Below are 57671 nucleotides of genomic sequence, written 5' to 3'. Positions count from 1 at the left end.
CGCAAGGCCTGAGCCTGATAACGAGAGGATGCCCCGGGCTCAGGCCCGGGGCATCCCGCGTTTAATCGGCCAGTGTCAGCCCGCGACGAGCTCGCGCGCGCCGGCCTCGAACTCGTCGAGGTCACCGGTCTGTCCCGCACGCACCGCGCGCCGACCCACCACCCACTGGTAGAGCAGGAACGAGACGAGCGCCACGGTGCCGATACCGATCTTGATCGGCCACGGCCAGTCCTGGCGCGTGACGAAGCCCTCGATGACGCCCGAGACGAGCAGCGCGAGTATCAGCCCGATGACGACGGCGAAGAATGCCCGGCCGTCCTCGGCGAGGGCGCGCACGCGGGTGCGGTTGCCGGGGGCGATCAGCGTCCAGAAGATGCGCATGCCACCGGCGCCCGCCACGAAGATCGCGTACAGCTCAAGCTGGCCGTGCGGGGCGATGTAGAGGAAGAACACGTCGAGACGGTCGTACTCGGCCATGATGCCGGCGGTGAGACCCAGCTGCTGCGCGTTGCTGAACAGCAGATAGGGCGTGTACAGGCCGACGATGCCGTAGGCGATGCACTGCGCCGCGAGCCAGGCGTTGTTGGTCCAGACGAAGCCGGTGAAGGCCTGGCCCGAGTTGTTCGAGTAGTAGTCGACGAAGTCCTCCTTCGCGTACTGCTCGAGGGCGCTCGCCTCGCCCATCGTCGCGATCACGCGCGGGTCGGACATCGCCCACCAGCCGTAGAGGAAGCCCACGAACAGCGTGCCGAGCGCGATCGCGAAGCACAGCCAGCGGATGCGGAACAGCGCGGCCGGTAGTTGGTAGACGAAGAACTCGGGAATGCGGCTCAGCACGTTGGTGGTCGTGCCGGTGAAGCGGAGTCGCGCGCGGGAGAGGCTCAGCGAGAGCCGTTCGCCCTCGATCGAGCCCGCCGTCGTCGTCTTGATGGCCGAGAGATTGCTCGCACCCGACTGGTAGCGCTCGATCAATTCGTCGGCTTCGGTGCCCGAAACAGTGCGCTTTTTGCCCAATTCGGCAAGGCGTTGCCACTCATCGCTGTGCGCGGTCGAGTAGGCGTCGAGATCCATCTGCTTAAATGATGCCATGGTCACCCCCTCCCGTGTCGACGCCGTTGCTCACTACGAGCTGCAGAACGAGCTGATGACGGGCGAGGCAGTCGCCCTCGACCTGCGTCCCGCGAGCTTCGTGATCCGCGCGGCGGGCTCCGCCATCGACTTCGTGGTCTACCTCGGCAGCTACCTCGCGCTCGCGATCCCGCTCGCCACGGGGGCGTTCGGGCTCGATGACGCGACGGTGCAGGCGCTGCTCGTGTCGACACTCGTGCTGTGCCTCGTCGTCATCCCGACCACGGTGGAGACGATGAGCCACGGAAGGTCACTCGGCCGCCTCGCCCTCGGCACCCGGATCGTGCGCGACGATGGCGGTGCGGCGGGCTTCCGGCACGCGTTCATTCGCGCGCTCGTCGGTGTGCTCGAGATCTTCACCTCGTTCGGCGGATTCGCGACGCTCACCGCGCTGCTGTCGCCGCGCTCCAAGCGCCTCGGCGACTACATTGCGGGCACCTACAGCCAGTACGAGCGCATCTCGGGTGCGAAGGCGCAGGTCTTCGGTGTTCCCGTCGAGCTTCAGCAGTGGGCGCTCACCGCCGATATAGCCCGGATGCCCGACCGCCTGGTTCGCCGCATCGCCCAGTTCCTCGGCCACGCGTCCGGGCTCACCCCGATCACGCGGGACCGCCTCAGTCGCGAACTCGCCGCGGAAGCGTCGGTGTTCGTCTCCCCCATCCCGCAGGTGCAGGCTGAATTGTTCCTGGCCGCCGTCGCGTCACTGCGTCGCGACCGGGAGCTCACCGCCCTGCAGCTCGAGCAGCAGGGTCTCGCCCGACTGGCCCCCGTGCTCGAGGGCCAGCCGCACGGTTTTCCGAACCGCTAGGCGTGCTACTCGGCGATCAGTGCCCGGCGCCGGATCGCGAACAGGATCGCTCCCCCGGCGAGAAACAGGAGCAGCAGCCCGCCGACGACCCAGGCGTAGACCGGAACACCGTCGCCCAAGGTCGATGCGGCCCTGACCGTGCCATCGGTGTCGGGATCGCTGCCGCCGGTGCCCGTGTCGGGGTCGGTTCCCGTCGTCGAGCCGCCAGACGCGTCATCCTCGTCGTCGACGACGGCGGCGGCGGGGTTGATCGTGAGGGTTCCCGGAACGTAGCTGATGGTGTAATTGCCGTCAGCCGCGCCCACACACTCGGTCGCATAGTCACCCGCGGTCGATGAGGGACTGGCATCCACGAGGCAGTTCGGCGGAGTCGACGGCGACGTGTCACGGGCGGCCAGCCCGGCGTACGACGGGTTGATGGTCGGGACGACGTCACCCTCGACCATCCCGGCGTCGGAGGCCGTGATGGTGAGCGCGCGCTTCGTGATCGACAGCTCTGCGGTGCTTCCGGTCGCGAACGCGTAGTTCGCACTCGACAGGGAGCCGGGAGAGCAGGTGATCGTGCGGTCGCCTACGTTCTCGCCGGTCGTCCGAGAGCAGTCCGCGTCTCCGCTGAGCGCCACGGTTTCCGAGCGGTCTGAGCGCACGTAGCCCGAGGTCGTCCAGTCGAAGGCGGGGTCGGCGTCGCCGTAGGTACGGGTGGCGTCGACGGCGTCGATCGCAAGCGTGGCTTTCTGCGCCACCGTGACCGAGCCGGCCGTCGCCGGCTCGTAGTCCGCATCGCCCGCGCGCGTCGCCGAGACCGAGCAGTCGCCCGCACCCGCCACGAGCTCGAGGGTTGCCGTCGTCGCGTCGGTACCGGTGATCGCGCAGACCGCAGGATCGACCGAATCGAAGGACCAGACGCCCACTCCCGATCCACCGCTGGCCGTGACCGTGATCGACGTGCCGTACACGGCGTTCGCCTGGCCCGCGAGGGCGACGAGCGCCTGTGCGATCTTCGAGGCCATGACGGTGATCACGACGTCGTCCGCGGCGACGTGATTGCCGTTGCCGGGCTGGCTCGCCGTCAGCACGCAATCGGTCGTTCCGCTGGTCATGGTGACCGTGTCACCCGTGATCGAGCAGCCGCCGGCGGCGACGACGGTCACAGGGAGTCCAGAGGCGACGGTCGGCGTCACGGTGAACGAGCTGTCGAACGGAGCAGGACTCGTGGGCTGAGCGAAGGTGATGACCTGCTGGGCTTTGACGATTCCCACGGTGCCGGTTGCGTAGCTGACGTCGTAGTTGCGGTCGACCGCACCCGAGCAGCGCGACTCGTAGTCTCCGGTGTTCGCGGTGCTCGTGGCATCCGTCTCGCAGACGGGCGGAGTTGCGGGGGCCGTGTCGCCGTTCGCGAGACCGTCGTAGCTCGGCGTGATCACGGGGACCGTCTCTCCGTAGACCATCTCATCGCCGGACGCGGTGATGAGCAGGTCGCGCTGGACGATCGTCAGGTCGGCGGCCCCGCCGGTCACGATCCGGTAGTTCGAGTTGGCGAGGGTGCCGGGTGCGCAGGTGATCGCGTAGTCGCCCACGTCTTCCCCGGTCTCGCGGGTACACACCGGGTTACCCATGATGGAGCCGCGACCATCGCCGAGTGCATAGTTGTCGAGGGTGAAGGCGAAGGCCCGGTCTGCATCACCGTAGGTCTTCGTCTTCGGAGTCGCGACAACGCGCAACTCGCGCGGTACGGCCTGGATGACGACCGAGCGGGACGCCACGACGTAATCGTCATCGCCCGCCTTCGTCGCGCCGATGACGCACGAACCGGTTCCGGAGACCATCAGGAGCGTCACCCCTGAGCCGCTCGAGGCGCTGATCACACAGACCGCCGGGGTCGAGGTGCTGAGGCTCCAGCCTCCCGAGCCGGAGCCGCCACCGAAGACCGCAGTGACCTCGTCACCGTAGGTGGCTGACGCATCGACGGTCACCGACAGCGCAGCCTGGGCGACCTTCGTCGCGGAGACGGTGCGGATGACGTTCGTCGCGGCGAGGTAGTTGGTTCCGCCCGACTGCGACGCGGTGAGCACACAACTCGCGCTGCCGCTGGTCATCGTGACGGTGAGGTCGGACACGGTGCATCCACCACCCGCATGGACCGTAACCGGCAGGCCGGACGTCGCGGTCGGGGCGACGACGAAGCTCGATCCGAATCCGGCCGGGCTGGCTGGCTGTGCGAAGGTGATCATCTGGTCGGCCTTCGTGATCGTGACCGTGCCCGCCACGTAGCCGAACGTGTAGTTGCCGCTCACCGCGCCGGAGCAGGTGATCGGGTAGCTGCCTACCTGCGCCGTCGAGGATGCGCCGCTCGTACACGTCGCGACACCCGAGGGCGCGGTCTGACCGTAGACGAGGCCCGAATAGGCCGGCTGCAGGCTCGGCGCCTGTCCGTAACGGATCTCCTGGGTCGGTGCGGTCACGGTGACCGCCGCCGGGGTGATGGAAAGGCTCGAGGTGCTGCCCGCGACGAATCTCAGGTTCGCGTTCGCGAGGGTGCCCGGCAGGCAGGTGATCGTGTATGACCCCACGTTGGTGCCCGCCGCACGACTGCATGCCGCGGAGCCTGTGAGGGTGAATTCGCTCCCGACCGTGCCGGTGGGAAGGTTCGACAGGTTGAAGCCGAGTGAGGGGTCGGCCTCGCCGTAGACGACGGTGCGCGGTGCTGCGTCGACACTCGCCACGTGCTTGACCGTGGCCAGCGTCACGGTGAAGGAACGTGCTGTGTAGTTCGCGTCGCTCGAACGGAGGACCGTGACGGGGCAGGAACTGCCCGCCTCTGTGACTCGGTAGCTGAACGTGGTATCCGTCCGCCCCACATAGCTGCATGGGCCGGCCCACGCGTAGCTGAAGGTTCCCGAGCCGGAGCCGCCCCCAGCGGTGAACGTCACGGTCGACCCGAAGGCCGCCGAGGCGGGCCCGGTGACAGTCACCGCCGCCTGCGCCGCCTTGGCGGTGGTCACGCTGATTGCGGCGTCCGGTGCGGCCAGGAAGGTCTCGCTGCCCGCCTGGCTCGCGCTGAGCGCGCACGGAGTGGTGCCACTCGTGACGGTGACCGTCGTGCCGGTGATCGTGCAGCCCCCGGTCGCGGTCACGGTGACGGGCAGACCGGAGCTCGCCGTAGGAGCCACGGAGAAGGTCGTGCCGTAGACGCCCGATGTGGTCGGCTGCGGGAACGTGATGGTCTGCGCGCCCTTCACGATCGTGAAGTTCGTCAGCGTGTAGGGGAATCCGGGCATGTAGCCGGTGATGTTGAGATTGCCCAACGCCGAACCCGTCACGGTGATCGAGGCGACACCGGCGACCGCCGCTACGTTCTCGAGGTAGCCGGTCACGTCGCCGGGGCCGCTGTTCTGGCCGAAGCTGACGAGGCGGGTCGAGTCGGGACCGGTCGTCACGGTGTTGCCCGCGCTGTCGGTGATGACTCCCGAGATGACGCGGGTGCTGCCGATTCCGAGGTCGCCGGTCTGCGACTGAGTGAGTACGAGTTTCGTGGCCGCGTGGGTGATCGTGATGCGGCCGTTGCCGCCGTTGCTCGAGCCGAGGAAGGATCCGCTGAGGTTCGTGGGGCTGAACCAGCTGGAGCCGCCACCACCACCGCCGCCCATGTCGCCGCCGCCGCCACCACCGCCGCCGTAGTAGCCGGCGCCGCCGCCACCGCCACCGGAACCGGAGGAGCCGCTGCCACCGCCGTTACCGCCGACCCCGAGCGCACCGGCGGAACCGACCCGGGCACCACTGCCCGATCCACCACCACCACCGCCGCCTGCTGTGGTCGCCGTCGCTCCCCCACCGGCACCCGGCCAGCCATTGGCCTCCGTGTACGAGCAACCGCGGGTGCCCGAACCATCGGCGTTCGCGCCACCGTTGCCACCGCAGTGCGAGGTCCGCGGATCCTGGCCCGTGACAGCACCCGGTCCAGCACCGGCACCCGCGACCACCACGCGGTCGGTAAGGGCGCAGGAGCTCGTGGCTGCACAGGCACCGACACGGATATCTGACGCCCCACCACCGGCACCCGCCGGAACGTAATAGGAGGCTCCGCTCGAGCCACCGCCACCGACACCACCAACCGTCACCTGCAGCACCTGGCCGGGCGTCACGGCGAGAACCGAGCTCACCCCGCCGCCCGTGCCGGGTGCGCCGTTGCCATAGGTCGGCTTCTGACCCGCCGCACCCCACGCCTCGACGCGGATGCTCGACCAGCCCTGCGGAACGGTGAAGGACCGCGTGCCGGGGTTCGCGAAATTCGCGGTGATCGCGGAAACGACCTGCGAGAGGCTCGCCGAAGAACTGGTCACGTAGTCGTCCGCGCCCGAGTACCGCGCGACGATCGCGTTCGCTCCGACCGAGGTCGGCTTGGCCAGGCAGCGGGCGATTCCGTTCGCCGGGTCAACGGCAATCGCGCCACAACCGACCAGGGTCACACCGTTGTCGGTGAATGCCACCGTGCCCGCGGTGGGCGCGGGGCTGACCGTCGCAGTGAACTCCACACCGACACCGACCGCGCTCGGGTTGAGGTCGGAGACCAGGGTCGTGGTGGTCGGAGCGGCCGTGACGGGCTGCGAGAACGCGGCCGAGGTGCTGGTCGTGTAGTCGTCGTTGCCTCCGAACACGGCCGTGACGGTACGGGTTCCGGATGAGGTGTAGGTGCGGGAACAGGTCGCAACGCCCGTGGTGGTGTTTAGACCGACGTTGGTGCAGTCGGCGACGGCGACGCCGCCCTCACGGAACGTGACGCTGCCGCCGGTCGGTGCCGGGTTGACGGTGGCGGTGTAGACCAGCTGTGTGCCGGCCGGAACCGTCGCCGCGCCCGACGTGACGACGGTGACCGTGGATGCCTTGGTCGTGGTCTGCGTGATCGCGGCCGACTGGCTGGGCAGCGAGGTGGCGGAGCCGGAATAGACCGCGCGCACCGTGCTGGTCCCGACGGAGCGGAACGACAGGGTCGAACAGGTTGCGGTGCCGGACGTGACGGGCGCGGCGGTGCATCCCGTGATCGGCGCACCGTTCATCGTGAAGCCGACGGTTCCGGTGTGCGTTCCTGTCGCGACGGTCGCTGTGAGTACCACGGCGTTGCCAGCAGCGTTGGTGGTGGGCGAGGAGGTGACCGTGGTGGTCGTGACCGCGGTCGCCGGCAGTGCGGTGATGGTCACGCGACCGTCTCCGCCGTTGCTCGAGCCGAGGAAGGATCCGCTGAGGTTCGTGGGGCTGAACCAGCTGGAGCCGCCTCCACCACCGCCGCCCATGTCGCCGCCGCCGCCACCACCGCCGCCGTAGTAGCCGGCGCCGCCGCCACCACCACCGGAACCGGACGATCCGCTGCCACCGCCGTTACCGCCGACCCCGAGCGCACCGGCGGAACCGACCCGGGCACCGCTGCCGAAGCCACCACCACCACCGCCGCCTGCTGTGGTCGCCGTCGCTCCCCCACCGGCACCCGGCCAGCCATTGGCCTCCGTGTACGAGCAACCGCGGGTGCCCGATCCATCGGCGTTCGCGCCACCGTTGCCACCGCAGTGCGAGGTCCGCGGATCCTGGCCCGTGACAGCACCCGGTCCAGCACCCGCACCCGCGACCACCACGCGGTCGGCAAGGGCGCAGGAGCTCGTGGCTGCACAGTCACCGATACGGATATCCGATGCGCCACCACCGGCACCCGCCGGAACGTAATAAGACGCGCCGCTCGAGCCACCACCACCGACACCACCGACGGTCACCTGCAACACCTGGCCGGGCGTTACAGCGAGAACCGAGCTCACGCCACCACCCGTCCCCGGAGCGCCGTTGCCATACTGCGGCTTCTGACCCGCCGCACCCCACGCCTCGATACGGATTCCGTACACGCCCGCGGGCACCGTATACCGCTTGGAAGAGTTGTACCCGGCGGGGTCGGAGGTGACCGTCTGGGTCACCGTCCCCGAGGTGCTTGCCGCGTAGTCGACGGATCCGGAGTAGACGGCGATGATCGCATAGCCGCCCGTGCTCGTGAAGGTCGTGCCGCAGACGGCCTCACCGTTCGCGGCGCTCACCGCTACCGTCGCGCAGCCGGGGATGGTCGTGCCGTTGGAGCTGAACCTCACGGTTCCGGCCGTGGGCGCGGGGAGGGTCGTGGACGTGAAGGTGACCCCGCCGCCGAGACCGGTCGGCGTGGCATCCGTGCGAAGGCTGGTCACCGTCGAGGCACCCGTCACCTGCTGGGAGAATGCGGGAGAGGTGCTCGCCGTGTAGTCCGCGTTGCCGCTGTACTGCGCGGTGATCGAACGGGTTCCCGCCGTGACGTTGGTGAAGGAACAGGTCGCAATACCGGTGGTCGAGTCGATGCCCACGCCGGTACATCCCGGAATCGCCGTAGCGCCCTCGAGGAAGTTCACGGTGCCACCGGTGGCCGCAGGCGTGGTCTTCGCGGAATAGACGACCTGCGCGCCCGCCGACTGGGGATTGGCGCTCGAGGTGACTGCCGTCGTCGACGTAGCGCGGGTGGTCGTGCTGGTCACGGTAGAGGACTGACTGGCGAGCACAGTCGTGGTACCGGAGAAAGTCGCACGGATGACCCGGTCGCCGAGGGTGCGGAAGGAGGTGGTCGCACAGCTGGCGACGCCGGAGACGACCGGCACGGCCTGGCAGTCGAGAATGGGCGCCTGGTTCTGTACGAAGGAGACGGTTCCCTCTGATCCGTTCGGAGTGACCGTCGCCTTGAGGGTGATCGGCTGGGATGCCGTTCCCGTGGTGGGCGCCACCGCGAGTACCGTCGCCGAGGAGACGGTGGGAGTCAGGGCCGTGACAGTCACCGAGCCGGCGCCGCCGTTGCTCGAGCCGAGGAAGGATCCGCTGAGGGTCGTGGGGCTGAACCAGCTGGAGCCGCCACCTCCACCGCCGCCTGCATCGCCGCCACCGCCACCACCGCCGCCGTAGTAGCCAGCGCCGCCGCCACCGCCACCGGAACCGGAGGAGCCGCTGCCACCGGCGTTGCCGCCGACGCCGAGCGCTCCGGCGGAACCGACCCGGGCACCACTGCCGGAACCGCCGCCACCTCCACCGCCGGCCGCGGTCGCCGTCGCGCCACCACCGGCACCCGGCCAGCCGTTGGCCTCGGTGTACGAGCAACCGCGGTTGCCAGAGCCATCGGCGTTTGCGCCTCCGTTACCGCCGCAGTGCGAGTTGTTCGGGTCGGTGCCGGTCACTGCACCGGGGCCACCACCGGCGCCCGCGACGATGACACGGTCAGCGAGCCCACATTCGCCTGTCGCGGCACAGGCACCAACGCGCACGTCCGTCGCGCCTCCGCCCGCACCGGCGGCAACGTAATATGAGGCACCGCTCGCGCCACCGCCACCAATGGCGCCCTCGGTGATCTGCAGCACCTGCCCGGGTACCACCGCGAGGGTCGACCGTACGCCACCGCCCTTGCCGGTGGCGCCGTTGCCGTACTGGGGCTTCTGCGCGCCGGCACCCCACGCGACGATCTCGACAGCGTGGACACCTGAGGGAACCGTGTAGAGCCGAACGCCGTCAGCGAGCGCCGCGGCTTGGGCAGCGAGCGCTGTCGCGCCCTTGGCCACCTTCGCGGGCAGCTTGCCGATTGTGGGCGGAGCGGTCGCTTCCGGGCTCGGGATGACGGTGGGCGCAGCCGTAGGTTCCACGGGTGCGGCAGGCGACGGCTCGGCCACGGGCGTCTCGACCACGGGTGCCGGAGAGGGTTCGGGCTCGGCCGTCGGCTCTGCCGCGGGCGTCTCGACGACGGAGACTTCGGGGGCTGCGGTCGGTGCCTCATCGGCGAGCGCTACAAGGGGAACGCTGAACGATGCGGTGACGAGGGCAAACGCGAGAACCGCGCTCAGAAGGGGACGAACAGTTGTCACGGGATGCCTAGCGTCGGGTGCATCCGACGGCCCTCGACGGATGACTTCAGGCTAGTAAACGCGACGAAACATCACACCCCCGCAACCGGGGGTAGACCCGCCAACACGGGTCTCGATACGGCCCTGGCGGGCCTACTCGACCGGCTCGTGATCAGTAGCGGTAGTGGTCCACCTTGTAAGGACCGTTCACATCCACGCCGATGTACGCGGCCTGCTCCGGCGTGAGTTCGGTGAGCACAACGCCGAGCGCGTCGAGGTGCAGGCGGGCGACCTTCTCGTCGAGGTGCTTCGGCAGTACGTAGACGCCGATCGGGTAGTTCTCGCCGCGCACCCAGAGCTCGATCTGCGCGAGCACCTGGTTGGTGAACGAGGCGCTCATGACGAATGACGGGTGACCGGTGGCATTGCCGAGGTTCATCAGGCGTCCCTCGGAGAGCACGAGGATGCTGCGGCCATTCGGCAGGCGCCACTCGTGAACCTGCGGCTTGATCTCGACCTTCTCGGCACCGGCGAGCTTCTCAAGCCCGGCGATGTCGATCTCGTTGTCGAAGTGGCCGACGTTGGAGACGATGGCGAGGTGCTTCATCCCGAGCAGGTGGTCGACGGTCAGCACGTTCTCGTTGCCGGTACCCGTGACGAAGATGTCGACCTGGTCGAGCACGTTCTCGACGGTGGTGACCTGAAAGCCGTCCATGGCGGCCTGCAGGGCGTTGATCGGGTCGATCTCGCTCACGATGACGCGAGCACCCTGTCCGCGCAGCGCCTCGGCCGCACCCTTGCCGACGTCGCCGTAGCCGACGACGAAGGCGACCTTGCCGCCGATGAGCACGTCGGTCGCGCGGTTGAGCCCGTCAGGCAGCGAGTGGCGGATGCCGTACTTGTTGTCGAACTTGCTCTTGGTGACCGAGTCGTTGACGTTGATGGCCGCAAACTGCAGCTCGCCGTTCTTCGCCAGTTCGTACAGGCGGTGAACGCCGGTCGTGGTCTCCTCGGTGACGCCCTGAATCTCGGCGGCGATCTTCGTCCAGCGGTCGGGCGAGACGTCGAGGGACGCGCGCAGGGTGTCGAGGATCACGCGGTACTCGTGGCTGTCGGACTCCTGCGTGGCAGGCACGGCACCCGCGAGCTCGAACTCGCGACCCTTGTGAACGAGGACCGTGGCATCGCCACCGTCATCCAGGATCATGTTCGGGCCTTCGAAGCCTTCCGCCGACCAGTCGAAGATCTGCGAGGTGCACCACCAGTACTCCTCGAGGGTCTCGCCCTTCCAGGCGAAGACGGGAACACCGGCCGGGGCGTCAACCGAACCGGAAGGCCCGACGGCGACTGCGGCCGCTGCCTCGTCCTGGGTCGAGAAGATGTTGCAGCTCGCCCAGCGCACCTGCGCGCCCAACGCGACGAGGGTTTCGATGAGCACTCCGGTCTGAACCGTCATGTGCAGGCTGCCGGCGATGCGCGCGCCGGCGAGCGGCTGGGATGCGCCGAACTCCTCGCGCAGGGCCATCAGGCCGGGCATCTCGTTCTCGGCCAGTCGGAACTGGTGGCGCCCCGCCTCGGCGAGCGAGAGGTCGGCAACCTTGAACGGGAGCGTGGAGACAGGTGCGAGAGTCATGCCTGTATTCTCCCATGGCTCACGCGCCGGGTCGTCGAAAATGACCCCGACCGCCAGACTCCCAGTCGATAGGCTCGACCCACTATGCGCTCCCGATCGAGAACCGGCTGGCTGGGGCTCTCGGCGCGCGGTGCGGTGTCGCACTCGGGCCTGCTCGGTGCGCTGGGCGCCCTGGTGTTCGGGGTCGCGCTGCTGTTGGCGGGGCTGGGCGGGTATCTCGCGGTCTCGGCGACGAGCGCTGCGACATCCACTCTCGATTCGGTCGGCGACTCGCAGCGCAGCTTCACCATTCAGGCGCGGCGAGCGGATGACCCCGCCACCCAACGAACCGCAGCAGACGCGGTCATCGGGCTCGGGCTCGACCGCGCGGCGATCGAGGTCACCGTGGAGGACCGCTCCGAGGGTGGGCAGGACTACGTGCGGTGGACCATCGTGCCGCACCCCACCGGTTTCACGGCCGCGGCGATCCCCGGAATCATCGAACGGGTGGACGACCTGCAGCGCGCGTTCGGCGACGACCCCGCGATCGGCGCGGGCGGTGTCACGGTAGACGGGAGCCTGACCACCACCCTGAACGACATCCAGCGGCGCATCGGCGCAGAGCAGGGCGCGAGCCTCGTGCCGCTCGCCCTCATCGGCATCATCGGGCTGGTCGCGCTGGGGCAGGTCGCCCGACTGCTCGCGGGTGCCCGCGGCCCGGAGCTCGGGCTGATCCGCTCGCGCGGAGCGACGCTGCGCCGGTTGGGACTGGGGGCGGCTCTCGAGGCGCTCGCTGTCGCGCTGCCCGCCGCGCTGCTCGGCACCGGCACCGTACTGCTCGCGTTCACCCTGGTCTATCCCGCGATCGCGGTGAACCCGTCCCTCTGGATCGTGCCGCTCGCGACAGCGCTCGCTACGGCAGGGATCGTCGCCGCCTCGACGGTGAGCACCGCGCGCACGGCCTCGCTCAGCGCCCCAGCCTTCGGGTCGCGCGGACGCACGGCGATCGGCGCCGTGTCGATCGTGCTGGTGCTGGTTATCGCGGGGGTCTCCTTCCTGCAGTTCCGCGTCTACGGTTCCCCGCTCGTCGTCACCGACAGTGGGCAGACCCGCGTGGAGCCGTTCATCGCCGCAGCCCCCGCGCTGCTGCTGCTCGCCTCGGTTGTTGTGGGTCTCGCGCTGTTCGCCCCGCTCGTCCGTCTCGCCGAGCTGTCCACCGCCCGCGGTCGCGGCGCCCGGCCATCCTTGCCGCTGCGCCAGGTCGCGCGGCGGGTCGGACTGCACGCGGTTTCGGTCACCGTCGTCGCCCTGGCGATCGGGTCGATGCTGCTCGCGACCGGCTACTCGGGGACGCTCGCCCGGGTGAGCGGTCTCCCACCCGCCCTGCGAGCAGGCGGTGACCTGCGAGTGGTGGGCGATGGCCTTCCTTCGCTCGACGAGCTCGCCGATGCACCCAGCGTGACGGCTGTCGCGCCGGTGCTCGCGACTTCCGCCCAGCTCGGAGGCGACAGCGCCGAGCTCGTGGCCATCCCCGCCGCCCGCATCGCCGAGGTGATGAACGACCTCGACGGATCCCTCGATACGGCGCGCATCAGTGAGCTGCTGGCCGCCGACCCGGGCGGCATCGGGCTCGGGTCGAATGAGCTCGAGGCGACCCTGACCGTGGATGTCGGTGCCGAGATCGAGGCCGACTTCCCCGAGGCGGAGCGCGGCCCCGCCACGATCACCGTCACGCTCGTGACCCTCGACGAGTCGGGCACGGTGACGACCTCCACCCTCGATCCGATCGAAGCCCCGGCTCCGGATGCCTCGGCCACCGTCACCCGCATCGTCGAGCTGCCCGCGGGAGAGCACCGACTGCTCACCATCGGCGTCTCGGTCGGCCCCGACCGCGTCGTGCGCCGGCACACGGTCACCCTCGATGCGCTCACCGGTGTTCCGGAACTCGCTCTCACCGAGTGGGGCGCCGAGTTCGGCACCGAAGAGGAGCTCCCTGCCGAGTACTTGCCCGCCGTCGCGACGACCGGTGTCGGAGTCGAGTTCACGGGCTACAACTTCCTGTCGTCGGTGCGCCTCATCGCGCCCGGCGTCGGAGTCGGCACGGGGGTGCCGGTCGTCGCGAGCGAGGCGGTCGCGACCCGGCTCTCCCTCGAGGTCGGCGACACCGTCTCGCTGCGCTCGCCCCTCCTCGGTGAAGCATTTGACGTCGTGATCGTCGGCACGGTGCCCGCCGTTCCGGGCACAACCAACGCGCTCGGCTTTGTGGCCGACCTCGCGACCGCGACCGCAGCGCTCTCGGCGACGCCGGACTCTGAGGGCACAGCAGCGAGCAATCAGTACTGGCTGGCGAGCGACGACCCCGCGGCGACCGCCGCCGCCCTGAACCTGGGCGACGCGGCCGAGGTGACCGTGGCGACCCCGGGCGACGACGCCCCTACCTCCACGACCATCGCCCTCTGGCTCGGTGCCCTCGGAGCGTTGCTGCTGGCCGCCGCGACGGTGTACTCGGGCAACGTGATGGTCTCCCGTGCGCGACGGGGCGAGCTGCGTGTGCTGCACGCCCTCGGCATGACGCGACGGGAGATCGGAGCCGCGAGGAGACTCGAGGTCGGTGTGGTCGTGCTGTTCGGGGTGCTGCTCGGCGGGGCATCCGGATACCTGGCCGCACTGCTCACGATCAGTGACCTCGCCCGCTCGGCCACGCTCGGCCTGCCGCTCAGCCTGCCGGTTCCGCTGCTCTTCGACCTCATGCCACTCGCGATCCTCGCGGGAGCGGCCCTTGTGGTTCTCTCCGCCGTCGCAGCGGTCGCCGGAACCTCCGCAACGCGCGGGCCGGTGACGCGATGAGCCGGTCGAGACGCAAGGGACTGCTGCCGCTGCTCTGGCGGCAGTTCGGCTCGGAGCGCGGGGCGTCGGTGGCGATCGCCGGCGTGGTGCTGGTCGTGTCATTCCTCTGCGCGGCGGCCCCGCGCGCCCTCGAGGTGATGACGAGCGCCGAACTCGCGGGCACCGTCTCGTCGATTCCCCCGACGACCCGCGACCTGCGATCCAGCCTGTTCGACGGTCCCCCGATCGGTCCCTCCGCCGCGGGCGACGCGTTCGACGGCGAGCTCGACCCGATCTGGGGCGTGCTGGATGACGGCCTCCGCGCGGTGCGCGCCGACGTCCCGGAGCCCGCGCGCTCCCTGCTCGGCGACCCGCGGTTCGCCGTCAACACCACCGCGCTGCAGGCGGAGGGCTACGACCTCGGCGACGACCCGTTCAACAAACTCGTGCTGCTCGCCGACCCGCTGATGGCGGAGCAGATCGAGATCGTCGAGGGTGCGCTGCCCGCCGTGCCCGACCCGGCCATCTACGACTTCGACCGGGACACGGTGTTCGCCGACGACGAGCCCCGCCCGGGAGAACCGCTCGAGTTCGTGCTGTCGGTGGAGACAGCGGAGCGGATGGGGTGGCCGGTCGGCGCCGTGCGCTCCCTGAAGCTCGCCCCGCCCGGGCTGCAGGCCGTGCGGCTGTCCGGCACCTTCGAGGCCGTCGACGCGGAGAGCGATTACTGGCAGCTCACCCCGACCACGCTGACCCCCGACGTCTTCGATGACGGCAATCGCCGCGCCACCATCACCGGGGGTGCCTTTGTGAATCCGGCCGGTTGGGACGCCGTCTACTCCCTCACCACCTCGACCAACGGCGTGATCCTGCAGACCCGCATATGGTTCCCGCTCAACGGCGGCACGATCGAGGGGGCGAGCGCCGAGCGGGTGCTCGGACAGCTGCGCCAGGTCACGAGCAAGGCCGTCGCCATCACCGCCGACGTCGAGATGCCGACGCGGGTCAAATTCTCCACGGGCGTCGTCGACGCGCTCTCCACGATCATCGCGCGCTCCACCGCCACCACCTCCGTGCTGCTGATGGCCACCGCCGGGCCACTCGGGGTATCGATCGCCGTGCTCGCCCTCGCCGCGCGCCTCGTCGCGGACCGCCGGCGCCCCACCCTCGCCCTCATCGCCGCGCGCGGCGGCTCCAACGCGCAACTGCGCTCCGTGCTCGCGCTCGAAGGGCTCGTGCTCGGGCTGCCCGTCGCCGTGCTCGGGATCTTCGCGGCCGTGCTGCTCATCCCGGCCCGCGCAGCGCCCGGGAGCTACCTGCTGCCGATCCTCGTCGGGCTCGCCCCCGCCGCCCTGTTCGCGCTGGCCGCCGCTCCCGGATCCCTGCGGCAGGTGCGCAGCGACCTCGGTCAACGCGGCAGCGGACGGCGGCGGGTGATCGTCGAGCTCGTCGCGATCGTGCTCGCCGTGGCATCCCTCACGCTGCTCCTGCTGCGCGGCACGCAGGCTTCGGAGACCGCCGGGGTCGACCCGCTGCTCGTCGCCACTCCCCTGCTGCTCTCGCTCGCGGCGTGTGTTGTGGTGCTGCGTGTCTTCCCGCTGCCGCTCGCCGCGCTCGAGAGGCGGCTGCGGGCACGCAAGGGGGTCGTCGGCTTCGTCGGCGCCGCTCGCGCGCTGCGCGACCCGGTCGCCGGACTCGCCCCGGTGCTCGCTATGGTCGTCGCCGTCTCGGTCGCGGTGTTCTCGGGTGCAATGTTCGCCACGCTGACCGTGGGCGTAGACAGCGCCGCGGAGTCGACAGTGGGCGGCGACCTCCGCGCGCGCGGGCCGATCTTCTTCGACGAGGGGGTTGCGGCGGCGAACGGAGTGGCCGGCGTACGCGAGGCTGTCGCACTGCAGGATGCCGGGACATCCTCTCTCACGGTCGGTCGGTCGAGTGCCCCGGTCACGGTGCTGCTCGCCGACACGGCCGCCCTCGCCGCCCTGCAGTCCGGGCTCGCCGACGCCGCACCCGACCGGGCCGCGCTTGCCGAGCTCGACGGCGACGCCGTGCCGATCGTGATGTCGAAGGATCTCGCGGCGCAGCTCGGCGCCGAGGTCGACGAGGGCCTCACGATGAACGGCCAGAAGCTCGCGATCGTCGCGACGGCCGACCGCATTGCCGGGTCGGGTGTCGCCGACAACTGGATCTACCTCGACCGCGCGTTCACCGAGACGGTCGTCACCGGCGGCTTCGTCCCCCGAATCCTGATTGTCTCCCTCGATGCGGGGGCGGATGCCACGGCCGTCGCCGAGGCGATCGAAGACGCCACCACCTCAACCTTCTCGGTCTCGACCCGCGCGCAGGCTGCGGCCGACATTCGCTCCTCGGCCTTCGTCAGCGGACTGCAGCTCGCGCTCGCGGCGGTGCTCGTGCTCGTCGCGCTGCTCACCGCCGTCGCGATCATCCTCGTCTCGACCATCAACAACCGCTCGCGGTCCCGGCTGCTCGCCGTGCTGCGCACCCTCGGCCTGTCGCGCCGGCAGACCGGGCAGCTGATCGCGTGGGAGCTGGCCCCGATCGCCGTCACGGCCTTCGTCGGCGGTGCCCTGCTCGGCGTCGCGCTGCCGCTCATCGTGCTCGCCGGAATCGACCTGCGCCCCTTCACGGGTGGCGCGGCCCAGCCCGCACTCGTCATCGATCCGCTGCTCACCGCCGCCGTGCTGGGCGGATTCGCCCTCATCGTCGCCGTCGCGAGCCTGCTCGCCGCGCTCGGATCCCGTACCACCACCCTGGCCGCAGCACTGAAATCGGGAGAAGAATGATGTCCATGACAACCGAGCCGGACATCCTCTGCCTCGACCTCGTGCGCATCTTCGCGGTGCAGGGCATCGAGGTGCAGGCACTGCAGGGGCTCAACCTGCGGGTCGAGAAGGGCGAGCTCGTCGCGCTGGTCGGCGCCTCCGGCTCCGGCAAGTCGACGCTGCTGTCGATCCTCTCGGGGCTCGACGCACCCACTGCCGGAAGCGCGGTCGTTGCCGGAAGCGACCTGCCCTCGATGACCCCGAAGCAGCGCGTGCAGTACCAACGCCACTCGGTCGGCTTCGTCTGGCAGCAGACCGCGCGCAACCTGCTGCCCTACCTGAGCGCGGGCGAGAATATCGCGCTCGCCATGGCGGTCGCCGGCAGTTCGAAGCGCACCGAGCGCATCGGCGAACTCCTCGACCTGCTCGGAGTGAGCGAGCTGCGCGACCGCCGCCCCGAGGAGCTCTCGGGCGGCCAGCAGCAGCGCGTCGCCATCGCCGTGGCCCTCGCCAACTCCCCCAGGGTGCTGCTCGCCGACGAACCGACCGGCGAGCTCGACGAGGCCACCTCGGCCGAGGTGCTCGAGTCGATGGAACGGGTCAATATCGAACTCGGCGTCACCACGCTCATCGTCACGCACGATCCGACCGTCTCCGACCACGTGCGAAGAACCGTACAGATTCGGGATGGCCGTACCTCCACCGAGGTCCTGCGCAGCACCCACACCGACGAACACGGCGAAGAGCACCACCTCGCCGAGGAGTTCGCCGTGCTCGACCGCGTCGGCCGCCTGCAGCTCCCCACCGAATTCGTGGGCAGCCTCGACCTTCGCGACCGGGTACGTCTGGCCCTCGAGCCGGATCACATCGGCGTCTGGCCGGGCGAGCGCCGGGCATCCGGAACCCCGGCTGAAACGTCGACGGAGGAGGAGTCATGAGCGACGCTGTACTCAGCGCACGGGGCGTCGGACGCACCTTCGCGACCGGGGCGGGCCCGCTGCACGCGCTCAGCGACGTCAGCTTCGAGGTTCACGCGGGCGAGCTGATCGTGCTGCGCGGGCCGAGCGGGTCGGGAAAGACGACGCTCCTCTCAATTCTCGGCGGGCTCGACACCCCCACGACCGGCAGTGTCTGGTACGGCGACCAGGAGCTCACGGCGCTCGGCGAGGCGGAGCTCGTGGAGGCGCGGCGACGACGGCTCGGCTACGTGTTCCAGGACTTCGGGCTCATCCCCGTGCTGTCGGCGGCGGAGAACGTGGAGCTGCCGCTGCGGATCCAAGGCGTTGATCCGGCATCGCGCGCTACCCGCGTGGCGGAGGTGCTCGATCTCGTGGGGCTCTCCGGCCAGTCCGGGCAGCGACCCTACGAACTCTCAGGCGGCCAGCAGCAGCGCGTCGGCATTGCGCGTGCACTCGTCGCGCGGCCGGCGATCCTGCTCGCGGACGAGCCAACCGGCCAGCTCGACAGCGGCACGGCCGAGGCCATGATGGACCTCATCGGATCGCTCGTCGCCTCGCAGGGTGTCGCGGCGGTGGTGTCCACACACGATCCGCTGCTCATGAAGCGGGCGGATGGCGTGATCGAGATCCACGACGGACACCTGGTGCCGCAGGCCCGCGGTCGGCACGCCGTCTGAGGCGAGTTGCTCCCTCCGGGCAACTCGCGCGCGCGTTCGGGTCGGTCCGGGCGAGGCCAGGCAGCGAGTCAGCGCCGATTCGCGAGTTGCGCAGCTTCCCACCGTGTTCGGGATGCGTAACTCGCAACTCGAGCCCGAGTTGCCCGATTCTGCTGCCTCCCGGCCCCCGCAGGGGACGTTTGCGGGCAACTCGGCCCCGACCGCGCGGATTCACGCGCGGCCTGGCAGCCAAAACACCCGAGTCAGCGCCGATTGAGCCGGCCCATTAGCCGCGGAACTTCTCCACGAGGCGGTCGATCGTCTGGCCAAGGCCGTCGCGGATACCCGTGTCGAACCACTGCTGCACACGCGCGTCGCTGACCCCATCGGGGAACGACACCGTGACCAGCATCTCGGTGGAGCCGACCAGCTCGTTCAGCTGCACCGTGATGATCGGCCCATCCGACTCGACGGCCAGGTCCGGCCAGCCCCCGACGGCACCGAAGCGGTAGACGATCCGCTCGGGCGGAACGATCTCGAGGTAGACCCCGCCCGTGATGTACTCGGTGTCCTCATCGATGATCATCTGCTGCCGCCACTCCCCACCGACATGCAGGTCGAGCTGGATCGGCTGGGTCACCTCACCGTTGCCGCTGTAGAACCAGTCGAGCTGGGTCGGGTCGGTCCATGCTTCGAAGACGAGTTCGCGCGGAGCATCGAGGATGCGAGTGAGGGTGAGAGTGCGTTCCATGTCAGTTGCCTTCCTTGTCGGCCATTCGTGTTTTCAGGTGCTGTTCGAGGCGATCGAGTCGCGGTTCGAAGAAGTCGCGGTAGGGCGCCATCCACTCGTCTGCGCGCTTCAACTGATCGGCTTCGAGGCGGCACGGCCGGAACTGCGCATCGCGGCGCTTGCTGATGAGACCGGCTGCCTCGAGCACTTTGACGTGTCGGGATGCGGACGGCAGGCTCATGGCGTGCGGAGCGGCAAGCTCGTTCACGGTCGCCTCTCCCCGCGCAAGCTGGGCGACCATGGCCCGCCGCGTGGGGTCGGCCAGAGCGAAGAAGACCGCGTCAAGTTCGTCGTCCATAGTTGCGCTCCCTGCTAATTAGCTTATGGACTTAATAGCACCACAGTAGAACGTCGCTGTCAAGACCGGCCGCCTCAGGCGCGGATGAGCGCGAGCACCCGGTCGCGGATGCGCTCCATGTCGGCGCGTGTCGCGGCTTCCACGTTGAGGCGCAACAGGGGCTCGGTATTGGAGGGTCGCACGCTGAACCACCAGAACGCGTCATCCTGAACCTGGTTGCCGGTCACGGTCAGCCCGTCGAACTCGTCGAACTCGGCGGTGGATGCGAACGCCTCCACGATGCGCGAGTAGGCGGAGGGCACGTCGGCGACCGTTGTGTTGATCTCGCCGCTCAGCGCGTAGGGCGTGAATCTCGTGCCCAGTTCGGAGAGCGGACCGTCGTAGTGCCCGAACTCGGCGATGATGTGCATCGCCGCGAGCATGCCGTTGTCCGCACCCCAGAAGTCACGGAAGTAGTAGTGCGCCGAGTGCTCGCCGCCGAAGATCGCACCGGTCGCGGCCATCTGGTCCTTGATGAGCGAGTGCCCGACCTTGGTGCGCACGGCCGTCGCACCCGCGGCCTCGATCGTCTCGGCGACGATGCGCGAGGTGATGAGGTTGTGCAGCACGACGATGTCCGCATCCGGCGTGGCAGCGCGTACGCGGGTGATCTCGCGCAGCGCGACGATCGCGGCGACGGCAGAGGGGCCGACCGGATGGCCGAGCTCGTCGACGACGAAGCAGCGGTCGGCGTCGCCGTCGAAGGCGAGCCCGAGGTCGGCGCCGTGTTCCACGACGGCGTTCTGCAGGTCGACGAGGTTGGCGGGCTCGAGCGGGTTGGCCTCGTGGTTCGGGAAGGTCCCGTCGAGGTCGAAGTACAGCGGAATGATTTCGAGCGGCAGCGCGGGCAGCCCGGCGGCGGTGCCCAGCACGGCCGGCACGGTGAGCCCGCCCATGCCGTTGCCGGCGTCCACGACGATTCTCAGGGGCCGGATGTCACCGAGCTCCACCATTCCCCGCAGGTATTCGCCATACCCGGCAACCACGTCGAGCTGCCGAAAGCCACCCGCGACGGGAGCCGGGGTGATACCCGTGGAGAGATAGGCCGAGGCCCCATCCCGGATCGCCGCCAGCCCGGTGTCGAGGCTGATGCCCTGTGCGCCAGCGCGGCTGAACTTGATGCCGTTGTAGGTGGCCGGGTTGTGCGAGGCGGTGAACATGGCGGCTGGGGCGTTCAACGTGCCCGAGGCGAAGTAGGTCTCGTCGGTGGAGCACAGGCCGATCGATACGACGTTCGCGCCGCGCGCCTGGGCTCCGCGCGCGAAGGCTTCGGCGAACTCGGGTGAGGAGTCGCGCATGTCGTGGCCGACGATCACGTCGGAGCCCGCACCGTCTACCTCGTCGACGAATGCGGCGGCGAGAGCCTCTACGACCTCCGCGGTGAGCTGGGATCCGACCAGCCCCCGAACGTCGTATGTTTTGACGAACTGGCTCAGGTCGATCGGGGTGGGGCTCATGCCCCCAAAACTACATGACGGATAACCTGCCACCCCTGCGGCACCTTGAGGGTCTCGGCGTGCCTCGTGCACAGGTCGTAGCTGTGCGGTTCGGCGCTGCGGCTGAGCGGCCCGAGCACGGCCATGGAGTCGGCGTAGACGTAGGTGAGCGTCGCCACCGCGTCGTTGTTGCACGCGACTTTGCTACAGGGTCTGCCGGTCATTGTGCCCCCAGCCTAGAACTCCGCGGGCGGCGGGCGCGCAGCCTCGCCGAATAGACTGGCCCCATGGTAAGGACGAGGCGCAGCGGCTCCGCTCGGGGTCTCGCCCGCGACAGGCACGGACGCGGCATCCGCGCCGCCGTGACCGGCCCCCTGCTGCCGCTCTTGCGCAGCCGGGCCGACCTCTTCGACATGACCGTCGCCTCGACCGCCGAATACCTCAAGGATCTGTGGCCCCAGGAGCTCTCGGGGGTCTCGTTCGAGGTCGCGGGTCTTCCCTCGGACCTCGGCCGCTCATCCGGTGTGGACCGCTGGCGGGTGCTCGCCGACGAGCGCCGGGTGATCCTGTACCGCCTGCCGGTCGAGCGCCTCTCGCGCCTGCACCGCTACGACGACCTGCACCGCCGCATGATGATCGAGTCGTGCGTCTTCCGGGCGGTCGCCGAACTGCTCGGCAAGGATCCGTGGGACCTTGCGCCCGAGCGCTTCCGCCACTTCTAATTACGGGAAGATCGTGACCGCGCTCGAGGACAGCGCCGGCGGCTGAACCCCGTAGCCGCCCAACTGCCCCGGTGCCGCGAAGCTCACCGCAGCGTAGAGCGCGCTGAATCCCGAGAGACGGTACGCGCTGCCCGGGTTCACCGGCGTGGTGGCCGATGACCGTGCGCTCACCGTGACGGTCGAGCTCGTGCCATCCAATTCAGCGACGTCGACGGTGATCGTGGATGCGCCCGGGTTGGACAGGTGCAGAACCGGCTGCGGGCCGTCGGCGACGGTGAGGAGCGTGTCGCCGCCGAGCCTGGTGGTCGCGCCCAGCCAGGCGAAGTCGGATGTCGCAGGCAAGAGCCCCTGCGCGGGAGCGACGGTCGAGGCGCGGAGGCCGGCGACGATCGGCACGCTCGACGAGACGGTGACCGTGTAGGTGCCGTCGAGCAGCCCCTCGACCGGCACCTCGGTGACGCGGCCGATCTCGACGTCGGCCGTGAACGACGCACCTGTGCCCACGCCGTCGGAGGAGACGATGTTGACGGTGGCGCCGACCGAACCCTCGTCGATGGCGTCGTCGCCGGGAACGTAGACCCGCAGGCTCGTCGCAAGGTCCTCGTTGCCGTCCTGTGCGAGCGAGCTCTCGAGGTCCTCCGAGCCGAGAACAGTGAGGCCGGGGATGACCTGCGACTTGGCCGGGGCGGCCGTCGCACCGACGATGTCGACGCCGCCGGTTGTGAGGCCGCGCACGACCGACTGCTGCAGGTTGGCGACCACGGCACCGCCTGTCGCCGTGACGTGGATGACCGGCGAGGCGAGCCCGGGCGCGAAGCTCGCGAGCGAGAGCACCCGCTGTGACTGCGGCTGGACGACGATGCCCGAGGCGCCGGGAGCGGCGATGGCGCCGTCCGCGCCGAAGATCTCGAGGGTCACCTCGGAGACGACCTCGGTCGGGTTGGCGAGGGTGATGAGGGTGGTGCGACCGACCTCGGCAGAACCGCCGACGAGCCAGGAGTCGGTCGCCGCACCCGTGCACTCTGCCGTTGCGAAGCCGACGAAGTCGCCACTGTTGACGAGCTGCGACTGGCTGCCGGCAAGCAGCACTGCGGCGTTCGGGTCGGCCTCGCCAGGCGCGGCGCTCAGCACGGTCGGCGCGGCACGGGATGACGATTCCGGGCTGTCGGACTGTGCGAGATCCGCGGTGTCCACGTCGCCGGTCGAACGGAACTCTACAACGGGGCGGCCGATCGCCGTCGCGTTGGTGGCGTCCTGGCCCGACTCGTCCCCGAGTCGCAACACTCCGCCCGCGCACACGCGCAGCTGCGCCGTGGGCACCGGAATCACGTCGACCGAGGGCGCTGTCGACTGGATGCCCGGCAGCGAGATGAACGTCGCCCCGAGTATCGCCACCGCGGCAACGGCCAGGCCGACCGTGCCCGAGACGATGCGCGCGCCGACGAGGGCTGCTCCGCGCCCGGCTCGAGCGGAGGGCGGGCTCGTGGTCTCCACGGCGGGTTCCACGACGGTTTCTTGCACGGGCTCGATCTCAGACATTGTCGTCCTCCTCGAACTCGGCGTCAGTGTCGGGCTCGTCGTCTGTGGTCGAGGTGGAGCGACGGCGACGCGAGGTGGGCACGGCGAGAAGCAGCGCCATGACGAGAACAATCGACTGGGTGAGCAGGATCGCGAGCCCGACGGGGGTCGTCGCCCCCTGCTCGGGCTGCCGCTCGGCGTCGGTCGCCGCCCCGTCGTAGCGCCAGAGGAATCCGTTCGACGACTCCCCCACCGCGGTGAAGATCGGGTTGGCGTCGAGTGCCTCGCCGGCTCGGCTGCGCACGGTGCGGGCCTCGGTGCTGTCGCCCGGCGCGGTATCGGGGGCGAGGATGAAGCCGATGCCGAGGGCGTCGAGCTCTGCGATCGAGTCGTAGCCGCTGCGCGAGGCGAGGTTGCCGGCGAGCACAGCGATGCGTTCGCGCGCCGCGCCCGCATCGGTGGCCGTCGAGGCGAGGGTCGAGTAGTCGTCGAGGGTGGCGCCGGCGCCGCGGTGCAGGGTGGCGGCGAGCGAGCCGTCGGCCTGCGGCACGAGTTCGAGGGTGCCGAGCGTCGGACGAGCGGCGGCCTCCGCCGTGACCAGCGCGGGCAGGATGCGCCCGTTGCCCTTGGTCACCACGGTGGTGCCCTGCAGTGGCGCGACGAGCAGTGGCACCGCAAGGACGAGCAGGGCGAAGCTCGCGGCGAGTGCGGGGGCGACGGCGGCGCGACGCAGGGTGTCGAGGGCGACGGCCGCGGCTCCGACGAGCCCGAGCCAGTACACGCTGAGGCCGGAACCCGCCCACACCGTGACGCTGTCCGAGCCGGCGAAGGCGACCGAGAGGTGCGTCGAGAAGACCGCTGTGACGAAGCCGACGAGCGCGACGGCGAGCGACGGGATGGAACGGCGCAGGCCCGGAAGGAACAGCGCGAGGCCGGCGAGTCCCGCGAGCGGGAGCAGCAGCACTGCCACGGCGATCGGCGCGACGAGCGACGGCAGGCCGAGCAGGGCCCCGAGGCCCGCCCAGCCGTTCAGCTGCCCGGCGGGGGCTCCGAGGGCGAGCTGCCAGCCGACCGTCGAGCCGCTGAGCACGCTCACGCCGGGGTCGGCGAGGATCGCGAGGGGGTTGCCGCGCGCGACCTGCTGCACCACGAGCGGGACGAAGAGGAGCACCGCGGGAAGCGGCACCGCGAACAGCCGCGGGATGCTCGTGGTGTGCGCGGCGGCCCAGGCGATCCAGCCGAGCACCATGGCAGGGGCGAGGATGGGCGCGCTCGCCACGATCGCGGCGAACAGCAGGGCAGCGGCTCCCGCACTCGACCAGCGACGGGTCGACCCGAGCAGGGCGAGAACGAACCACGGCAGCAGCAGGTGGGCGATCACCGCGCCGAGGCGGCCGTCCATGAGGCCCGCGAGGAAGGGAGGGGCGAGCGCCCACGCGATCGCGGCGACGGCAGGAGCCCAGGCCCGCTCCGTGATGCGGGCCGCGCACCACCAGGCCGCGAGGCCGGCGAGCGGAAGCGCGACCAGATAGAGCGCCACGACGCTGAGTGAGGGAGCCCAGAAGGTGAGGCTGCCGAGCACCGCGAGCACCCACGCAAACGGGTCAGCGGCTCCCGTGAAGCCGCCCGCGATCTCGTGCCAGCCATAGGTCACATTCGTCCACAGGTCGGACACGGTCGCGCTCAGCGGGAGCAGGCCGCCACCGGTGAGCGAGGTCGCATTGAGGTACGGCCCGAACATGACCACACCGACCGCGGCGAGGGCGAGGGTGATCCAGGCGCCGCCGCCGGAGAGGAATCCGGCACGGGGGCGCAGGGCTTCCCCCTCCTCCGCGACCGCGAGGGCCTCGCGCCGATTGACGCGCAGTTCGCGGGCCTCGGCGGCGGGCATCCGGAGCGGTGTGATGGCGCCCCAGCCGAGCGTGCGCGTTCGACGGAGGTTGCGGCGGGCGGGCGCGACACCCGCACCGAACAGGGCAGCGAAGGCTGCGGAGAACTCGCCGCCGATGGCCGCCGGGTTCTTGGTGAGCAGGTGGGCGATCGAGCGCGTGATGGCCAGGGGAAGCAGGGTGAGCCAGTGCAGCGGAACCGCGGCGCCCGGGGCGTAGACCAGGCGGCGGTGCAGCTGGGCTGCGCGCGCGTGGCGTGCGGTGGCGCTCTTCGACACGTCGCTCCGGGAGCCGAACAGGTCGGGCGCACCGGCGCTCGCGACATGCGCGGCGGGCACACCGACGATGCGGTGGCCGGCGAGGCGCACGCGCACGCAGAAGTCGAGCGCCGCGTCGACGTGCGGGAGGGCGGGATCGAATCCGGCGAGTTCGTTCCACACCCGGCGGCGCACGAGCATGCCTGCCGCGGCGACGGCGAGCAGGTCGCTGCGCCGATCGTGCTGGGCCTGGTCCAGCTCGTTCGAGACGAGATCGACGGTCGTGCCGAGGCCGGTGATCGACTCGCCGTACGACGAGATGGTGTCGGGGGCATCCCAGCGCATCAGCTTCGGGCCGGCAACCGCGACCGACGGTGCGATCTCAACGGCACCGAGCAGGGCGGCCAGGGCTCGTGGCGCCGGCGCGTTGTCGTGACCGAGGAGCCAGAGCCAGTCGTCGTTCGAATCGGTCGGGGCCGCAGCCTTCAGGCCCTGGATGACCGAGTCGCCGAACGTGGGGCGGCCTGCGCTCGCCACGAATTGGGTGGGGTGCGCTTCGGTGAGAAGGGCTGCGGATGAGTCGCTCGAACCCGCGTCCACCACGACTAGTGAGTCGGGGCGACGCGTCTGCTGCGCTAGGGCAGCGAGGGTGCGTTCGAGATACTGCGCGCCGTTTCGGGCAACGAGGATCACTGTGACTCTGGGTTGCATCCTTGCGAGCCTAAGTCGCCCAGCCTGTTAGCGGGCCCTGACACGCTCCGGAGTGCGGGATGCGCCGCGAACTGGGGGCGATGCTTTTCCTTCAGGCCCTCAAAGCTTTTCCCTCAGGCCATAAATAGACCTTCAGGCCTTGAAGAAGTTTTTCCTTCAGGCCTTAAATAAGTTCAGGCGCGCTTGCGAAGCTTGCGACGCTCGCGCTCGGAGAGGCCGCCCCAGATGCCGAAGCGCTCGTCGTTCTCGAGTGCATACTCGAGGCACTGGGTGCGCACCTCGCAGGTGCCGCAGATCTTCTTGGCCTCGCGGGTCGATCCGCCTTTTTCGGGGAAGAACGCCTCGGGGTCGGTCTGCGCGCAGAGTGAGTCGGACTGCCAGGCGAGAGCCTCGTCCTCGTCTTCGGCGACCCGCTGGCGCACGCCCGGTACGCCGAGGCGTATGGGATCGACGAACCAGTTGTCGGGTACAGCCGCACGCGGAGGACCGGAAACGGGGACGTCGTCAGTAGCGGAGCGGTACTCGCTGTTCGCCATGGTGACTCCCCTTCACGCCGGGGCCGAGAGTGGCCGGAGATGCGTTAGAGATAATTACACCGGTGTAGTTCCCCAGAGTCAAGTCGTGGATGATAAAACCCTCGACCGGTTAATCAGGGTTGCGACGCGCGGCGTGTTGCGGTACCGCTAGCGCCGAGGGCGAACGGGCTGCTGGTGGTACCCATCCCGCACCGTCTGTCGAATTGTCGCCGCGATTCCCGCGACTGCCGTCAGGATTATTGCTGCAATGAGAATGGTCATGGCAGTAAATCTACGACTTGGCAAAAACTGCCGACAGTGGCAGACTAGCCACATATCGGCTCATTACTGCCAAGGGGTTTCTATGTTGAAGAACGTCGTCCTGCTCGCCCTGCCCGGCGTCGCGCCCTTCGAATTCGGCGTGGTCTGCGAGGTCTTCGGCATCGACCGCAGCGAGTCGGGCGGACCCTGCTTCGAGTTCACGATCGCCACCGCAGACTCCGGCCCCGTCAGGACGAGCCTGGGCTACGACATGATGATCACCGAGGGCCTGGATGCCGCGGCGCACGCCGACCTCATCGCCGTGCCCGCGCACGACACGTCGAACATCGATCCCCGCTACTTCGACGTGATCCGTGCGGCCGAGGCGCGTGGAGCGTGGGTGCTGAGCGTCTGCAGCGGGGCCTTCGCGCTCGCGCAGGCCGGAATCCTCGAGGGTCGCCGCGCCACCACCCACTGGATGCACACTGACCGCCTCGCAGCGGAGTTCCCCGGCACGACCGTCGACCCCGACGTGCTGTTCGTCGAGGACCGCCGCGTCGTCACGAGTGCGGGCACGGCGGCAGGCATCGACGCCGCGCTGCATATCGTGCGCAAGGAGCTGGGGGCCGCAGCCACCAACGTCATCGCCCGGCGCATGGTCGTTCCCCCGCAGCGCGACGGCGGCCAGTCGCAGTACATCGACTCCCCCGTGCAGGAGTGCACGAGCGACTCCTTCGCCCTCGTCGCCGAGTGGATGCTCGAGCACCTCGACGAGGACCTCACCGTCGACCAGCTCGCCCGCAAGGCGCTGATGTCGTCTCGCACCTTCGCCCGGCGCTTCCGGGCGGAGATGGGCACAACACCCGCCGCCTGGCTCAACCGCCAGCGCATCATGCGCGCGCAGTTGCTGCTCGAGTCCACGGATTACTCGCTCGAGACCGTGGCTCAGGACACCGGTTTCGGAACCGCGGCGGTCATGCGACACCACTTCCTCAAGGTGCTGCAGACCACCCCGACCGCCTATCGCCGCACGTTCGGGGCGCTGCTCGCGGGCTAGTCGAGCGCGGTTGCGAGTCCCGCGACCACGGCGGGCGCTGCAGCGAGCAACTGGGCCTCGAGTCTGACTACCGCAGTTCGTTCAGCGCGGCCAACAACTTCGGCACCGCCGGATAGAGCTCGCTGAGCGGCCCCTCGTCGGTGCCGATCTCCATCGCGTTCGACCCGCTGAAGACCCAGATGCGATCGGCGTTGCCCTCGACCGATGGCCGCGAGAGGAGAACGGCGCGATCCGCTCCGGCAAACTTCAGCTCCGACACTGCGCCATAAGAAGTGAGGTATTTCGCGATCCACGCCGAGTCCGCGAACACCTGCACACCGACGATGTCGACGCCGTTCCTCGATCCTGCGGGCCTTACGGTGTCCCAGGTACAGGACGTCCAGCCGTGGCCCTCGGCGAGCGAATCCGTCGCCGAGAAGGTGAGCGGTGCATTTCCGCCGGTGGTGACCACTGGCGAGCCCATGTCGAACAGCGCGGTGAGATTCACGCTGGCCTCGAGGTCGTCACAGTCGACGGAGAGGGGCCAGGCGCCCGCCGTCGGCATCCGCACACCGGGCACCGTAACCGCGGCCGTCTTTGCGGCAAAGGCATCAGACATCTCGGCGAGCGCCGAGATCGCCTTCGATTTGGTGGACCCGACATCGAGCGTCAGCTTCCTGGCGAGAGCCAATCCGCCGGAGAGAATCGTGAAGTCGCAGGTGCCGTATCGCTCCTCGGGCAGCCCCTCGAGACGACAGTCACTGGCTGCAGCCGCCTCCGGGATCGCCGCGTGCGGGATTACTGTGGCGTACACACGCAGCGCCTCGTCTGATGCTGCGAGATCCCCCCACGCGCAATCCATGCCGCCGTTCTGGGTGAGGATCCGCGACGCGCCGGCGAGGTCTGCCAGGCCGCCCTTCGGATCCGGCACCGTTGCGCCGATGAGCGCCGACAACTCGGCACCGGTGAAGAGCGCCGCGCAGTCGCCACCGAAAGCGATGTCAGGAACGGTCGCCGGGTCGAAGTCGAAGGGAGTCGGCGTGGGGGCCGGAACGACGACCGGAACGGTGGGCTTTTTGACCACTCGGTCGGGCGCCGACGGCGCGCACGCCGTCATCCCGAGAATTGCGACGGCGACAAGGATGGGTACCGCGCGCTGTTTCATGAGCGAACCGTACCTTCTCGTGGACCGCCCGGTCTACCCTCGTGACGCGGCCAGGCCCGGCACGCCGGCGATGTCAAGGCGCGGCTCGAGTCTCCGTCGCGAGCTACCCCGCCGCCTGCCACCATGCACGAAGCCCCTCGACCAGCACGGGCGCCGCAGCCAACAGTTGCGCCTTCGACATGGATTCGCTGTAGCTTCCGTCCACAAGCCCGGAGAACGAGAAGGCATTGTTCCCCATTCTCCCGTCGAGGGAGCAGCCAAAGTCGGTGCACCGCAGGGCAGCGTCGTCGGCACCCGCGACGTCGACAACCTCGACTGTGACCGGGTAGTCCGTTTCGTCGTCCCAGTACCAGGCACCTCCGGCCAGAGTCTGCAATGCGACATGAGACACGGCGCCCGGCACGCGACTGTCGTCCTTGTTGTTCCACCAGCAGAGAGTCGAGCCGCCGATCGCGTCGATGTGCTCGGCTGGCGCCGGGCTGTCGGCGCCACTCGCTCGGAAGGCCAGGCTTGCCTCGTTGCCCAGCATCCGCGCAGTCCCGGCAGCGAATATCGCCTCACAGTCGGCCACGAGCGGCCAGGACCCAGCCGGCGGTTCCCACAAAGCTGGTGGCGGGTCGACGCTGATCGACGCCACCGCCATCGATCCGATCTTCCTCGTCAGCGCGATCCGCTCTACTCTCGAGAGATCCGCTTTTTTGCCGGACAGCGATCCCCGCATGACATAGCCGTCGGTGACGGCCATGAAGCTGCACCCAATGGGCTCGCCTTCCTCTCCGCACAGCAGCGCGGATTCCCCGGGCCCCAATGTGTTCTCCTCGTCGGCGTAGGGACTTCCCAGCAGGTCGTATTCCTGGATAAGTTCACGTCCGCCGCGAGAAACCTGCACATACAGCCTGATATCGATGCCTGTCCACGCGCAGAACATTCTGCCGTCCTGCCTGCGAACGGCGTTATCGAACCTCGCCTCCGGTTGCGGCGAGAAAACAAGGCTCGCGGCCGCCGTACCGACCAGCGCCGCTGTCGGCACGAGATCGTCGCACGAGAAAGGAGTCAGCGTGTCGGGGGCGGCGGTCACAACGGGCGTCTCCACCGGTGTTGACGAAGGAGTGGTCGACGGCGGCTCGGCGACCGGTGCCGGTGCATCCGTCGCGCAGCCGGCGAGCAGGAGAATGGCGATGCTTCCGCCAGCCAGTGTGGAGCGCAGCCTCAACATGAGGCCTACTTGTGGTCGAGTGTGGACACGATGAGCTGGACCGCCTCGACATCCGCGTCATCGTCGAAGAACACGGCGCTCAGCCAGTTCGGTCCGTCGAATACGTCCAGGCGCACTCCGCCGTACGCCGCGGGCGAAGTGATGGCCAACTCGATGCCTTCGAGCTCGATCACTTCGGCATCCTCGCGGGCCCGTACCGTGCTCTCGGCCCAGCGCCCGCCGCCCAGCCACTGAACGGACAGCATCTCGGACTCCTTGAACACCACGCAGGAGCCGCTGCTGCCGCCCCAGAGCGCGCGGAGTGCGGGCGGATAGTAACCGTCGTTGACGCCGTCTTCCCAAGCAGCGGTTCCCGCGCCGTAGATGGCCGTGAAGTCCAGCGGAATGAGCGTCGCCTCACAGTTCATGGGGTGCGACCAGCTGCCCTCCGGCAGCACTGGTAGGGCGACGGCGGATGTTGCAGCCGCGCTTGCGGCCAGAACCGCAGTGAAGGCCTTGGTGGCCGCGACGGTCGCCTTGTTCGATGAACCGCTGCCCCACAGGAGGCCGGAAACCTGCACACCGGAAAGCACGGTCTCGATCGCGCAGCTGTACTGGCCGCCCGCCTCGATCCCGCTGTTGCGACAGGCACTCGCACCCACGGGCGCCGCCGCTTCGGGCAGAACCAGAACCACCGCGCCCCAGCCCTGCTTGGCCGTCATCCACGAGCACTCCAGCGCGCCCCGCTGTTCCTCATAGGCGGCCTTCGGGTTCTCCACCGAGTCGAATGCCTTGCGAGCGACAACCGCCTCACCGAAGATCTTCGACATCTGGGCGTCGGTGGCGACCGCGGCGCAGTCGCCACCGAAGAGCTGGTCCGGCTGCGCGTTGGCAACGGCGGTGGCTGTCGGAGTGGGGGTGACGCTCGGGGGAACGGACGGTGCGCCGACCGGAGCTGCCGGCGCGGGCTGCGCGCACCCGGCGAGGAGAACTACTGCGGCGGCGGCGGCGAGAAGCCGCAAAGGTGAGGTCATGTCGAAACCGTATCGCGCCGCGGAATGCGCGTCTGTAGCGCCAGATCACGTTCTCGCAACGAGTCGGTCTACCCGCGCGACGTCGCCACGAACAGCTCGCCCTGGCCGGTCACAACGACCGGAGCCTCGTCGGCCGAGATGTACACCGATTCGCCGCGCGCGAGCTCGAATGACCCGAGCGTGAATGCCCCCTCCGTGCACAGCGCGATGGCACCGGCGCGCAGCGGCAGAACCGTGTCGCCGGTCACGTGCAGCAGCTCGAAGTCGGGGACCGGCGGGCGGAAGACGGTGAGCCCGGGCGACTGCGAGATTCCTGCAAGGTAGGGCACGGGCACCGGGGTGAAGTCGAGCACGGAGAGCAGTTCCGGCACGTCCACGTGCTTGGGAGTGAGGCCGCCGCGCAGTACGTTGTCGGACGCGGCCATCAGCTCGATCCCCAGCCCCTCGACGTAGGCGTGAATGTTGCCGGCCGGCAGGTACAGCACCTCCCCGCGGCGAAGCGTGACCAGGTTCAGCAGCAGCGACACGACCACACCGGGATCACCCGGGTACTCGGCGTGCAGTTCGGTGACGAGGGTGAAGTGCGGGCTGTCGGTTCGGGATGCGCCCTGTACAACGGCCGCAACGAGCTCGGCGACACCCTCGCCGCGCGACACGAGCCATTCGAAGGTCGGACGGATCGCGTCATCCGTCGACAACCGCGCCAGCAACCCCGAGAGGGCCGCGTCGCCCGGCGAGACCTGCAGCAGTCGCTCGAGGGATGCCCGCGTCTCAGTCACCGGACGGAAACCGCACAACGCCCGGAAGTCATCCGAGAGCGCGAGGATCAGCTCGGGCTTGTGCAGTTCGTCGCGGTAGTTGCGGTTCGGAGCATCGACGGCGATGCCGAGCGCATTCTCGCGCGCGAAGCCCACCACGGCCTGCTCGATCGTCGGGTGCGCCTGCAGGGAGAGCGGATGCGCCGCGGCGAGCACCTTGAGCAGGAAGGGCAGCTCGCCCACGAGCCCCCGCAGGTCACCCGAGCCATCGGTCAGCGCACTCGGCGAACCCGGGTGGGTGCCGAGCCACAGCTCGGCCTCGGGGGAACCGGAGGCCGGAGTGCCAAGCAGACCGGAGATGGCCGTCGTCGAGCCCCACGCGTAGTCGCGCGGCGTATTGGTGATCCCTACAAACATTGAGTCCTGCCCCCTTGATGGATAAGACCAAAGTACCAACCCCTCGGGATTCGCCCGATCCGGTGCCTTAGGCTGCGGGGGATTTCCTTTCGAGCAATGGAGCACCCGATGGCCTTCGAGCAACTCAGCAGCGACTTCTACGGTTTCGAGAACACCCTCACCGAGGTGGAGAAAGACCACATTATGAAGTTGCGCGCCTACCTCGAGTCCGAGGTGAAGCCGATCGTCAACGACTACTGGAACCGGGGCGAGTTCCCGACCGAGATCGTGAAGGGCCTCGCCGCCCACGGCGCGACCGGACTCAGCTGGGAGGAGACCCGCCCGTTCTACAACTCGGCGGTGTTCCGCGGCTGGATGGCCATCGAGCTCGGTCGCATCGACGCGAGCGTGTGCACCTACATCGGTGTGCAGAACGGCCTCGCCATGGGATCGATCGCCACCTGCGGCAGCGCCGAGCAGCGCGTCGAATGGCTGCCGCGCATGAACTCCGGCGAGATCGTCGGCGCTTTCGGCCTCACGGAGCCGCTCAGCGGCAGCGACAGCGCCCAGGGCCTCCGCACCACGGCGAAGCGCGACGGCGACACCTGGATCCTCAACGGCTCGAAGCGCTGGATCGGCAACGCCACCTTCAGCGACATCACCGTCATCTGGGCGAAGGACGTCGAGGACGGCCAGGTCAAGGGCTTCATCGTGCCGGCCGACACCCCCGGCTACACCGCCACCAGGATCGAGAACAAGATCTCGCTGCGCATCGTGCAGAACGCCGACATCACCCTCGAGAACGTGGTCATCCCTCACTCGCTCAAGCTCGAGAACGCCAACTCGTTCCGCGACACCGCGAAGGTGCTGCGCCAGACCCGCGCCGAGGTCGCGTGGGGTGCCGTCGCCACGTCGATCGGCGCCTACGAGGCCGCGGTGAAGTACACCTCAGAGCGCGTGCAGTTCGGCAAGACCATCGACAGCCACCAGCTCGTGCAGGACCTGCTCGCCAAGAGCCTCGGCAACATCACCGCGTCGCTTGCCATGTGCATGCGCGTCTCCCAGATGCTGGATGACGGTATCCAGAAGGATGAGCACTCGGCTCTCGCCAAGTCCTTCACCACGAGCCGCATGCGCGAGACCGTCGCATGGTGCCGCGAGGTGCTCGGCGGCAACGGCATCGTCGTGGATTACGACGTGGCACGCTTCTTCGCCGACGCGGAGGCGCTCTACAGCTACGAGGGCACCCGCGAGATGAACACGTTGATCGTCGGACGGGCCATTACCGGTAAGGCTGCGTTCATCTGACGTAAACCCCGCTCAGCGACCATGAGCGGATGAAGCTTCTCGACGAGCGCCGATTCCGCCTGGGCTACGCGATCGTCTCACTCTTCACCGTGCTCGCGGGTGACGCCGTGCGCTACTCGGTCGGCTGGTGGGGCTTCGGGGCCGCTGCCATTGCGATCACTGTCGTTTCGGTGCTGCTGCTCTGGAGGCATCGCGACCGCTGGAGCATCGGCGGCCTGCCCTTTCTGCTGCTCGCCTTCCTCGCGTTCGCCACGGCCTCCATCGTCTGGTCGTACTATCCGGGCGCCACCGCCCTCGGCACCCTCGTGACATGGATGACGGCTGCCGTCGGCCTGGGTATCGCCGTCAGCCTCGACTGGCCCGGGATCCTGCGCGCGCTCGGCTGGGCGATCCGCACCATCCTCGTCTCGTCGATCCTGTTCGAGCTCTGGGTGTCGATATTCGTCGGCAAACCGATCTTCCCGCTCGTACCCGCCCCCGGCATGGACTACTCCACCCTCGACGAGGTGCCGGACCTGTACTACTGGTCGCGCAACCTGCTTCTCGCCGGCGACAAGATCCAGGGCATCGTGGGCAACTCCGCGCTTCTCGGCTTCGTCGCGCTGCTCGGGCTCATCGTGTTCGGCATCCAGCTGGTCTCGGCCTCCGTGTCGAAGCCACTCGGCATCGCGTCGCTCTCGCTTGCCACCCTCACCGTGCTGCTCACCCGCTCGGCGACCATCACCGTCGCGATCGTCGTGCTGGCCGCCGTGGTCGTCGCGGTGGTGCTGCTGCGGCTCGCCCGCACCGGCCAGCACCGCGGATTCGGGTACGCCGGCCTCCTCACGGTGGTCGTGAGCGGCATCCTGACCGCGCTGACCTTCCGCTCCTCTTTGCTGGGCCTGCTCGGCAAGGACGACACGCTCACCGACCGCACGAGCATCTGGGCGGACGTCATCGATCTCGCCCAGCAGCGGCCGGTGCTCGGCTGGGGCTGGGTGAGCTTCTGGATCCCCTGGGTCTCACCCTTCGACACCCTGCACACCGCCCACGGCGTGCGTCAGCTGCACGCGCACAACGCCTGGCTCGACCTGTGGCTGCAGCTCGGCATCGTCGGTGCCGTGATCGTCGCTCTCGTAGTACTCGCCGCTCTCGTGCGATCGTGGGTCTTCGCCACGAACAGGATGACGCCGGGCGCCGCGGGACCCGCGCGATTCACCGCGCTCTCCTTCCTGCCGCTGCTGCTGCTCACGGCCCTCGTGGTGCAGACCTTTGCCGAGAGCCGGCTGCTGGTCGAGTACGGCATCGTGCTGCTCGTGATCGCCGCGGTCAAGACGCACCACGTGGCCGCCGAACAACCCGATCCGGCGCTGGTCGTGAAGCGCGCCCTCAGCGGCCGGGCCGCATTCGTTTAACCGCAAGGCGCCCCTCGGTAGTCTTGAGCGTATGAAGTTCCTTGACGACCGCCGATTCCGCATGGGGTTCGCGGTCGTCGCCCTGTACACCGTGCTTGCGGGTGACTCGATACGCTACTCGATCTCCTGGTACGGCTTCGGGGCCGTCGCCGTGGTGCTCGCCGTGATCTCGGTGCTGCTGCTCGTGCGCGACCGTCATCGCTGGACCGTCGGCGGACTGCCCTACCCGTTGATCGCCTTCCTCGCCCTCGCGACCCTGTCCATCACCTGGTCGTACTACCCGGGCGCGACGGCCGTCGGCCTGCTCGCCACCTGGATGACCGTCGCGCTCGGCCTGGCCATCGCGATATGCCTCGACTGGGCCGACATTCTGCGCACCCTCGGCTGGGCGCTGCGTGCCGTGCTCGGCCTCTCGATCGTGTTCGAGCTCGTCGTCTCGCTGCTCATCCGCAGGCCCGTGCTGCCGATCTTCCCCTCCCCCGGCGTGGACTACGACTCGCTCGACAAGATCCCCCAGCTGCTCTACTGGTCGCGCAACCTGCTGCTCGAAGGCGACAAGATCCAGGGCGTCGTGGGCAACTCGAGCCTGCTCGGCTTCGTCGCGCTGCTCGGCCTCATAGTGTTCGGGATCCAGCTCGTCGCGCGCACGGTGAGCCGGGCATCCGGAATCGCAGCCCTGCTGCTCGCGGCGCTCACCGTCTACCTCACGCGCTCGGCCACCATCATCGTCGCCATCGTCGTGCTCGCGGTTGTGGTCGGCGCCGTCTGGCTCATTCGCCGCGCGACGGCTCGCGGCACACGCGGGCTCGCCTACGCGAGCCTCACGCTAGTGGCCATCGCGGGCTCGACTCTCGCGATCATGTTCCGCTCGCCACTGCTCGGCCTGCTCGGCAAGAACGACACCCTCACGCACCGCACCGGCATCTGGGAGGCGGTCATCACCCTCGCGCAGGAGCGCCCCGGGTTCGGCTGGGGCTGGGTGAGCTTCTGGGCGCCATGGGTCGCACCGTTCAACGATCTCGCCTTCAACTCGGGCGTGCGCCAGTTGCACGCGCACAACGCGTGGCTCGACCTCTGGCTGCAGGTCGGCGTCATCGGCGCCGTGATCTTCGCCCTTCTGGTGCTGAGCTCGCTCGTGCGGTCCTGGCTGCTCGCCACCGATCGCGTGATCACCAGCCCCGCCGACACCGGTCACTTCACCGTGCAGTCCCTGCTGCCCCTACTGTTGCTCGTTGCCCTCATCGTGCAGAGCTTCGCCGAGAGCCGACTGCTCATCGAGTACGGAATGGTGCTGCTCGTGATCGCGGCGGTCAAGACCAAACGTGATGAGCCCGTGGCGTGACCGCTTCCACCACAAGCGCGGTCCGTTCTGACATTCAGGGCCTGCGCGCGATTGCCGTGCTCCTGGTGCTCGGCTTCCACCTGTGGCCCGATCAGCTCACCGGCGGATACGTCGGCGTCGACGTCTTCCTGGTGATCTCCGGCTACCTGATCACGAGCCACCTGTTGCGGTCTCCTCCGCGCAGCCTGCGCGATGTCGCCGACTTCTGGGGTCGCCGGCTCCGGCGGCTGCTTCCGGCGAGCCTGCTGGTCATCGTCGCGACGGTGATTGCGGGATGCCTCGTGCTCCCGCCCACCCGGCTGCTCGACCTCGGCCGGGACGCCGGGGCCGCCACCCTGTATTTCGTCAACTGGGTGCTCGCCGCGAGCTCGGTCGACTACCTGGGGGCCGAGAGCGCGCCCTCCCCGCTGCAGCACTACTGGTCCCTCTCGGTCGAGGAGCAGTTCTACTTCGTCTGGCCTCTGCTCATCGCCGGCGCGCTCTGGCTGCGGTCACGCACGAAGAATAGTGGCCGTCGCGTGAACGACCCGGGAAGCTGGGGACTCGTGGCGGTCATCTCGGTTTTCGCGGGGGCCTCGCTCGCGACATCCATCGCCTGGACCAGCATCGCGCCGGCGTCGGCATACTTCGTGACGCCCACGCGGCTGTGGGAACTCGGAGCGGGCGGCATCCTCGCCGCGGTAATCGCCGCGCGCGGTCCGGTCGCCCCGGTATCCCGGGCGATACGGACGACGACCGCCTGGCTCGGCCTGCTGCTCATCGGAGTGTCAGCCGTCGTCTTCACCTCGGCGACCCCGTTCCCCGGCTTCGCCGCGCTGCTGCCGATCACCGGCGCCGTGCTCGTGATCGCCGCGAACAGCGACGGTGTCGGATCGCCCTCGCAGGCTCTGGGAATCCGCCCGATCCAGCACCTCGGCGACGTCTCCTACTCGCTCTACCTGTGGCACTGGCCGCTCATCGTGCTGCTGCCGTTCGCGATCGGCGGCGAACTGACCCTGCCTTGGAAGCTCGGCATCATCATCGCTGGAGTGCTGCTCGCGACCGCGACGAAGCTGTTCGTCGAGGACCCGGTTCGGCGAGCGCGCTGGCTCAGTGCGCGACTCTCCCGCACGTACGCCCTCGCCGCGGTGGGGATGGTGCTCGCGGTCTCGGTCGCGGTGATCCCGGTTGCCCAGGTCGCCGCGGTCTCCGCAGCCGCCCAGGCGGAGCTCGAGCAGATCGAAGAAGCCAACGCCCGCTGTTTCGGAGCAGCCACCCTGGGAACCGACGACTGCGACCTGCGCGGCACCGGCATCGTCCCCGCCCCGGCCGTGGCCATCGACGACGAGTCGGACGCCTACTCCGACGATTGCTTCGCGTTCCCGCCGTTTGACGATGTCGCGACCTGCAGCTATGGAGACAAGGACGCGACGACGCGCATCGCGCTCGTCGGCAATTCGCACGCCGGACAGTGGCTGCCCGCGATGCAGGAGTACGCCCGCAGCCACGACGCTCGGGTCATTACCTTCCTCGGGTCCGCCTGTCGACCGTCATCCGCTCTCATCGAATTCGACACCGCGGCGATCGCGGAGAGTTGCCGCGAGTGGGGCCAGGCCGTCGTCGAGGCCACGGAGGGCGATTCCTTCGACCTCGTGGTGCTCACGGCCGCCTCGAACGGTGAACTCGTCGGCGTGCCCAACGAGGACTTCTTCGACGCTTCGGTCGAGGGCTACGTCGAACCGCTTCAGGCCTGGTCCGACGCGGGAACCGAGGTCCTCCTCATTCGCGACACCCCGATCGCCGGCTTCAACGTGCCCGACTGCGTGGCGCTCAACCCCACCGATCTCACCGAGTGCGACGGCCCGCGGGCCGACTGGCTCACCCCCGACCCGCTCGTCAAGGCCGCCGAGCGCGTCGCGAGCGACACTCTAACCCTCGCCGACTTCAGCGACCGATTCTGCGACGACAAGACCTGCTACAGCGTGATCGGAGGAGTACTCGTCTACTTCGACGCCATCCATGTGAGCGCGACCTTCAGCACCACACTCGCCCCCTACCTTGCCGACGAGATCGACGCGGTGCTGCCGGATGCGCCGTAACCTGTAGTGACAATGACCAGGCCTTCGCGACCCGCACCGCTCCAGCTCGCCTCAGCGATGCTCGGCTCCCCGCGATTCTCCTCTGCGCTCACCATGGCTGCCGTCGGGCTAGCGGTGATCGCCTACGCGGTGCGGCAGACCATCGGCTGGGCCGGTTTTCTCGCCGTGCTGTGCTCCCTCGTCGTGCTCGCGCTCGCCTCCCTCGCCTCGCAGTGGAAGGAGGTCGGCTGGCGTGCCCTGCTGCCGATCTCGCTGCTCGTGTTCGCCGCCTGGGCGGGGCTCTCCATCCTGTGGAGCGAGTACCAATGGGCGACCCTCGGCGGACTCGCCTACCTCGCGGCGTTCACCATCCTTGGCGTGTACGTCGCGCTCGTGCGTGACACGATCCAGATCGTGCGCGCCTTCGGAGACGTGCTGCGCGGAATCCTCGTCGCCTCGATCGTCATCGAGATCGTCGCCGGCCTGCTCATCGACACCCCGATCCACCTGCTCGGCATCACCGCGAATCTCGATGCCGGCGGTCCGATCCAGGGACTCCTCGGCACGCGCAACCAGTTGGGCATCGTGTCCGTCATCGCTCTGGTTACCTTCGGCACCGAATTGCGCACCCGTTCCGTGTCCCGCCAGCTCTCCGTCGGCTCGCTCGCCCTGGCCGCGATCATGCTCTTCTTCACCCGGTCGCCCATCGCGTGGGGCATCCTGCTTCTCGTGCTGCTCGCCGGCGCCGTGCTCTACGGCCTGCGTCGTGTGCCCTCCGGCCAGCGGCGGTACTGGCAGGTGGCGACACTCGCCTTGTTCCTGGTCGTCGCGGGCGTCGCCTGGGGGCTGCGCGGCCAGATCGTCGCGGCGTTCAACGCCGGCGGCGAGCTCAACTACCGCCTCAACGTGTGGCAGCGCGTCTGGGACCTCGTGCCGGTGCACAGCCTCGAGGGCTGGGGCTGGATCGGCATCTGGCGCACCGAGGTGCCACCGTTCCTCGTCTTCGATACGTTCTCCCCGCGCGTTCCCACCGCGGCCCTCAACGCCTACCTCGATGTCTGGTTCCAGCTCGGGCTCGTGGGCGTCGTGATCTTCGTGGGTCTGCTCGGTCTCACCTTCGTGCGGTCCTGGCTGCTCGCATCCCGACGCCGCAGCATCGTGTTCGCCTGGCCGGCCCTCGTGCTCGTGGTGCTGCTCATCAGCGGGCTCTCCGAGAGCTCGATCCTCATCGAGTTCGGCTGGCTCGCCTTCGTGGTCTGCTCGGTCAAGGCCGCACGGGAGCTCAGCTGGCGCAACGCCTTCGATGCCGCGAAGTCCGACGGCACGCTGCCCGATAACTAGGCGGTCGGCCCCGTTGTCCAGCGGGTGTCGACCACGGTGACATCCTTCTGGGCGAGAGATCCGTTGATCCGTGCGATTTCGGGATGCATCCGCGCAACCTCGAGCACGTCGCGCCAGCCGAACGGCTCGGGACCCACGAGTTCGGCGATCGCCCGTGCCGCCGCGAGATCCTCGGGGGTGTCTACGGTCCAGCGGTAGCCCGACAGGTCCTCGTCAAGCTGAACCACTCCGAACCGGAATCGGTCCCCACTCTCGTACAGGTACGGCATCACGTGCTCGCGGTGGTGGGGAGCCGTCGCCTCGGCGCCCGCCCGGCGCAGTGCCACGACGGTCGCCACTTCGACGTCGAGGCCGACCGGGTAGGTGCGAGCGTGGGGCGGCGGGAGCCGGTTGGCCGCGAAGTCGAGGTCGCCCTCAGTGCGAAAGGCGATGACTCGGTCGACGATGTCCGGGTCGATGAACGGGCAGTCGGCCGTCACGCGCACCACGACGTCGGCGTCATCCCGATCGGACACGGCCTGTAGATAGCGTTCGAGCACGTCGTACTGCGCGCCCCGAATGACCCGGAAGCCGGCGGCTTCGACGGCCGCCGCGACCGCGACGTCGGCGGGCTGGTCGGTCGTGGCGACCACGATCTCGTCCAGTTGAGACGACCGGCTCAGCCGCTCGAGCACGCGCTCGATCATGGAGGAGTCGCCGATGCGCTCGAGCACCTTGCCGGGCAGGCGACTGGACGAATATCGCGCCTGGACGACGCACACGGTGCTCATGAGGCTTCCAGCGTACCGAGCGCTCGACGCGCGATGTCGGGCAGGCGAGCAGCGGTAACGTCCCAGTCGGCGCGGTCGTGCACCCGCCGGGTCGCGGCTTCCGCAAGAGTGGCCAGGCGCGTCGGATCGGAGGCGGCGCTCACCAGCAGGTCGGCGAGGGCGGACGCGTCACCCGAAGCGAACGACAACCCGGTCGACTCATCGATCCACTCCGCGTTGCCGGGGATCGCGGAGACACACGCGGGGGTGCCGCACGCCATCGCCTCCAGTAGGGAGATGGAAGTGCCGTCGACGAAGCTCGAGCTGACGTAGAGGTCGGCGGCGCGATGCGCATCCCGAAGCGCCTTCTGGTCGAGGCGACCGAGGAAGGCGACCCGCTCGGAGACCGGTGCAACGAGGGCCGCGAGATTCTCCGTCTCGGAGCCGCTGCCCACGAGCACGAGGTGCAGGCGCGGCTCGACGGCTGCGGCGAGTGTGAACGCCTCAGCGAGCACCTCGACGCCGTACATCGCCTCATGGGAGCGTGTGCAGAGCACGAGAAACGCGTCGTCGCCCCAGCCGAGCTGCTCGCGCACGGGCGAATCACCGGGCGCCCAGAACGACAGGTCGACACCCCACGGGAACTGCACGATCTGCTCGGCCGTGGCCCCCAGCTCGAGCGCACGATCGCGCGGTGCGTTGTTGTCCACCACCAGCAGGTCGGCGCTCTGGATGACGTAGCGCGCCGCCTCGAGCGCCTCCCCCGAGTTGTCGACCTCGTCCATGAGATCGAAGCCCCATGACATGGCGATGAGCGGGCCCTGCCACACGTCGCGCACGGTGCGCGCGACGTCCGTGAGGGGTCCGGCGTGCACCACGTCGGGCGAGAAGCCCTCGATGGCCGCGCTCAGTCGCTCGGCGAATTCAGCGCCCGGGTAGGCGGCGTCATCGGGCGATGTGCAGTCGACCGCGAGCGCAATCACCTCTACGCCCTGCCCACGCCAGGCCGCGACGAAACGGCGGTCGTGCTCCGACCACCAGCGCGACGCGTAGAGGATTCGCACTCAGGCCGGTCCGGAGACGTCTGCCCAGCTGACCGTTTCGGCGGTCTCGAGCGGGCGCGTCGTGGTGCGTCCGAGGAGCTCGGCAACGTGTGCGGCACCCACGGCACCCACCGTGGCGGGACGCAGCACGGTGAGGTCTTCGCGGGTGATGACATGCCCGGCGGGCAGGTCGTAACGCGCGCGAACAGCACGACGCTGTACAACGACGGTCTCGGACTCGTTCGGCGCGACCTCCTTGAGGGTAGAGCCGAGAGCGGACTCCAGCTCGCGCGAGCGGTCGACCATGTCGCGCCAGGACGTCGGGTCCATGGAGAAGGCGTGGTCCGGTCCCTCGCGGGTGACGTCATCGGTGAAGTGCTTCTCGATGACACGCGCGCCGAGCGCAATCGCGCCCAGGGTGGACGCGTGGCCGGGGGTGTGGTCGGAGAGGCCGAGGATTACGTCGGGGAACAGCGTCGAGTAGGTCTTGAGAACGTTGAGGTTCAGGTGCTGGAAGTTGTCGAGGGACGCGGTGTAGTTCGTGTTGCACTGCATCAGCACGAGGTCACGGGTGTACTTCTGCACCGCACCGACGACGTCGATGACCTCGCCGAGGGTCGTCGCACCCGTCGCGACGAGCATGGGCTTGCCCTTCGCCGCGGTGTACTCGACCGCCTCGAGCCAGTTCACGTCGCCGCTGCCGATCTTGTAGGCGGGAACGTAGGGCTCGAGCATGTCGATCGCCGCGAAGTCATAGGCGGCCGAGAAGTAGTCGATGCCCGCCTCGTCGCAGGCCTGCTTGAGGATGGGTGTCCAGGCGTGCGGAATCGAGGCATCGCCGTAGACCTCGCTCACGGGCTTGGTCCACTTCGCCTGGTGGCTGAGCTTGGCGCCGAGCTCGCGGAATCCCCGGTCGGACACGATCTCGTCAGCGGTGAAGTTCTGGAACTTCGCTGCGTCCGCGCCGGCCTCGGCGGAGAGGTGGATGAGCTCGACGGCGCGGTCGAGTGACCCGTCGTGGCTGGCCGCGATGTCGGCGACGAAGTAGGTTGGGTGCTCGAGCCCGATCTGGTGCTTTCCGATGCTGAAGGTCATGTCACACTGCTTTCTGTGGGGCGAACTGGCGGACCGCTGCCGGCCTGCCTGAGGTGAATTCTGTAACGAGCCGATCGATGCCGGCCTGCTGGCCTGCGAGAGGCGCGCCGAGCATCCCGGACGCACGCCCGGTCGACAGGCTGATGTCGGAGCCGCGCTTGACGGCGAGCACGTCGGTGGAGAGCGCGGGCTGCACGAGCTGGGGGTCGAAACCGAAGCCGGCCGCGATACGTCGGCCGAAGTCGAACTTCGATGTCGCCTCGCTGCTCACGACATGGGTCACGCCGCTCGCTCCCGCCGCGACGAGCGCCGCGATCGCATCGACGAGGTGACCGACATAGAGCGTGCTGACGACGGTGTCGGTGAATCCGCGAACCGTCTCACCGAGCGCGAGTCGAGTGTGGAAGAACTCGGCGAGACTGCGGGTGCCGCTCGGGCTCCAGCCGTAGAAGTTGACCCGGGCGACGAGCGCCTCGGGGTTGGCCTCGAGAACGGCTCGCTCGCCGGCGAGCTTCGTGCGACCGTACTCGTTGGTCGGGCTCGGCTCGGAGCCCTCGTCGTAGGGGCCGTTCTCGCCGTCGAAGACCGCGTCCGTCGAGATGTATACGAAACGCGACCCGTTTTCTGCGGCCTGCGCGGCGAGGTCCGCGGACGCCTCGACGTTGAGTCGCCAGGCGAGCTCGGGCTTCTGCTCGGCCTCCTCGATCGAGGCGATGGCGGCGGCGTGCAGCACAACATCGGCCTCGGCGCGGTCGACGAGACCCGAGCGTCCGGCAGCCGAGCTGATGTCGGTCTCCACGAAGGGCACTGGCGCACCCATCGGGGCAGTGCGGGAGACGCCGGTCACGTCGTTCGCCTCGGCGAGCGAGATCGCGGCGTTGCTGCCGAGCAGCCCCGTGGTTCCGGTCACCAGCCAGCGGGTCACCGGTTCACCGATCCCTCGATCATCGTCACGCGGATTTAGAGGTCCGCGGAGAGAATTTCGCGGATCTCCTCGACGGAGAGCCACTGGTCGTTCGAGTCGGACTGGTAGGAGAAGCCGTCCTCCACCGCGTCACCTTCGGGGTCTACGTAACCCCAGCCGGCGAGGTGCGGCTTGACGACATAGCGGCTGCCGAGGGAGACCGTGCGACGCGAATCGTCGGCGGCGATCATCTCTTCGTGCAGCTTCTCACCGGGGCGGATGCCGATTTCGTGGGTTGCGGCACCGGGCGCGATCGCCTCGGCGAGATCGGTGATGCGGATCGACGGGATGCGGGGAACATATAGCTCGCCGCCCTCCATCGACTCGAAGGAGTCGAGCACGAACTTGACTGCCTGGGGAAGCGTGATCCAGAAACGGGTCATGCGCGTGTCGGTGAGCGGCAGGGACTTGCCCTCGGCGGCGAGCTGGCGCCAGATCGGAACGATGCTGCCGCGGGAGCCGCTCACGTTGCCGTAGCGGACCACGCAGAAACGGGTCTCATAGGAGGCCGCGTAGTGGTTGCCGCTGATGAAGAGGCGGTCCGCGCACAGCTTGGTGGCACCGTAGAGGTTGATGGGGCTCGACGCCTTGTCGGTGGACAGCGCGACGACCTTCTTGACGCCGCTGTCGATCGACGCGTCGATGACGTTCTGCGAGCCGCGAACGTTCGTCTCGATGTACTCGAACGGGTTGTACTCCGCCGTGTCGACCTGCTTCAGGGCGGCGGCGTGGATGACGTAGTCCACACCGTGGAACGCACGCTGCAGGCGCTTGAGGTCGCGAATGTCGCCGATGAAGAAACGGAGGCGCGGGTCATCCTCGAACAGGCGGCGCATCTCGAGCTGCTTGAGCTCGTCGCGGCTGAAGATGATCAACCGACGAACATCGTGGTTGTCGAGGATTTCGCGGGTGAGAGCCTTGCCCAGCGAGCCAGTGCCGCCCGTGATCAGTACGTCGGATCCGGAAAGGATGCTCATTCAATACTCCATGCGACACACGGAAGCGTACTGCTGCGTGCGAACGCGATATTCGAGGGTGGGGTTATCTGTGCTGCGTGACATTCTCGCAGAGAAAGGCCACGAACCTGTAACGCGCGGGAGTTCCGGCGCATCAGGCAATCGGTCGGGCGGACTCCATCTGCCACTTGACGATGTCGAAGTCGTGCTCGCTGTCGATATCCTGCGAGCGCTCCTGCGGCATCTCGTAGATGATCGTGGAGGGAAAGAACACCACGGGATTCTCGATGAGCGAATTCCGCTTCCAGACGTAGATCGAGCCGTTCATGTCGAACGACCGCGGTGCATCCTGGCGGCGCAGCACGGCGGCATCCGGAGTCTTGGAGACGGCGACGGTGCCGTCAGGCTGCAATTCGACGAGGTTGAAATAAGGATTGCGACGGGCTTCGGACCCGGTGATGAGGGAGTCCACGTCGGAGGCGTCGAAGAGTGCGACGGCAGCGCGGATATCGTCCACGGTTCGCAGCGGTGACGTGGCATCGAGGTCGACGGAGGTGTCGAAGCGCACACCGCGACGCTCCTCGATCTCGAGCACGGCGTGAGCGATGGCCTGCACCTTGCCGGCCGTGTCCGTGGCCATGTGCGGCGGGCGAACGACGATGTCCGTCGCGCCGAAGCTCGGTGCGAGGTCGAGGATCTCCTGCGAGTCGGTGGTGACGACCACCTCGTCGAAGAGGCCGGACTCGGCCGCCTGCCTCACCGAGTGACCGAAGAGCGGAACACCGGCGATGACGCGCAGGTTCTTTCCCGGAACACCCTTGGAGCCGGCGCGCACGGTGATGGTGCAGATTCTCACGAGTTCGTCCACTTCTCGGAGTCGCTCCGGGCCTGGTTGAGGTCTTCCGGGCGTCCCACATCGAGCCACTGCTCGTGGATCGGGAAGGCGCTCACCGTGTCGCCCTGCTGCATGATGAGGCCGAGCAGGGTGGGCATGTCGCAGTACTCGTCTTCGGGAAGCAGCGCCAGCGCCGACGGGTCGAGGGCGTAGATCCCGGCATTGACGAGCGACCGGTGCAGCGGCTTCTCCACCATCGACTCGACACGCGCGCCATCGAGGTTGACCACTCCGTAGGGGATCTCGAATACGTGCTCGCGAACGCCGACCGTACCGATCGCCCGCTGCTTCAGGTGGAAGTTCAGCAGGCGTCGCAGGTTCACATGGGTCAGGAGGTCGGAGTTCATCACGACGAACGGTTCACCGATCACGCCGTGCAGCTGGGCGAGCGCCCCGGCAGTGCCGAGCGGCTTGTCCTCGTGCACGTAGGTGACCTTGAGTCCCAGAGCGCTGCCGTCGCCCACATGCTGCTCGATGACTTCGGCGAGGTAGTTGACCGAGATGTAGACATTCACGAAGCCCTGCGCCGCGAGGTTGCGCAGGATGATCTCGAGCAGCGGAACGTCACCGATGGGCAACATCGGCTTCGGCACATCCTTGGTGAGCGGGTAGAGGCGTTGGCCTCGTCCGCCCGCCATGAGCACCACGGGCGTGGAGACGACATGACTGCGGCCGTCCTCGCCCGCGAACAGGTCGACCAGTCGACCCGCGACATCCAGAACCGGTAGGTGACGGATCTCGAACTTCTTCATCAGCGCGACCATGTCGTCGTGCTCGTCCAGCACCGTAGCGGTGTGCGGCTTCGGGTTCATGATCTCGGTGGCGGGAGCTTCGAGCGATACTCCGCGCAGGATGCCCCGGCGCACGTCGCCGTCGGTGACAACGCCCTGCAGGCGGCTGTCTGCGTCAACGATGAGCGCGATCTGGCGGCGGCTCGCGTCGATGGCGGCGATGACGTCGCGGACCGAGGCCTCGGGGGCCACCGACACAGCAGTGATGTCCATACCGGGCGAATCTCACTTTCCTACGAGTGCGGTCAGGTGCTGGAGCGGCTGGTGGCGGGAACCCCCACTGCCGTGGACCGGTCGGCCACATCCGAGAGGACGACTGCGCCTGCTCCGATTGTGCTTCCCGAGCCTACCGTGATGCCCTGTATCACCCGAGCGCCGAGCCCGATGTGCGAGCCGGCGCCGACGGTGACTCCGCCGGCAAGGGCTGCCCCCGTCGCGATGTGGGCGTGCGGTCCGACCACGCAGTCGTGGTCGACGATTGCCCCCGTGTTGATGATCGTGTCAGCGCCGATGCGGGCACCCGTGCCGACGATGGCACCGGCGAGCACCTGGGCGCCCTCGCCGAGGTCGGCACTCGCCTTGACGATCGCCGTGGCATCCACGATCGTCAGAAATGTGAAGCCGAGCGCGCGGGCGTTCTCGAACACCGTGCCGCGCGCCGTCGAGGCCTTCGCCAGCCCCAGGCCGTTGACGAGCGAGACGGATGCCGCGTCCAGCCCGTCGAGGGCGGCGTCGGGTCCCAGCCACGGCACGTTCCCGAGCCGGCTCCCCTCAGCGGAGGGCGCGATGTAGCCCTCCAGCGGAATCCCCTGCTCGAGCAGGATCTCGAGGAGCACGCCCGCGTGCCCGCCCGCACCGAGCATCACCACCGTTGGCTTCATCTCAGCCAAGGTACTCGCCGACGGCATAATCCTGCTGTGCTGCGGTGCCGACGACCTCGTAGAAGTCGAAGGAGGTGCGGCCGGCGCCGGGGCGGCGGCTCTCGAGGTGGTCCGCAGTGATGGTCTCCCCCGCCGCGATGGGTACGCGGGCGACGAGGCTGCGGCGCACCGCTGCACGGTTCGACACCTCCTCAGGCTGGCACGCCTTGACGGGGCTGCCGAGCGCCACGCCCACCTCACGCAGTCGGGCGACGAAGGCGTTCAGCTCGGGCACGTCGAGGGAGGCGGCGTGATCCGGTCCCTCGAGTTCCTTGTCGAGCGTGAAGTGCTTCTCGATGACCGTCGCGCCAAGAGACACGGCAATGGTCGAGGCGACACCGCCGAGCGAGTGGTCGGAATAGCCGACCGGAATGCCGAAGGCCTCGGAGATCGTGACCATGGCCCGCAGGTTGAGGATCTCCAGCGGCGCCGGGTACTGGGTCGTGCAGTGCAGGATCGTCACATTGCCCACGAGAAGCGCGCGGATCGCGTCGTTGTTCCACGCGAGTTCGCGCGTGGCTGCCGTGGGAACGGCATCAGCGTCGAGAAGTCCGTGCTTCACTCCGAAGCCCACGGCGATGAAGCCGAGTGCCTTCTCGATCTCGGCGAGGTCGGCCATTCCGGTCGAGAGGATCACCGGCAGGCCGGTGAGCCCGGCGTCGAACAGCATGGGCGCGAAGGTCAGGTCACCCGACGCGATCTTGACCATCGGGATCTCGATCTCGGTCACCAGGAAGCGAAGCTCATCGAGGTCGAACCCTGTGGAGAGGAACACGATGCCGCGCTCGGCGCACCGCTCGCGAATGGCGAGGAAGTCGCTGTGGCTCAGCTCGAGACCCTTGAGCAGGTCCCACTGGCTGCGGGTGTCACCGTCGGAGGTCTTCTGGTACTCGGCGAGTTGGGCGTCCTTGCGGGCGAGCTTGTCGGCCGAGAAGGTCTGGAACTTGATCACGTCGGCACCGGCGTCCGCCGCGACGTCGACCATCTCCAGCGCGCGGTCGAGCGACCCGTTGTGGTTGACGCCGGCCTCGGCGATGATGAGCAGGTCGGTGGTCATTGACTGTCCTTTAGATCGTGGAACTTCTTTCGAGGCGGGCGCGGGATGTCGTGCGCCAGCAATTCTGCAAGGGTGCGTCGGGCGAAGCCCGGTTCACCGAACGGCGAGGGGCTGCCGGTGCTCTCCGCGCGGAACTCCGCCGAGGCGGCCCGTTCGATCGTGACCCGGATCGCCTCGCGATCGGGCGCGGGAACGAGCACGCTCGCGCCGATGGGGCGCCCGGCCTGGCGGTCCCCCACGAGCACGGAGGGGATGCCCAGCACAGGCGCCTCGAGCACCGTGCTCGACGAGTTGCCGGTCACGACATCGACGAGGGCCATCGTGCTGAGGTAGCCGAGCTGGCCGAACGACTCGACGAAGTCGACGCGGTCGGGGTGGGCGGCCACGAAGGCGGCCATCGCCGCACGGATGCCCGCGCTCCCGATGTCGGAGTTGGTGCCCGTGAAGATGAGGTGCAGGTCGGTGGCCTCAAGGGCGGCGAGCAGTTCATCGAAGAGCTCGTCCGCGGGAAGCACGTCCATGCCCGCCGGGTGGAAGGTCATCAGAACTGTCGGGCCGGAGAGGTCGATGCCGAAGCGCTCCTCGAGTGCGGCTCGGCCGAGCAGATCGAGCTCCGCGAGGGCGTCGACGACGGGAGCACCGAAGAAGAACACGCGCTCGGGCGACTCCCCGAGCTGGATCACGCGACGGCGGTGGTCCTCGGTGGAGGTGAAGTGCAGGAAGGCGAGTTTGGTGATGGCGTGGCGCAGGGCGTCATCCATGGCACCCTCGGTGATCTCGCCGCCGTGGATGTGCGCGACCGGAATGCCGAGGATCGTCGCAGCGGTGGCCGCGGCCAGCGCCTCGAGTCGGTCTCCGAGGATCACCAGCACGTCGGGGGCGAGCTCGTCGAGAGCGCGGGAGAACGCGGTGATCGCGCCTCCCGTGTCGACCGCGGCACCGAGCGCCGAGTCATCCCCCGACCAGATCCGAACGGAGGACGCCGGCGCGATGCCGTCCGCGGCGATCTCGGCGGTCGTCGCACCATGCTCACCGGAGAGGTGGGTGCCCGTGACGAGCAGCTGAAGCTCCGCGAGCGGTGACGCCTCGATCGCGCGCACCAGCCCGCGCAGCAGACCGTAGTCGGCGCGGGTGCCGGTGAGAACGCAGATCCTGCGCGCGGTCGTCACGATCAGCCGAGGATCGCCGGAGAACTGGGGATGGAGATGACGCTCGCGTGCAGGCGGGTCGCGACGGTCAGGTCGCCCTTCGGGCAGGAGCTGTACATGCGCTGCTCGCTCAGCAGGTTCCAGAACGGGCGGCACTGCAGGCCGTCGTCGTTGCTCGCGCGCAGCAGCTCGTCGCGCAGCTCGAGGTCGGCGCCGTCGACGCGCACCGCGCACAACCAGTAGTTGCTCGTAGTTCCCGCGGGCTCGCCCATGAAGGTCAGGCCCGGGATGTCGGCGAAGTTCGCGGCATACCGTGCGGCGATCTCCCGCTTCGCAGCGAGGTAGCCGTCGAGCTTCGTGAGCTGGGCGACACCCATCGCGGCATTGAGGTTGGGCATGCGGTAGTTCCAGGCCACTTCATCGTGCTCGAACTCCCACGCGTGCGGCAGCTTGGCCGTGGTGGTGAGGTGCTTGGCACGGCGGGCCAGCTCGGGATCGTCGGTCAGGATCATTCCACCGCCGCCCGTGGTGACGATCTTGTTGCCGTTGAAGCTCAGCACGCCGAGCAGTCCGAAGGTACCGGTGTGCTTCTCGCCTACCCAGCTGCCGAGCGACTCGGCGGCATCCTCGACGATGGGCACGCCGCAGGCGTCCGCGACGGTGAGGAGCCCGAGGATGTCGGCCGGGTGACCGAGGGTGTGCATCGGCACGATCGCGCTGACCCGGTTGCCGGTGACGGGATTGGTGAGTCCGTTGGCGTCGCGCCGCAGCGACGAGAGGGCCACCTCGAGGGCGGCTGGGGACATCCCCATCGTCTCTTCATCGGAGTCGATGAAGTAGGGCGTCGCTCCCGCGTGCGAGACGGCGTTGGCGGTGGCGATGAACGAGAGGCTCGGCACGATGACCTCGTCGCCGGGCAGTACGCCCGCGAGCACGAGCGATACGTGCAGCGCGGAGGTGCCGTTGGAGACGGCGATCGCGTGGCGGGCACCGGTGAAGGCGGCGATCTCCTCCTCGAAGCGCGTGACGAACGGGCCGACCGAGGAGACGAAGGTCGAGTCGAGGCACTCGGCCACGAAGCGCTTCTCCGCCTCGCCGATGTCGGGAACGTGCAGTCCGACCTGCGGGGCGTCGCCGACGACCCTGCGGATCGCGTCGACGAAACCAGTGGCGAGGGTCATCAGACGGTGTACGAATCGGTGCGGTAGCGGGCGAGATTGGCAGGGTCGAGGAACCAGTCCACGGTGTGGCCGAGGCCGACACGGAACCCGTCGAGGCCCTTGAGCGACGGCTCCCAGCCGAGCAGCTCCTTCGCCTTGGAGTTGTCGGAGTACAGGCGCTCGACCTCGGAGTTCGCGGGGCGGAGGCGGTTCGGGTCTTCGATGGCGACGGCGTCGCTGCCCATCACGTGGGCGATGCTGGCGAAGGTCTCGCCGATCGACACCTCGAAGCCCGCACCGAGGTTGATCGTCTCGCCGACGCCCGCCGTGGAGGTGAGTGCCGTGGTGAAGCCACTCACCGTGTCGGCGACGTAGGTGAAGTCACGGGTAGGGGTGAGGGAGCCGAGCTGGATCTCTTTCTTGCCGGCCGCGAGCTGGCTGATGATGGTCGGGATGACGGCACGCGCCGACTGGCGGGGACCGAACGTGTTGAACGGGCGGATCGTCACCGTCGGCAGCTCGAACGAGGTGTAGAACGAGTTCACCATCTGGTCGGCGCCGATCTTGCTCGCCGAGTACGGCGACTGGCCCTGCAGGGGGTGGCCCTCGTCCATCGGCACGTAGCGTGCGGTGCCGTAGACCTCGCTCGTCGAGGTGTGGATGAAGCGGCTCACGCCCGCGGCCTTCGCCGCGTTGAGCAGGTTGAGGGTGCCCTGAATGTTGGTCTGCACGTACAGGTCGGGTGCGACGTAGGAGTATGGGATGGCGATGAGTGCCGCGAGGTGCAGCACGGCGTCACAGCCGGCCACAGCGGACATCATGAGCGCTGGATCGCGGATATCGCCGGGGATGATTTCGATCTGCGAGGTGATCTCGCGTGGGGCGGTATCGAGCCAGCCCCACGAGTCGAGGGAGTTGTAGATGACAATGGCGCGCACCTCGTGTCCGTCACGGACGAGCTGCTCGGCAAGATGGGACCCGATGAAGCCATCGGCTCCGGTTAGCAAAACCTTCATGCGTCAAGGGTACAGTCGTCGGGCGGCGAGGGCCGCACGCCGCTAGGGGGTGGTGAGCGTGCCGCCCTTGAACGCCTGCGTGCAGACGTTCGCAGCTGTGCACACCGCGTTGGCCTTCGGCCAGCCGAGCACGCCGCGCACCCACTTCTTTGCGCTGTACTTGGCCATCATCGCCTTGCTGACGACGAAGGTCCCGAGAGCACTGGAGTGGATGGCGCCGCCCTCGAAGGACTGGTAGACGCCGTTGCCGTTCGTCTTCTCGATCACGTTCGCGGCGACGGTGATCGCCTTTCCGAGAGATCCGGCCTCACCACCGGCGGCGGTGTAGGCCGCCTTGATCTTGGTATTGACGACCGTGTAGGTCGCGAAGGGAACGCCCGACGCCGGGTCCTGGATGGTGCCGCCGGCGAACGGCTGCGCGCAGGATCCATCCGACCCGCACACCTGCGGGCCGGTCGGCCAGCCCAGGGGGCCGCGCACCCACTTTGTCGCACTGAAGGTCGGCATGATCGTCGCCGGCACCGCGAAGGTCCCCTTGGCGCTCGAGTGGACGATGCCCTGCTCGAACTTCTGCATCACGCCGTCGCCGTTGACCTTCTCGACGACAGGGCCGGACTGGGCCACGGGCTCGCCGAGCGAGCCCGACTCACCACCGAGTGATGAGTAGAGCGTCGCGATCTTCGGATCGGTCACGCTGAAGCTGAGGAAGGTCGCACCCGTCGTCGGCACGTTCAGCGTCGCGCCCGCGAACGGCTGCGAGCAGGTGCCGTCGGAGGCGCAGGTCTCGGCGGCGATGGGCCAGCCGAGCGGTCCGCGCACCCACTTTCGAGCGCTATAGGCCGTCATCATCTTGGTGCTGCTCGAGAACGCTCCGCGTACGGAGGAGTGGATCCACCCGCCCTGGAACGACTGGGCCGTGCCGTTACCGGTCACCTTGTCGACGACCGCCGACGGGGCTGCGAGCGGCAGTCCGATCGCACCCTTCTGTCCGCCGGCTGCGGTATAGGCCGAGGCGACGGCCGCGCTGTACCTGAGCGCCGCACCCGTGGCGGGCGCGTAGATGTAGCCGCCCGTGAACGTCTGCACGCATCCGGAGGTTGCGGTCGCACACCCGCGGTCGGTCGTGGGCCAGCCGAGGGTGCCGCGCAGCCATCCGGCGGCGCTATAGGCGGTGAGCACCGCCGTGGAGACGAAGAACGTTCCCGCGGAGCTCGAGTGCACCATGCCCTTCGCAAAGGGTTGTACGGTTCCGTTTCCGTTCGGGTCGGTGACGGCCGCGCCGGGACCGGTCGGGATTCCGAGCGCGTTGATCCCTCCGTTGGCAAGGAAGTAGGTTCCGATCGCACCGGAGATGACGAGCGGCCCACCCGAGAGCGTCCAGTAGATCATTCCGTTGGTGTAGACCTGCGAGCAGGTCGCGCGATTGTCGACACAAGACGTCTCGGGTCCCTTCGCGCCGAGCGGGCCGGCGGCGCCGCCGCTCGCCTCGTAGGCGGAGTCGATGGCGAAATTGCCCGGTCCCGCGAGGCTGTTGCCGAACCACGAGTTGAAGTAGACCCAGAAGTTTCGATTGCCGTATGACGAACAGCTGTCGCCGAGCCCCGTGAGGTTGGCCAGCGCCTTCGCGTTCGGGGTGTACGGCGTGTAGTAGTACAGCGCGGTGGTGGCCTTGCTCTTCACCGTCACGGTGCGCGTGCCACAGGTCGAATTCGGCTTGTACGACACCTTGTAAGGCACGCCGATCTGGTACTTGGTGCGGAAGCTCACGTTATCCGCGGTGCGCAACCCGTAACGCTTGAGCTGGCTGGCGCCGTAGTAGACCTGGTTGAAGAAGCCGTAGTACTTGGAATCGCAGACACTCGTGTCGGGGCATCCCATGCCCATCGCCTTACGGAGCTTCAGGTCGGTCGGGTTCTGCAGGTTGAGCAGCCCTTGCTCTTTCTGCAGGGTGACGAGGATGACCTTGGCGCTGATGCCACAGGACCGCTGCACCTTGTAGATGATCGCTGCGAAGGTCTCGCTCGCGCTTGCCGCGTACGGCGAGGGACACATGTTCGTGGCCGCCCGTGCGGTGGTCTTCATCTTCTTCGTGTCGATGCAGTTGTTGGTCGGGCACTTGGCGTCGAGGAAGGCCTGGATCTTCGCCTGGCTCATCCCGTTCGCGTTGTAGAACGACCAGTCGCTGACGATGTATCCGGGGTTGAAGTTCGTGCCGGAGAGGGCCGCGGCGGCGCGGGAGATCTCTTCGACCTGGGTCACGACCGGAGCTGCATCGACGGCAACGGACTCGGGAGCGGCGCTCGCGGAGGTCACACCGACGAGCCCGGAAGACAGCACGACGGTCGCGGCGAGTATCGCGGTCACTCGTACACCGAGACGGCGGATCCTCGAAGAAATGATGGTCATGATGGCCCCCTGCGCAGTCAACAGCACTTCCCACTGTAAGCGGATTCTGGGAAAAGACCAGCCTTTGGCAGCTTGTGGGGTCGAGACCGGAAGTGCTAGTCCGTCGGCGGAGTCGTCTTGTCGAGTGCCTTCGCCTGCACGAGCGCAAGCTGGCGGGAGAGCTCGGTCACGTCGTTCTCGAGATGACGGAAGCGGCGATAGGTGGTAGCGACGAAACCGAGGAAGATCAGCACAGTCAGGTAGAGCAGCAGGTCAGCCCCGCGTCCGATGCCGACGATGTTGGCCACGGCGGTCCAGAGTCCGGGAAAAAACACCGACGAGGCCGCCGCCACGATGAACAGCAGCATCAGGATGCGACGGATCGCCTGGTGACGCGCGCCGCCGCCGCGCAGCATAAAGAAGGCGGCGATCACGATGACCACAACGGCGAGAATCTGGAAAACGATCATGACGGTCATCACCTAAAAAGTAGTTCGACGAGGATGTTGACGGAGTTGAGCAGCGACTGCCCCTTCGCCCGCGAGTAGTCGGTGTAGACGATGTGCGTCGGGTACTCCGACCACCTCGCCTTGTGCCCGCCGATCTGGTCGATCAGTTCGGACGCGTGGGCCATCCTGTTCTGACGCAGCTTGACCTTCTCGAGAAGCGGGCGACCGAGCACGCGCAGGCCATTGTGGGCGTCGGTCAGCGCCATGCCGGTCGTGATGCGCGTATAGAGGGCAGCGGCGCGCAGTACGAGTTTCTTGGCAGGTGCGAGCTGGGTGCGGTCGTCGAGGAAACGGGATCCGACCACGACATCGAGGTTCTCGGCTCGCAGCTTGGCGACCATGCCGATGGCGTCTTCGACGAGGTGCTGTCCATCGGCGTCGAACGTAACGACGTCGGTCATCAGCGGGTCGGAGAGCGCGAACTCGAAGCCGGTCTGCAGGCTGGCACCCTGGCCGAGGTTGATGGGGTGCTCGACCACCGTGGCACCGGCCGCTCGCGCGATCTCCGGCGTTCCGTCGCTCGAGCCGTCGTCGACGCAGACAACGTGGGGAAAGTGTGGGAGGAGCCCCTCAATGACGCTCGCAATGACTGTCGCCTCGTTGTACATCGGGATGACGACCCACGTACGGAACATGGGCTAAGTCTGACACACGGCCGCTCTCGTTCAGGCGTGGGGCGAGTGGGCCCCTCGCTATGATTGGTGTTTTCGACTCGGAGGATCCGGATGAACTCCCGACCCGTCACCACCGCTCCCCAGCGCCGGGCATCGTCGCCGCTCGAGCCATTCCAGCTGTTGCACTCCGTCGGCGCAATTCTTCGGGATGACGGTCGCCTCAAGCTCAAGCACCCGTCGGCGGTCGACCTCTCCCGCGGCGAGGAGACGATGCTGTCCCTCCTCCGCGCCAATCTCGTGACCCGCGATGAGGCGCTGTACACGCCGCGCTGGAAAGACCGTGCCATTCGCCTGCTCGCAGCCCGCAGTGCGAGCGCTGTCGAGCACGGTCCCGCGACGACGGAGTTGCTCGAGATCATCGCCGGGCTGACGCCGCGCCGACAGAGCGCCAACAAGTACTTCGCGCTTGCCCGTGCGACCAGTGCCATCGGGCTCTTCGAGGCCTCGTACGGATTCACCGAGCTCGCCTACGACCGGGTCGACAGGGACGCGCGAATGCGACCCGACCTGCGCAATCGGCTGAAGTCGGTTCTCGTCGCCCTGCACCGGCAGGACCGCGACCTCGCCATAGAGCGCTGGGCTCCCCTCGAGGGTGCCTCTCCCACCGCGGCATCAACACTGCGGCTGCATCGGGCCATCGGCCGGTACATGTCCGTCTGGGCACCCGACGTCTTCGGGCCGTCTCCCGTCCGACCCGGATCGGACCGCTGGAGATCCGACCTCGCCGGCAAGAAGCTCGTGATGGTCGGCCCCGCGCCCACCGAGATCGACTACTCCGACCTCACCGCGTTCGACTACGTAGTGCGGATCCTTCGCGGGCCGTCGCTTCACCTGCCCGCGGTCGTGCCTCCTCCTGGTCGCGAGATCCTCTACAGCGCCACCGGCTGGTACAAGACCTTCGCCACCTACGATGCCGCAGAGCTCGAGCATCGCTTCGGCAGCTTCGTCCACTTCGTGGTCAAGGGACGCCCGCCGTCACTCGCCGCACCGCTCGCGAACATGCGCGTGACGGACAACGATTATCGGCTGCTGTTCTTCCACGGTTCACCGAACATGGTCCCCGTCGCCGCATTCGACATCCTCGAGGCGGGCGACGTGTCGCTTCACGTGGTCGGGACCAACTTCTACGCCTCCAAGGAGCCGTACGCTCCCGGCTCGGTGAACGGGCTGCACCGGTATGAGATGACGCGCTCGCTCGCCAACCACAATCCGCTCGAGAACCGCGCATTCGTCGCCAACCTGGTGACCTCGGGCGCAATCACCGGCGACCAGCAGCTCACGGAGGTCGTGCGGCTCAGCGACCTCGAGTACCTGCGCATTCTCGACGAGCATTTCGGCGCCCCCCAGCGCTGAGCGCACGAGGTCGCCCCGAGGGGGTGGTCAGGGAGGAGCGGGTAGACTCCCGGAGGGTTTCCTACGGCCCAGCACTGGAGATAATGCGATGAAGTCAACCTGGGCGCTCTACCGAGAACTGCTGACCGTGCTCCCCGCGGGCGCTCAGCGATTCCTCGCCGGCTACTCGGTCACGCTCGGCCTGCTCTCCATGCTCGACGCCCTCGCCCTCGGCCTGCTTGCCCTCGTCATCACCCCGATCATCTCCGGCACAACGCTGACCCTCCCGATCATCGGTCAGCTCAGCGAGCTCGGCCTGCTGCTGATGCTCGGCCTCGCGTGTGTTCTCATCGTGCTCAAGGGCGTGCTCGCGGTCGCCCTGCTCTGGCGTGCCACCCGCCGCTTCGCGAAGTACGAGCTGGCAATCGGATCACGCCTCTTCGGCAGCTACGTCGTCTCCCCGTGGGTCGAGCGCCTGAAGCGCAACTCGTCGGACATCGTGCGTCTTGCCGACGGCAGCGTCGGCGTCACCGTCTCCGGATTCATCCTTCCCGGTTCGACGCTGTTCGGTGAAGTGCTGAGCTTCCTCACCATCGTGATCGTGCTCGCCGTTGTACAGCCTCTCGTTGCGGTGATCTCCCTCGCCTACCTGGGTGCCCTCGGCGCCATCCTGTTCTTCTGGGTGACCAAGCGTTCGCGCCAGGCCGGCCGCATCAACCTGCAGTACACGCTCAAGACGTCGCGCATGATCACCGAGATGATCGGTGCCCTCAAGGAGGTGACGCTGCGCAACAAGGCCGGCGAAGTCGCCGAGATCGTCAAGGCGAACCGTTTCCACTCGACGCGCGCCCGCTCGAACATCC

At 68.4% G+C, this 57671-nt stretch carries 44 protein-coding genes (2 of these 44 cut by a window edge); 15 read left to right on the top strand and 29 right to left on the bottom strand.

Going from position 1 to position 57671, the window contains the following annotated elements; all coding sequences use genetic code 11:
- Nucleotides 1-12 carry the 3' end of an aquaporin Z gene (aqpZ, locus tag EYE40_RS00480; RefSeq protein WP_130980104.1) on the top strand. 723 nt of this gene lie to the left of the window's left edge, so only the last 12 of its 735 coding nucleotides appear in the window; its start codon lies beyond the left edge, outside the window; the stop codon is at nucleotides 10-12.
- A 63-nt stretch (nucleotides 13-75) separates the two neighbouring features.
- Here the strand turns inward: aqpZ and EYE40_RS00475 are convergent, their stop codons facing one another.
- Nucleotides 76-1089 carry a stage II sporulation protein M gene (locus EYE40_RS00475; protein WP_420810032.1) on the bottom strand — a complete coding sequence of 338 codons (1014 nt, stop codon included), beginning with the start codon at nucleotides 1087-1089 and terminating at the stop codon, nucleotides 76-78.
- Between EYE40_RS00475 and EYE40_RS00470 the strand changes: the two genes are divergently transcribed.
- Entirely contained in the window at nucleotides 1088-1936 is an 849-nt protein-coding gene (locus EYE40_RS00470) for an RDD family protein (RefSeq protein ID WP_240034651.1), read from the top strand. The genes EYE40_RS00475 and EYE40_RS00470 overlap by 2 nt on opposite strands.
- A gap of 5 nt (nucleotides 1937-1941) precedes the next feature.
- Here the strand turns inward: EYE40_RS00470 and EYE40_RS15710 are convergent, their stop codons facing one another.
- Both EYE40_RS15710 and ahcY read right to left on the bottom strand, forming a co-directional pair.
- Nucleotides 1942-9837 carry an MBG domain-containing protein gene (locus EYE40_RS15710; protein ID WP_130980103.1) on the bottom strand — a complete coding sequence of 2632 codons (7896 nt, stop codon included), beginning with the start codon at nucleotides 9835-9837 and terminating at the stop codon, nucleotides 1942-1944.
- Between the two features lie 151 nt (nucleotides 9838-9988).
- Nucleotides 9989-11449, bottom strand: coding sequence for an adenosylhomocysteinase (gene ahcY, locus EYE40_RS00460; RefSeq protein WP_130980102.1), 1461 nt, complete (start codon nucleotides 11447-11449; stop codon nucleotides 9989-9991).
- An 84-nt stretch (nucleotides 11450-11533) separates the two neighbouring features.
- On the opposite strand from ahcY, the gene EYE40_RS00455 reads away from it, so the two are divergent.
- Genes EYE40_RS00455 through EYE40_RS00440 form a run of 4 tightly spaced genes read left to right on the top strand, consistent with a single transcriptional unit; the run spans nucleotide 11534 to nucleotide 18673 of the window.
- Nucleotides 11534-14275: an FtsX-like permease family protein gene (locus tag EYE40_RS00455; RefSeq protein WP_130980101.1), complete on the top strand. Its 2742-nt coding sequence runs from the start codon at nucleotides 11534-11536 to the stop codon at nucleotides 14273-14275.
- Nucleotides 14272-17058: an ABC transporter permease gene (locus tag EYE40_RS00450; RefSeq protein ID WP_130980100.1), complete on the top strand. Its 2787-nt coding sequence runs from the start codon at nucleotides 14272-14274 to the stop codon at nucleotides 17056-17058. Before EYE40_RS00455 ends, EYE40_RS00450 begins: the two co-directional genes overlap by 4 nt.
- A complete protein-coding gene (locus EYE40_RS00445; RefSeq protein ID WP_130980099.1) occupies nucleotides 17055-17975 on the top strand; it encodes an ABC transporter ATP-binding protein in 921 nt (306 codons plus the stop codon). The genes EYE40_RS00450 and EYE40_RS00445 overlap by 4 nt, the downstream gene beginning before the upstream one ends.
- A complete protein-coding gene (locus EYE40_RS00440; protein WP_130980098.1) occupies nucleotides 17972-18673 on the top strand; it encodes an ABC transporter ATP-binding protein in 702 nt (233 codons plus the stop codon). Before EYE40_RS00445 ends, EYE40_RS00440 begins: the two co-directional genes overlap by 4 nt.
- Before the next feature lie 265 nt (nucleotides 18674-18938).
- On the opposite strand, the gene EYE40_RS00435 is transcribed toward EYE40_RS00440, so the two are convergent.
- The 4 genes from EYE40_RS00435 to EYE40_RS00420 form a co-directional block, all read right to left on the bottom strand.
- On the bottom strand, nucleotides 18939-19403 hold the full coding sequence (locus tag EYE40_RS00435; RefSeq protein ID WP_130980097.1) for an SRPBCC family protein: 465 nt from the start codon (nucleotides 19401-19403) through the stop codon (nucleotides 18939-18941).
- Nucleotide 19404: 1 nt separating this feature from the next.
- Complete coding sequence (locus EYE40_RS00430) at nucleotides 19405-19740, bottom strand: ArsR/SmtB family transcription factor (protein WP_130980096.1); 336 nt, start codon at nucleotides 19738-19740, stop codon at nucleotides 19405-19407.
- Between the two features lie 74 nt (nucleotides 19741-19814).
- Nucleotides 19815-21236, bottom strand: coding sequence for a phosphomannomutase/phosphoglucomutase (locus EYE40_RS00425; protein ID WP_130980095.1), 1422 nt, complete (start codon nucleotides 21234-21236; stop codon nucleotides 19815-19817).
- Nucleotides 21233-21439, bottom strand: coding sequence for a DUF3499 family protein (locus tag EYE40_RS00420; protein WP_130980094.1), 207 nt, complete (start codon nucleotides 21437-21439; stop codon nucleotides 21233-21235). Before EYE40_RS00420 ends, EYE40_RS00425 begins: the two co-directional genes overlap by 4 nt.
- 63 nt (nucleotides 21440-21502) lie before the next feature.
- Between EYE40_RS00420 and EYE40_RS00415 the strand changes: the two genes are divergently transcribed.
- Nucleotides 21503-21937 (top strand): metallopeptidase family protein, encoded by a 435-nt coding sequence (locus EYE40_RS00415; RefSeq protein WP_130980093.1) that lies wholly within the window; start codon nucleotides 21503-21505, stop codon nucleotides 21935-21937.
- Here the strand turns inward: EYE40_RS00415 and EYE40_RS00410 are convergent, their stop codons facing one another.
- The 3 genes from EYE40_RS00410 to EYE40_RS00400 form a co-directional block, all read right to left on the bottom strand.
- Complete coding sequence (locus EYE40_RS00410; RefSeq protein ID WP_130980092.1) at nucleotides 21938-23476, bottom strand: DUF5719 family protein; 1539 nt, start codon at nucleotides 23474-23476, stop codon at nucleotides 21938-21940.
- Complete coding sequence (locus EYE40_RS00405; protein WP_130980091.1) at nucleotides 23469-26312, bottom strand: glycosyltransferase family 2 protein; 2844 nt, start codon at nucleotides 26310-26312, stop codon at nucleotides 23469-23471. The genes EYE40_RS00410 and EYE40_RS00405 overlap by 8 nt, the downstream gene beginning before the upstream one ends.
- Before the next feature lie 173 nt (nucleotides 26313-26485).
- Nucleotides 26486-26848 carry a WhiB family transcriptional regulator gene (locus tag EYE40_RS00400; protein ID WP_130980090.1) on the bottom strand — a complete coding sequence of 121 codons (363 nt, stop codon included), beginning with the start codon at nucleotides 26846-26848 and terminating at the stop codon, nucleotides 26486-26488.
- Nucleotides 26849-27191: 343 nt separating this feature from the next.
- Here EYE40_RS00400 and EYE40_RS00395 point away from each other — a divergent pair, with 343 nt between their 5' ends.
- Nucleotides 27192-28145, top strand: a complete 954-nt coding sequence (locus EYE40_RS00395; protein WP_130980089.1) for a GlxA family transcriptional regulator — start codon at nucleotides 27192-27194, stop codon at nucleotides 28143-28145.
- A gap of 67 nt (nucleotides 28146-28212) precedes the next feature.
- Here EYE40_RS00395 and EYE40_RS00390 read toward each other — a convergent pair whose 3' ends face one another.
- The 4 genes from EYE40_RS00390 to manA all read right to left on the bottom strand — a co-directional run bounded on the left by EYE40_RS00390 (nucleotide 28213) and on the right by manA (nucleotide 32693).
- Nucleotides 28213-29289 (bottom strand): hypothetical protein, encoded by a 1077-nt coding sequence (locus EYE40_RS00390; RefSeq protein ID WP_130980088.1) that lies wholly within the window; start codon nucleotides 29287-29289, stop codon nucleotides 28213-28215.
- A gap of 103 nt (nucleotides 29290-29392) precedes the next feature.
- Entirely contained in the window at nucleotides 29393-30505 is a 1113-nt protein-coding gene (locus EYE40_RS00385) for a hypothetical protein (protein WP_130980087.1), read from the bottom strand.
- A 5-nt stretch (nucleotides 30506-30510) separates the two neighbouring features.
- Nucleotides 30511-31518, bottom strand: coding sequence for a hypothetical protein (locus EYE40_RS00380; RefSeq protein ID WP_130980086.1), 1008 nt, complete (start codon nucleotides 31516-31518; stop codon nucleotides 30511-30513).
- A 68-nt stretch (nucleotides 31519-31586) separates the two neighbouring features.
- Nucleotides 31587-32693: a mannose-6-phosphate isomerase, class I gene (gene manA / locus EYE40_RS00375; protein WP_130980085.1), complete on the bottom strand. Its 1107-nt coding sequence runs from the start codon at nucleotides 32691-32693 to the stop codon at nucleotides 31587-31589.
- A 108-nt stretch (nucleotides 32694-32801) separates the two neighbouring features.
- On the opposite strand from manA, the gene EYE40_RS00370 reads away from it, so the two are divergent.
- Genes EYE40_RS00370 through EYE40_RS00350 form a run of 5 tightly spaced genes read left to right on the top strand, consistent with a single transcriptional unit; the run spans nucleotide 32802 to nucleotide 40114 of the window.
- Nucleotides 32802-33980: an acyl-CoA dehydrogenase family protein gene (locus EYE40_RS00370; RefSeq protein WP_130980084.1), complete on the top strand. Its 1179-nt coding sequence runs from the start codon at nucleotides 32802-32804 to the stop codon at nucleotides 33978-33980.
- 29 nt (nucleotides 33981-34009) lie between these two features.
- Nucleotides 34010-35374, top strand: coding sequence for an O-antigen ligase family protein (locus tag EYE40_RS00365; protein ID WP_130980083.1), 1365 nt, complete (start codon nucleotides 34010-34012; stop codon nucleotides 35372-35374).
- A 31-nt stretch (nucleotides 35375-35405) separates the two neighbouring features.
- Complete coding sequence (locus tag EYE40_RS00360) at nucleotides 35406-36716, top strand: O-antigen ligase family protein (RefSeq protein WP_130980082.1); 1311 nt, start codon at nucleotides 35406-35408, stop codon at nucleotides 36714-36716.
- Complete coding sequence (locus tag EYE40_RS00355) at nucleotides 36713-38794, top strand: acyltransferase family protein (RefSeq protein ID WP_130980081.1); 2082 nt, start codon at nucleotides 36713-36715, stop codon at nucleotides 38792-38794. Before EYE40_RS00360 ends, EYE40_RS00355 begins: the two co-directional genes overlap by 4 nt.
- Nucleotides 38795-38806: 12 nt before the next feature.
- Entirely contained in the window at nucleotides 38807-40114 is a 1308-nt protein-coding gene (locus EYE40_RS00350; RefSeq protein ID WP_130980080.1) for an O-antigen ligase family protein, read from the top strand.
- Here EYE40_RS00350 and EYE40_RS00345 read toward each other — a convergent pair.
- The 15 genes from EYE40_RS00345 to EYE40_RS00275 form a co-directional block, all read right to left on the bottom strand.
- Nucleotides 40111-40884 carry a cytidylyltransferase domain-containing protein gene (locus tag EYE40_RS00345; RefSeq protein WP_130980079.1) on the bottom strand — a complete coding sequence of 258 codons (774 nt, stop codon included), beginning with the start codon at nucleotides 40882-40884 and terminating at the stop codon, nucleotides 40111-40113. The genes EYE40_RS00350 and EYE40_RS00345 overlap by 4 nt on opposite strands.
- Nucleotides 40881-41927 carry a glycosyltransferase family 4 protein gene (locus EYE40_RS00340; protein ID WP_130980078.1) on the bottom strand — a complete coding sequence of 349 codons (1047 nt, stop codon included), beginning with the start codon at nucleotides 41925-41927 and terminating at the stop codon, nucleotides 40881-40883. Before EYE40_RS00340 ends, EYE40_RS00345 begins: the two co-directional genes overlap by 4 nt.
- A complete protein-coding gene (locus EYE40_RS00335; protein ID WP_130980077.1) occupies nucleotides 41928-43001 on the bottom strand; it encodes an N-acetylneuraminate synthase family protein in 1074 nt (357 codons plus the stop codon). It lies immediately after the preceding gene.
- A gap of 1 nt (nucleotide 43002) precedes the next feature.
- Nucleotides 43003-43926 (bottom strand): SDR family oxidoreductase, encoded by a 924-nt coding sequence (locus EYE40_RS00330; RefSeq protein ID WP_161972325.1) that lies wholly within the window; start codon nucleotides 43924-43926, stop codon nucleotides 43003-43005.
- A 35-nt stretch (nucleotides 43927-43961) separates the two neighbouring features.
- Nucleotides 43962-44942, bottom strand: coding sequence for a UDP-N-acetylglucosamine 4,6-dehydratase (inverting) (gene pseB, locus EYE40_RS00325; protein ID WP_130980075.1), 981 nt, complete (start codon nucleotides 44940-44942; stop codon nucleotides 43962-43964).
- A 133-nt stretch (nucleotides 44943-45075) separates the two neighbouring features.
- Nucleotides 45076-45777, bottom strand: coding sequence for an acylneuraminate cytidylyltransferase family protein (locus EYE40_RS00320; protein WP_204742202.1), 702 nt, complete (start codon nucleotides 45775-45777; stop codon nucleotides 45076-45078).
- Nucleotides 45774-46820 (bottom strand): nucleotidyltransferase family protein, encoded by a 1047-nt coding sequence (locus EYE40_RS00315; RefSeq protein ID WP_130980073.1) that lies wholly within the window; start codon nucleotides 46818-46820, stop codon nucleotides 45774-45776. Before EYE40_RS00315 ends, EYE40_RS00320 begins: the two co-directional genes overlap by 4 nt.
- Before the next feature lie 32 nt (nucleotides 46821-46852).
- Nucleotides 46853-47488 (bottom strand): acetyltransferase, encoded by a 636-nt coding sequence (locus EYE40_RS00310; RefSeq protein WP_161972324.1) that lies wholly within the window; start codon nucleotides 47486-47488, stop codon nucleotides 46853-46855.
- A 1-nt stretch (nucleotide 47489) separates the two neighbouring features.
- The gene (locus tag EYE40_RS00305) at nucleotides 47490-48584 is read right to left on the bottom strand and encodes an N-acetylneuraminate synthase family protein (protein WP_130980071.1); all 1095 of its coding nucleotides are present in this window, start codon (nucleotides 48582-48584) and stop codon (nucleotides 47490-47492) included.
- On the bottom strand, nucleotides 48581-49753 hold the full coding sequence (gene neuC, locus EYE40_RS00300; RefSeq protein ID WP_161972323.1) for a UDP-N-acetylglucosamine 2-epimerase: 1173 nt from the start codon (nucleotides 49751-49753) through the stop codon (nucleotides 48581-48583). The genes EYE40_RS00305 and neuC overlap by 4 nt, the downstream gene beginning before the upstream one ends.
- A gap of 2 nt (nucleotides 49754-49755) precedes the next feature.
- Nucleotides 49756-50913 (bottom strand): LegC family aminotransferase, encoded by a 1158-nt coding sequence (locus EYE40_RS00295; protein ID WP_130980069.1) that lies wholly within the window; start codon nucleotides 50911-50913, stop codon nucleotides 49756-49758.
- Nucleotides 50913-51908, bottom strand: coding sequence for an NAD-dependent 4,6-dehydratase LegB (locus tag EYE40_RS00290; RefSeq protein ID WP_130980068.1), 996 nt, complete (start codon nucleotides 51906-51908; stop codon nucleotides 50913-50915). The genes EYE40_RS00295 and EYE40_RS00290 overlap by 1 nt, the downstream gene beginning before the upstream one ends.
- A gap of 42 nt (nucleotides 51909-51950) precedes the next feature.
- Nucleotides 51951-54314 (bottom strand): LGFP repeat-containing protein, encoded by a 2364-nt coding sequence (locus EYE40_RS00285; RefSeq protein ID WP_130980067.1) that lies wholly within the window; start codon nucleotides 54312-54314, stop codon nucleotides 51951-51953.
- A 95-nt stretch (nucleotides 54315-54409) separates the two neighbouring features.
- Nucleotides 54410-54772, bottom strand: coding sequence for a DUF2304 domain-containing protein (locus EYE40_RS00280; protein ID WP_204742201.1), 363 nt, complete (start codon nucleotides 54770-54772; stop codon nucleotides 54410-54412).
- Complete coding sequence (locus EYE40_RS00275) at nucleotides 54772-55437, bottom strand: glycosyltransferase family 2 protein (RefSeq protein ID WP_193554461.1); 666 nt, start codon at nucleotides 55435-55437, stop codon at nucleotides 54772-54774. Before EYE40_RS00275 ends, EYE40_RS00280 begins: the two co-directional genes overlap by 1 nt.
- Nucleotides 55438-55527: 90 nt before the next feature.
- Between EYE40_RS00275 and EYE40_RS00270 the strand changes: the two genes are divergently transcribed.
- Together EYE40_RS00270 and EYE40_RS00265 are read left to right on the top strand one after the other, a co-directional pair.
- Nucleotides 55528-56829, top strand: coding sequence for a hypothetical protein (locus EYE40_RS00270; protein WP_130980066.1), 1302 nt, complete (start codon nucleotides 55528-55530; stop codon nucleotides 56827-56829).
- An 88-nt stretch (nucleotides 56830-56917) separates the two neighbouring features.
- A protein-coding gene (locus EYE40_RS00265; RefSeq protein WP_130980065.1) for an ABC transporter ATP-binding protein crosses the window boundary here: on the top strand, nucleotides 56918-57671 show its start. The gene runs 1052 nt beyond the window's last position; the window shows 754 of its 1806 coding nt (coding positions 1-754); its start codon is at nucleotides 56918-56920; the stop codon falls past the right edge of the window.

Origin of the sequence: Glaciihabitans arcticus, assembly GCF_004310685.1 — a bacterium.
Classification (GTDB): domain Bacteria; phylum Actinomycetota; class Actinomycetes; order Actinomycetales; family Microbacteriaceae; genus Conyzicola; species Conyzicola arctica.
The sequence above is the reverse complement of the archived record's forward strand: the minus strand, read 5'-3'. Positions and strand labels throughout refer to the sequence as shown.

Bases quoted from the DNA above. Each gene is read 5' to 3' on its own strand.
- EYE40_RS00470 (WP_240034651.1), top strand. From the start codon at position 1,088: ATGGTCACCCCCTCCCGTGTCGACGCCGTTGCTCACTACGAGCTGCAG.
- EYE40_RS00475 (WP_420810032.1), bottom strand. From the start codon at position 1,089: ATGGCATCATTTAAGCAGATGGATCTCGACGCCTACTCGACCGCGCAC.
- ahcY (WP_130980102.1), bottom strand. From the start codon at position 11,449: ATGACTCTCGCACCTGTCTCCACGCTCCCGTTCAAGGTTGCCGACCTC.
- EYE40_RS00455 (WP_130980101.1), top strand. From the start codon at position 11,534: ATGCGCTCCCGATCGAGAACCGGCTGGCTGGGGCTCTCGGCGCGCGGT.
- EYE40_RS00450 (WP_130980100.1), top strand. From the start codon at position 14,272: ATGAGCCGGTCGAGACGCAAGGGACTGCTGCCGCTGCTCTGGCGGCAG.
- EYE40_RS00445 (WP_130980099.1), top strand. From the start codon at position 17,055: ATGATGTCCATGACAACCGAGCCGGACATCCTCTGCCTCGACCTCGTG.
- EYE40_RS00440 (WP_130980098.1), top strand. From the start codon at position 17,972: ATGAGCGACGCTGTACTCAGCGCACGGGGCGTCGGACGCACCTTCGCG.
- EYE40_RS00435 (WP_130980097.1), bottom strand. From the start codon at position 19,403: ATGGAACGCACTCTCACCCTCACTCGCATCCTCGATGCTCCGCGCGAA.
- EYE40_RS00430 (WP_130980096.1), bottom strand. From the start codon at position 19,740: ATGGACGACGAACTTGACGCGGTCTTCTTCGCTCTGGCCGACCCCACG.
- EYE40_RS00425 (WP_130980095.1), bottom strand. From the start codon at position 21,236: ATGAGCCCCACCCCGATCGACCTGAGCCAGTTCGTCAAAACATACGAC.
- EYE40_RS00420 (WP_130980094.1), bottom strand. From the start codon at position 21,439: ATGACCGGCAGACCCTGTAGCAAAGTCGCGTGCAACAACGACGCGGTG.
- EYE40_RS00415 (WP_130980093.1), top strand. From the start codon at position 21,503: ATGGTAAGGACGAGGCGCAGCGGCTCCGCTCGGGGTCTCGCCCGCGAC.
- EYE40_RS00410 (WP_130980092.1), bottom strand. From the start codon at position 23,476: ATGTCTGAGATCGAGCCCGTGCAAGAAACCGTCGTGGAACCCGCCGTG.
- EYE40_RS00405 (WP_130980091.1), bottom strand. From the start codon at position 26,312: ATGCAACCCAGAGTCACAGTGATCCTCGTTGCCCGAAACGGCGCGCAG.
- EYE40_RS00400 (WP_130980090.1), bottom strand. From the start codon at position 26,848: ATGGCGAACAGCGAGTACCGCTCCGCTACTGACGACGTCCCCGTTTCC.
- EYE40_RS00395 (WP_130980089.1), top strand. From the start codon at position 27,192: ATGTTGAAGAACGTCGTCCTGCTCGCCCTGCCCGGCGTCGCGCCCTTC.
- EYE40_RS00390 (WP_130980088.1), bottom strand. From the start codon at position 29,289: ATGAAACAGCGCGCGGTACCCATCCTTGTCGCCGTCGCAATTCTCGGG.
- EYE40_RS00385 (WP_130980087.1), bottom strand. From the start codon at position 30,505: ATGTTGAGGCTGCGCTCCACACTGGCTGGCGGAAGCATCGCCATTCTC.
- EYE40_RS00380 (WP_130980086.1), bottom strand. From the start codon at position 31,518: ATGACCTCACCTTTGCGGCTTCTCGCCGCCGCCGCCGCAGTAGTTCTC.
- manA (WP_130980085.1), bottom strand. From the start codon at position 32,693: ATGTTTGTAGGGATCACCAATACGCCGCGCGACTACGCGTGGGGCTCG.
- EYE40_RS00370 (WP_130980084.1), top strand. From the start codon at position 32,802: ATGGCCTTCGAGCAACTCAGCAGCGACTTCTACGGTTTCGAGAACACC.
- EYE40_RS00365 (WP_130980083.1), top strand. From the start codon at position 34,010: ATGAAGCTTCTCGACGAGCGCCGATTCCGCCTGGGCTACGCGATCGTC.
- EYE40_RS00360 (WP_130980082.1), top strand. From the start codon at position 35,406: ATGAAGTTCCTTGACGACCGCCGATTCCGCATGGGGTTCGCGGTCGTC.
- EYE40_RS00350 (WP_130980080.1), top strand. From the start codon at position 38,807: ATGACCAGGCCTTCGCGACCCGCACCGCTCCAGCTCGCCTCAGCGATG.
- EYE40_RS00345 (WP_130980079.1), bottom strand. From the start codon at position 40,884: ATGAGCACCGTGTGCGTCGTCCAGGCGCGATATTCGTCCAGTCGCCTG.
- EYE40_RS00335 (WP_130980077.1), bottom strand. From the start codon at position 43,001: ATGACCTTCAGCATCGGAAAGCACCAGATCGGGCTCGAGCACCCAACC.
- pseB (WP_130980075.1), bottom strand. From the start codon at position 44,942: ATGAGCATCCTTTCCGGATCCGACGTACTGATCACGGGCGGCACTGGC.
- EYE40_RS00315 (WP_130980073.1), bottom strand. From the start codon at position 46,820: ATGGACATCACTGCTGTGTCGGTGGCCCCCGAGGCCTCGGTCCGCGAC.
- EYE40_RS00310 (WP_161972324.1), bottom strand. From the start codon at position 47,488: ATGAAGCCAACGGTGGTGATGCTCGGTGCGGGCGGGCACGCGGGCGTG.
- EYE40_RS00305 (WP_130980071.1), bottom strand. From the start codon at position 48,584: ATGACCACCGACCTGCTCATCATCGCCGAGGCCGGCGTCAACCACAAC.
- EYE40_RS00295 (WP_130980069.1), bottom strand. From the start codon at position 50,913: ATGACCCTCGCCACTGGTTTCGTCGACGCGATCCGCAGGGTCGTCGGC.
- EYE40_RS00290 (WP_130980068.1), bottom strand. From the start codon at position 51,908: ATGAAGGTTTTGCTAACCGGAGCCGATGGCTTCATCGGGTCCCATCTT.
- EYE40_RS00285 (WP_130980067.1), bottom strand. From the start codon at position 54,314: ATGACCATCATTTCTTCGAGGATCCGCCGTCTCGGTGTACGAGTGACC.
- EYE40_RS00280 (WP_204742201.1), bottom strand. From the start codon at position 54,772: ATGACCGTCATGATCGTTTTCCAGATTCTCGCCGTTGTGGTCATCGTG.
- EYE40_RS00275 (WP_193554461.1), bottom strand. From the start codon at position 55,437: ATGTTCCGTACGTGGGTCGTCATCCCGATGTACAACGAGGCGACAGTC.
- EYE40_RS00270 (WP_130980066.1), top strand. From the start codon at position 55,528: ATGAACTCCCGACCCGTCACCACCGCTCCCCAGCGCCGGGCATCGTCG.